This is a genomic window from Rahnella sp. AA (genome assembly GCF_002834385.1).
GTDB lineage: Bacteria > Pseudomonadota > Gammaproteobacteria > Enterobacterales > Enterobacteriaceae > Rahnella.
In genome coordinates this window covers 690,718-748,388 of sequence record NZ_PITQ01000002.1, presented here as the reverse complement: position 1 = coordinate 748,388, position 57,671 = coordinate 690,718, and the positions used below count along the sequence as shown (strand labels likewise).

Sequence of the window (57,671 nt, the reverse complement as noted above, 5' to 3'; positions counted from 1 at the left end):
GCAGTGAAGACCAGCACGTCATGCTGTTGCAGGCCGGTGCTCCACGGGGCGGTAATATTGCCGATCCCCTGACCGCCGCCGGTCAGCCCTTCTTCGTTAACGACCGAAATGCGGATGATTTCCGCCAGCGCCAGCGTAGCAATCCCCCAGTAATCGGCAGAAAGCTGACGCCCGAGCAGCGCCATCGCGACGGAAACCGCCATCGCCAGCGCGATCCCTGCGGGGATCACCAGCCACAACGGCAGCGAAAACTGGCTACCGATCCCGATGGCGTAAGCACCGATACCGACAAACGCGATATGCCCGAAATTGAGCAACCCGGCATAACCGGCCTGAAGGTTCAGGGCCAGTGCGATCATCGCGTAAATGCCGGCGATGCAAAAAATATGCAGCAGAAACTCAGACACGGCGCACCTCCCGGTTGAATAAGCCATAAGGACGCAACAGCAGGGCTAACAGCAGCATCACAAATGACGCGGCGTTGATCCAGGTGGTCGGCATAAACACCATGTCTTCGCCGTAAAGCCATCCCCAGTTGATGTTAGTGACCAGCGTTTCGGTGACGGCAATCAGCAGTGCCCCCAAAATTGCCCCCATCGGGTTACCCAGCCCGCCGAGAATAGCCGCCGCTAATACTGGCAACATCAGATCATTGCCCTGGTTGATATACGCACTGCCGTTCATAGCAATCAGGGAACCGCCGACGGCGGCGATCATCCCGGAAATCATATTGACGGTGTGGATAATGGCATTGGCATTCAGCCCGGAAGCTGCGGCCAGTTCGCGGTTACTGGCCAGCGCCCGGATGGAACGGCCCTGCGGTGTGAAAAACAGCAGAAAGTTGAAAATCACAATGATGGCGGCGGTGGAAACAAGGCTCCAGCATTCGTCGGCTGAAATGCGGATCCCGCCCCATTGCCAGGTGCTGCCAATAGGTAAGTTGTAGCTGACAGGCGCCGATCCTTCGACGCCTAACATCAGTGCAATCATCACCATCGAGACGGCAAGTGAGCCGATCATGGCATTTGCCGCCCCGGCGCCCATTAGGCGCTGGAACACCCAGTGATGCAGCAGCACGGCTAAAACACCGCAAGACAGGGCAGAAAACAGCACCGCCAGGGGAAAAGGCATGCCCATTTTCATGCCGCCAGCGGTCAGGAAAGCTCCGACCATGGCGTACTGCACGTGAGCGATATTGGCAAACCGCACCAGGCCGTAGACCAGGCTCAGCCCGAGCGCGACCAGTGACAAATCGGCGGTGCGGATTAACGTATCAACAATAAACTGAAACATGATGCTTTCCTGAACAAAGAAACAGAAGGAAACGATCGCGTTATCGCGCCACCGGTTCGCCGTTGAGCGCTTTCACTTTCAGGTAGGGCTGGGTCTGGCGCTGGTTATCCGCATCCAGATTCAGGGTGCCGGTAATGCCGGTAAATTTGGGGGCGACGGTTTTCATCGCGGCCACCAGCGCGGCCGGGCTGGCGTCGTGGGCTTTATCTATCGCCGCAGCGGCCAGCATGATGCTGTCATAGGCGTAGCTGCCGTAAACGGAACGCGGTTTTTCGTGGAAGCGCTGCTGATAGTTCGCGTTGTAACTCTGTCCATCGGTTTGCTGCGCCATGCCGGAGACTTCCATACCCATTTGCCCGTTGGTGTATTGTGCCGGTGAATCAGCAATCGCCATCGTCAGATACATGCCGTACCACGGTGTTTTGCCCAGCCCCAGTTCCCAGGCTTCGCGGTTGAGGACAATCGCATCCTGGCCGTAGCTGGTGTAGACGTAAGCGTCAGGTTTGGCACGGGAAATTTGCTCCAGCTCGCGGCGGTAAGAAGGCTGACCGCTGGTATACAGCACTTTGGCCACCACCTTTCCGCCCAGTTTTTCAAACGCCTGTTTGAACTGCTGCGCCATGCCCTGGCCATAAGCCCCGTCCGGCGCAATAAAGGCGACGTTGTGGTAACCCTGTTGCCAGACGTCGTCGGCGGAAAAACGTGCCGAAAGATCATCAAGGCCAATCACGCTGTAAGAGGATTTACCGATTTTGCGGACATCTGCGCTGGTACCGGAAATGTTGATGTGGACCAGATTGTTTTTCACCAGATACTGACCCACAGGGATGGTCACGCTGGAAGAAAAATCGCCTACCACCAGCGGCACTTTATCCACCTGTGTCAGTTTTCTGACCGCATTCAGCCCGGTCACCGGGCTACCCGCTGAATCCTCTACCACGACATCCAGTTTTTGCCCGGCGACACCGCCTTTGGCATTGAGGTTCTCAACCGCCAGTTCAATGCCGCGACGCTGATCCTCGCCAATGCTGGCGCTGGTGCCCGTCAGTGGCAGGATTGCCCCCAGTTTGATGTCTGCGAAAGCAGGGTGAACGGCACTTAACAGTGGCACGCTGGTCAGCGCAGACAGGATAACGATACGGCGAAAGCGAGTTTTCATTATGGATCTCCGGTTCTTTTATCAACACGTTGAAGCGTTTGGATGTCGGCATCGTCAGAGCCCTGATCGGGCGTAGCGGATGTCGTGTAAGTACCCCTGGTGTGACGCAAAGTGATGCACGCTTAAGTGAATAAACAAGTGCATACACTTATGTTCAAAGGCAAGTTCTATGCCATGTGCGCAATTTTGCAGCGCAACCGGGCCGGATAATGAGCGCTGAGAAATCAAATAATGATGAAAAACAGGGAGAACCGGCGTGTTAAAAAATTAAAAAGTAAATCAGACAAGGTAATTATTTTCGCAGTAAATGAAACCGCTGATCAAAGCAGAAAGTTTATTTTCACTTTTTTGGAGCAATAACCGCACTGCAACAGTGCAATTAATTTTTTAATTCGGAAATAACAAAGGGCTAAATATTCTATAGTGAATAAGCTTATGATAAATAGTGATTTGTTAAAGTGAGTGCAAAAGTGTATGCAATCTTGTGTTGAGCTGCCTTTAGGGCTGTGCTATCAATTAAATCCACATCGATGTTTTTAATTACTGCTTTAATTTTAAATAGACGTAAAGAAAGATTAAAAGAAGAAAATTAAGCAGAGCCGGAGGTTCAGTGATTGTTCCCAAAAAAAAGTCCCGCAGCGCGGACAGCGTCGAGAAGGTTTACGAGAAAGTAAAACTGCTGGCAATTGATTACCACTTCCGCCCGGGCGAACGGGTTAATGAAGTCGAACTGGCGGGTCAGCTCGGGGTCTCGAGAACGCCGGTACGTGAGGCGCTCAACCGGCTTTCCAAAGACGGTTTCATGAGTTTTGTGCCCAACCGTGGATTTTATGCCCGCGACATCACGCCGGAAGGCGTTCGCGAACTGTATGAAGTGCGTATGGTGATTGAACAGGCGACATTCCGCTTTGCCTGCCAGCGTGCAACCGACGAAGAGATTGCGGTGACGGCGGCTATCTGGGAAGACGTCAGCGAGAAACAACCCGAAGCCAGTGAAATCACCGACTGGACGGAAATCGCCAAAGCTGACGAACACTTCCACATGGAAATCGCGCGTATCTCGCGTAATTCGCGCCTGTACGAAATGCTCGACAGCCTGAATTCACTGATCCGATTTTTCCGCCGTATCGATCTGGAAACGCCTGCCCGCCGGATCAATGCTTACGAGGAACACGTCGGGATCATTGCTGCGCTGCGCCATCGCGATATTGAAAAGGGCGCACAACTGATTGAACGCCACGTTTCGCTCAGCTCGGAAAACGCGGTTGAAGTCACGAAAGAAGGCCTGGCACGTATTTACTTCGGGAAAAAACAGGCGCTGTAACGCCGTTTCCGAACATTATAAAAAACCTGCATATCAATACAGATCACCACAGAGGATCTATGGCTGTCATTTCTCAACACATCATCGATCAGGCAAAACAGTTACGTCGTGAATTCCACACCCGACCCGAACTGGGCCTGAAAGAACACGGTACATCCAAAAAGATCAGCGATCTTCTGCTGTCTTTCGGCCTGGAAGTGCACACAGGGATCGCTAAAACCGGCATTGTTGCCACCCTGCGCAATGGCGAAGGGCCATCCATTGGCCTGCGTGCTGATATTGATGCGCTGCCGATCCAGGAGCTCAATGATTTTGACCATATTTCGCAAAATCCTGGCCTGATGCACGCCTGCGGCCACGACGGTCACTCGGCTATTTTGCTCGGCGCGGCGCGCCATCTGAGCGAAAACCGTGATTTCCGCGGCACGGTACATTTCATTTTTCAGCCTGCGGAAGAAAACGCCGGGGGCGGTCAGATGATGGTGAATGAAGGGCTGTTTGAACGTTTCCCGATGCAGGAAGTGTACGCGCTGCACAACTGGCCCGGTCTGCCGGTCGGTGAAGTCGCCGTCAGCCAGGGGCCGATGATGGCGTCGCAGGATAATTTCTACATCACGCTCACCGGAAAAGGCTGCCATGCGGCGATGCCGGAGCTGGGTGCGGATCCGGTGGTTGCCGGTGCGCAACTGATTTTATCGCTGCAGAGTCTGATTTCACGTCGTCTGTCGCCGCTGGAGCAAACGGTCATCAGCCTGACGCAGCTACAGGCGGGCGAGGCGATCAACGTTATCCCTGAAACGCTGCACATGTCCGGCACATTGCGTTGCCAGAGCAATGAAACGCGTATTACCTGCTGGCGGCTGATTGAAGAATACGTCAAAGCCGTGCCGCTGCCGTTTGGCGTCAAAGGCGAAGTCCGCTGGGAATTTGGGTATCCGGTGACGAAAAACCATCCGGCGCAGGCGGAAATTGTGCGTGAAGCGGCAGAGCATGCACCGGGCGTCACGCGGGTACATTTCAATAACGCGCCATCGATGGCGGCAGAAGATTTCGCGTATTTGCTGGAGCGATGCCCCGGTGCTTATTTCTGGCTGGGTGCCGATGGTGAAAAACCGTCCGCCTCGTTGCATAACGCACGCTACGACTTTAACGACGATCTGATCCCGCTGGGCATTGGCATCTGGGCAACGCTGGTGGAACGATCGCTGAAAAAATAATCCTCAACCTGTTTTCATCTTTACGGAGTCAATCATGAGTCAGATTCATTTTGTCGGTGCCGGTCAGATGGCAGAAGCGATTATTCGTGCCGCCCTGAGCCGTCAGGCCGTACTGGCCAGCCAGATTACGCTGGCTGATATTGACGAAAGTCGTATTGCCACGCTGCGTGACCGGTATCAGCTGACGTCGGCGCTTAACGACAGCGAAGCGCTGGCGGCGGCGGATTACATCGTGATTGGCGTCCGTCCGCAGGATGATATTGATGGCGTTGCGCGGCACATTTGTCAGCACGCATCGCCGCAGGCCACGGTGATTTCGATCATCGCTGGTGTCACGCTCGAACGGCTGAGCGCACAGTTTGGCGCGACCCGCCCGATCGTGCGCACTATCCCGAATACCCTGACGGATACCGGTTTTGGTTACAGCGGCGTGGTGTTTAACGCGCACGTTAAACCAGAACCGCTGATGCCGTTTCTGGAAAGTTTCGGTAAAGTGATGCTGCTCGAAGAACGGCTGATCGATATCTTCACCGGCTTTGCCGTCGCCGGGGTGAATTACGTGTATTACTTTATCGAATCGCTGACCGACGCGGGCGTGCTGAGCGGTTTATCACGCCCGCAGGCCAGCAAAGTGGTTTGGGAAAATCTGATTGGTGGCGTGGAAATGCTGAAAACCAGCGGGCTGCATCCGCGTCAGCTGATGGACATCAACAACTCGCCGGCCGGTGTGGGCATTAACGGATTGTATGAGCTGAACAACAGTGATTTTGCCGCCGGATTACAGCGCAGCGTGATGACCGCAGTCAGAAGAACTACCGAGCTTTCCGGCAGTAAACCCGCGTAACACTGATTTATTGCCGCCGTAAAAAAGCCAGACCCCTGTGAGGTCTGGCTTTTTGTTTGTTAACCCACAGGACAGTCAGATGCCCAGTGCTTTTTTCACGGTACTTTCTGCCGGTTTGCCGTCGCGGGTGGTCACGCCGTCCAGCCAGCTGGTCAGCAGTTCCGGGTGTTTCACCAGTTCGGCGCGGGCAGCATCTTCCGGGCTTTGCTTGTCATCGAGCACGCGGGTGATGATGGCGTTTTCCAGCGGCACGTTAAATTTCAGCTGCGTGAAAAAGCGGTTGAGGTTCGGGCACTGTTCGGCAAAGCCTTTGCGCGTCACTGTGTTCACCGTCGCGCTGCCATAGTTTGCGCCAAACCATTTATCGCCACCGCTCAGATACGTCAGCTTAAAGCGCGTATTCATCGCATGCGGTTCCCAGCCCAGAAACACGATCCACTGCTGACGACTCACCGCGCGGGTCACCTGCGCCAGCATGCCGCTTTCGCTCGACTCCACCAGATTCCAGTTCTGCAAACCAAAATCATGCTGGTCGATCATCTTCTTGATGTTCTGATTTGCCGGTGCGCCCGGCGCGATGCCGTAGATCTTGTGATCAAACTTACTGGCGTATTTCTCCAGATCGGCGAAATCCTTCACGCCCGCTTTTGCCACGTAATCCGGCACGGCCAGCGTAAATTTGGCGGCCGGTAAATTGGCGCCGATGACGCTGATGTCATCGGTAAATTTTGCGATAACCGGTGCCTGTGCGGGCATCCAGTTACCTAAAAACACATCCAGTTGCCCGGTTTTCAACCCCTGAAATGCCAGCGCGACGGAAAGGTTTTGCACTTTTTGCTGATAACCCAGCGCGTTCAGCACCACGCCGGACACGGCGTTGGTCGCCGCGATATCCGTCCAGCCGGGGTCGGACTGATTGACGGTGGCACAGCGGGCGTCGTCAGCGGCGAAACTGCTCAACGGCAGCAGGCTGGCACTGGCCAGAAGCATCAGCGTGGTGAGTCTTTTTATCATCATCATTATTCCCCTGTCGGGTGTTTATAAGGGCGCGGGTAACGGGCGAAAGCTTCCTGCTCGTCCAGCGTCTGGTGGTTACGGATAAAACGGTGCGAGGCGGCCTGATGCGGCTGGAAATCCCATTGAGGAATGGCATCGCGCCCGGCGATTTCGGTCAGATACAGCCTTTTTAGCTGGCTGGCGCGGACCTGCTTGTTCAGGCTATTTAAATCCCAGCGGGTGGCAACTTCAGCGGCAAAGGTTGCGACGGTGACGCGATGTTCGGCCTGCGTCGCCAGGTTTTTCAGCTCAAACGGATCCTGCTCAAGCTGGTACAGATGTGGCGCTTCGGTCAGCGAATGAATGTATTTCCACGGCCCGCGGCGGATCATCACCATCGGCTCAATCGCGCCTTCCGCCAGATATTCAGCGCAGGCTTCGTCCGGCCCCGGCTGGCCGTTAAGGTGCGACACCAGGCTGTGGCCGTCGAGCGGGGCAACCGGGTGCTGAAGACGCTCCGCGCCGCCCGCCAGCTCGGTAAAGGTCGGCAGTAAATCCACCAGCGAGACGTTGCCGCCCACGCGGCGGGGCGCAAAACGCTGCGGGTTGTGGACGATCAGCGGCACGCGCACGGCCCCCTCAAAGAAGGTCATTTTGTACCACAGCCCGCGTTCGCCCAGCATTTCACCGTGGTCGGCAATCACAAATACCACGGTATTTTCCGCCTGGCCGGTTTCTTCCAGCGTGCGGACCACTTCACCAAAGCAGTCATCCACGTAGGCAATCGAGCCGTAATAAGCGTGACGGGCGCGGCGGATTTGCTCGTCGCTGAGCAAACCGTCTTCGAGCTGATACATGGCGCGCAGGCGCTGCGAGTGCGCGTCATCTTCCACATCGCCCGCGCTGATTTTCGGCAGATCGATATCCTCCTGCGCAAACCGGTCGAGGTAACGGCGCGGAATAGCAAACGGATCATGCGGATGTGTCAGTGAAAGCAGCAGCAGAAACGGCTTATCGTCCGGTTTGCGCGCGGCGTCATACAACCGCTGGCGCGCCATAAACAGCGCTTCATCATCGAAATCCAGCTGGTTAGTGCGTACACACTCACCGGCTTCCAGCACTGAACTCATGTTGTGGAACCAGTCCAGACGGCGTTCCGGGTTCGCCCAGTCCGGCGTCCAGCCAAAATCAGCCGGATAAATATCGGTCGTCAGTCGCTCGTCAAAGCCGTGCAACTGGTCAGGGCCGCAAAAATGCATCTTGCCGGAAAGCCAGGTCTGGTAACCCTGTTCACGCAGATAATGGCAGAAGGTCGGTGAATCAGCGCGAAACTCAGCGGCGTTATCGTAGACGCCGTTGTTCGACAAAAACTGGCCGGTCATCAGCGCCGCGCGGGAAGGGGCGCACAGCGGGCTGTTGCAGTAGGCAGATTCAAAAACCACGCCTTCGTCGGCCAGTTTGTCAATATTCGGCGTCAGGCTGACATTATTCCCGTAAGTGCGTAATGCCCCGGCGGTTAACTGATCGGCCATTAGAATAACGATATTCGGTTTATTTATAAGCATTATTAGCCTGAGAGAAAAATTAATTAGCGAATCGTGATATTTTTATCGCATGCCTTTTTCATTCTGTGAAGAGGTTATTAAATTATCATGGCATAAGGTGGATTTATGGCAGGTAAATTAGAATTACCTCCGTTACAGGTTTTAGTAGTATTTGAAGCAGCCGCGCGACACGGTAATTTTACCGCAGCGGGAAATGAACTCGGACTTTCGCAACCGGCGGTCAGCCAGCGTATTCAGATGCTGGAAAATCTGCTCAACGGACCGCTGTTTGAACGGCGTCACCGGGGCGTACAGCTGACCGAATCCGGCAGTGCGCTGTACCAGATTGTCCGCGCCAGCCTGAGCGACATCAGCGAGCAGATAGAACGCACGCGATATCAGCGTACTACGCTGCGCATTGACACGGATATGGGCTTTGCCACCTACTGGCTGATGCCGCGGATGAACGCCATTCAGGCGCTGATCCCGGGCGTTGAAGTGCAGGTATCGACCTCGCCGAATGACTATAATTTTCGCGATAACAACGCCCATCTGGCGATCTATTTTGGCAACGGTAACTGGCCTGGAACGCATGCGCAAAAGCTGTTCCCGGAGGATGTCATTCCTGTCTGTAATCATGAGGTTATGGATAAACTTGGCAATGATCCGCTGCCAGAAAAACTGCTGCATTTCCCGCTGCTTAAGTTGCCTGAAACCCGCCCGCAGCGCTGGCTGACGTGGGAAGACTGGTTCCGTTCACAAGGCTTGCCCGCGCTGCATCATGCCGGTTCGCGCACCTTCAATGCCTACTCATTGGTGATCCAGGCGGCGGTTGAAGGACAGGGGGTTGCGCTCGGCTGGCGGCCGCTGATTTCGGCGTTGCTGGAGAGCCGCCAGCTGTTCGTTTGCGGGCCGGAAGTGCGCACGGAAAGGGGTTATTATCTCATCTCATCCGGCAGTAAACCGGCGTCCGTGCAGCAGGAAAAAGTGACCCGCTGGCTGTTAAATGAGGCATGGAACTTCCATCATAATCCGGACTCAATTTCGCCTCACCAATCGGGTGCATTGCTAAAATATGAATAAGCTAATGCGAAATAACTCTATATGGAATTTCAAAATACGTAACTTATTTTCATTATTTTAGGTTAGCGTGTCAGGGTAATTAATACAGTGTGAAACCATTATGCCGCAATCCCTGATCGAGTTACGTCACGTTTTTAAAAGTTATTCTTCCGCGACCGGAAAGAAACTGTTTTCCCGCGAGGAAAATAAAGCGCCGGTCAATGCGCTGGATGATATTAGTTTGCAAATAATGGCCGGTGAGATTTTTGTTATTGTCGGGCTTTCCGGCTCGGGGAAATCGACGCTGCTGCGCACGCTCAATTTTCTTATTCAGCCGGGTTCCGGCGATGTTCTGTTTCAGGGGCAGGCGCTGGGCAGCCTGAATGCCCGCGAAATGATTGAACTGCGCCGCCGCCAGATTGGTATGGTTTTTCAGTCGTTTGCGCTGTTTGACGAACGCACCGTGCTCGATAACGTGGCGTTCGGGCTGGAAGTGTCGGGCATCAGCCGCGACGAACGGCACAAACGGGCGCACGCGATGCTGGAGAAAGTCGGGCTGGCGCACGTTGCCGCGCAATATCCGCACCAGCTTTCCGGCGGGATGCAGCAGCGCGTCGGGCTGGCGCGGGCGCTGGTGGTGGATCCGGCGGTGTTGCTGATGGATGAGGCTTTCTCGGCGCTGGATCCGATTATCCGCCGCGATATGCAGTCATTGCTGCTGGCGCTTCAGGCAGAACAACAGCGTACGGTGGTGTTTGTCACTCACGATATGGAAGAAGCGCTGCGTCTCGGGACGCGCATTGCGATTATGGAAGAGGGCAAGCTGGTGCAGGTCGGTACGCCGGAAAACATCATTAATGCCCCGGCGTCGCCTTATGTCCGGCATTTTTTCTCCGGCGTGGATACCTCACGCTGGCAGCTGGCCGAATCTTACGCCGATGTCTGGCAGCCGCCGCTTTAAGCCTTTTATACAGAGAACGTTATGGCCTATCCCTTAGATTTTAGCCGTCAGATTGACAGCGCCATTCACGCGCTGCTGGTGCATGCCGGTGGTTTTTTTGATGGCCTTTCGGCTGGCATCGACGCCGTTGCCGGCGGGCTGGAAACCCTGACCGGCTGGCTCTCGCCGTGGGGGCTGGTGTTTCTGGCTGTCGCGATTGGCTTCTGGCGTATTGGCAAAGGCTTCGCGCTGTTTGCACTGCTCGCCACGCTTTATATCGTTTACAGCGGCTACAGCGATCACGCGTCAATCACGCTGGCGCTGACGCTTTCCTCGACATTTTTCAGCCTGCTGTTCGGCATCCCGCTGGGGATCTGGAGCGCACGCCGCGCCGCGGTCGGCAGCGTGGTGCGCACGCTGATGGATTTCATGCAGACCATGCCCGCGTTTGTTTATCTGATCCCCGCGACCATTTTGTTTGGCCTTGGGCGTCCGCCGGGCATTTTTGCCACTATCTTATTTTCCATGCCGCCGGTGGTGCGCCTGACAGATCTGGGGATCCGCCAGGTAAGCCCGGCGCGTATTGAAGCCGGGCTGGCGTTTGGTTGTACTCCGTGGCAGTTGCTGTGGAAAGTGCAGTTGCCCGCCGCGCAACCGGCGATCATGGCGGGTGTAAATCAGACCATTATGATGGCGATGTCGATGGTGATTATCGCCTCGATGGTCGGTGCCGGAGGGCTGGGGAATGATATTCTCAGCAGCATTCAGCAACTGGATATCGGGCTGGGATTACAAAGCGGGATTGTGGTGGTGCTGATGGCGATCCTGCTGGACCGGTTGTCGGCGAGTTTTGCACGCAAACAGGGCGGAAGGGTGTAAAAAAAGGCCGGGCACTTTCGTGACCGGCCCTGAGCAACGTCGTTTCATTTACACCCGGAAATGGCCGACGGCGACGGCCAGGCCGGTCGCCTGTTCCTGCAAGGCAGAGGCCGCGCCGGTGGATTCCTGAACCATTGCCGCATTCTGTTGCACCATGCCATCAAGCTGGGTAATCGCCTTGTTGATCTCATGAATACTCAGCATCTGTTCTTCGGAAGCATGGGTGATTTCCATCATCACGCTGCTGACGTTCGACACGTTGCTGACGATTTCACTCATACTGTCACTGGCCAGCCGTACCTGCGCCGAGCCGGATGACACGCTGCTTACCGTCGATTCAATCAGGACTTTGATTTCTTTTGCCGCCTGGGCACTGCGCTGCGCCAGGCTACGCACTTCGCTGGCGACAACGGCAAACCCGCGCCCCTGTTCACCGGCACGCGCGGCTTCAACCGCGGCATTCAGTGCCAGAATATTGGTCTGGAAGGCAATGCCGTCGATAACGCCGGTGATATCACCGATTTTTGACGACGCGCTTTCAATCGTTTCCATCGTTGTAATGACTTTCGTCACCACCTCGTCGCCGCGTGTGGCGGCTTCTGAGGCGGATTTCGCCGTCGCGCTGGCCTGTTTGGCGGAGCTGGCGGATTGCGAAACCGTTGCGGTGATTTGCTCCAGCGACGCGGCGGTTTGTTGCAGGCTGGCGGCGGCCGATTCGGTACGGCCTGACAAATCGTTATTCCCGGCGGCAATTTCGTCGGCGGCAATTTTAACGGATTCGCTGGTCACGCGGATTTCTGACATCACCTTGCTGAGCTTATCGACAAACGTGTTGAACGCGTGAGCAATTTGCGTGACCTCATCGTGCCCGTCAGTCGGTAAACGCTGCGTCAGATCGTCTTCACCGGAGCTGATGGCGTTGAGCGTGTCGCGCACCACAGACAGGCGGTGGAACGATTTGGTGATAATCAGGCCAATCACGGCGGCGGAAATCAGCACGATCACAAACAGCGTAATTACCGAAGACGTGAGCAGTGAGCGCATACCCGCTGTGGATTCCGCTTTATCCTGAGCCACCAGCGTATACCACTCCGTACCCGCCACCGGCATCGCACGCACGCGTTTTAGCGCACCGCTCAGCTGAATATCCACAGGCGTATTTGCCGCGAGCAAATCTTGCAGGTTCACCCCTTCCGCCAGTGTGGAAAACGGCTTCAGCGCCAGTTGTGCATCAGGATGCGCGATGATCACACCGGATTTATCGACCAGCATCCCGAAGCTGCCGGGCGTCGGATGAATGGTATTAACGTTATTCACCACGCTGTCCATCGACACATCACCGGCAACAATGGCTTTCAGTGTGCCACCGTCCATAACAGGCACGGCGAAAGTGACCACTAACTTACCTGTACCCGAATCGACATACGGCGGTGTGGCGACCGGATGCCCGGCTTCTGCTGCCTGCTTGTACCAGGGGCGGCCCGTCGGATCGTAATCAGAGGGTACGCCGGTCGGATCGGAGAATTTCGCGGTTTTATTCGCATAGCCGACGTAAACGTTAGTAAACCCGCCTGCGCTGGCCATTTGCTTGAGAACCGGAATCGGATCTTCTGTCAGCGCAACTTGCTTAAGTGAATCAATCATCCCTGTTTTTGAGCTGACCCAATCGCTGATCCCTTGCGTATGGCTCGATGTCAGGGCGTTGAGCGTGCTGTCTGTCGCCTGACTGTTGTATTTATCTGCAACGGTGTAACTGAGGAAGGTGTTGATCACCAGCGAGCAAACCACAATGGCGATGCAGGCTGTAATAATGCGAGAACGGATAGTCTTTAACATGGGCGTTTCCCTGGAAGGAATCTTAAGTTTTAGATAACGGCAGAAAGGCGAAAAACTTGACGGCTGTCACAGAAAACAGAGGTTTATAGGGGCGAAATAGCGCTCCATTTTATTTAAGTGCGAAATTTAGAACCTTCCTGCACCAACTCGCTATTCCGTGTCATACCACGTCTGGTTTACCCGAAATTTCGTGAAACGCCTCCCAAATCTGATCACAAAACCCGCACGGGATCTTGCGGGTTTTTTCGGCGGGTGATAGTAATGCACTACTTCACGAAATAATGTGAAGAAGGAAAGTACATTACGAATCAGTTTACAAAGGACACCCCATGTCAGAACTTAAATTTGCCACACGTCTGAACTCGTTTGCCTCGGGGGCTTATCTTTACTGGCCGGAGCTGAAAGGCAAACCTTCAGTGCTGCAAATGATCGAACGTGCAGCTACGGTTAAAGGATTGACACATCTTGACCTGAATTACCCTCAGCACATGTCGGATGACGTCAAAACCATGCGTCAGAAAATTGAAGAAGTCGGGCTGGCGGTCAACGGGATGCAAATGCGCTGGGATGCTCCGGAATTTAAAATCGGCGCATTTACCAACCCGGATCCTAAAATTCGTCGTCAGGCGATTGAGTTGACCAAGCGCGGCATCGACGCTGGCCGCGAATTCGGTGCCAGCATCATGACGCTGTGGATGGGGCAGGACGGTTTCGATTACTGCTTCCAGGCGGACTACAAAAAAATGTGGGAAGACGCGGTCAGCGCGGTGCGCGAAGTGGCGGAATATGCGCCGGACATCGACGTCAGCATTGAATACAAACCGAACGAACCACGCGCTTACAGCATCTTCCCTAACGCCACCACCTGCCTGCTGGCGGTGGAAGAGGCCGGTTGCAAGAATTTAGGCATCACGCTGGATTTCGCGCACGTGCTGTTTGCCAATGAAGTCCCGGCGTTTGCCGCAGCGATGGTGGCGCGACGTTCACGCCTGCTCGGGCTGGATCTCAACGACGGCTGGGGCAAACGCGACGATGGCCTGATGGTCGGCTCCGTGAACCCGCGCGCCACGCTGGAATTCCTGCTGCAAATGAAACGTGACGGCTATAAAGGCGCGTATTACTTCGATACGTTCCCGGACGCCAGCGGTCTGGACCCGGTTCGCGAAGCGGAAACCAATATCGCGACCGTTATCCGTTTACTGAAACTGTGTGAAAAGCTTGAAAACAACCCGGCGCTGAATGAAGCCATCAGCAGGCAGGATGCCGTCGCCTCTCAGCAAATCGTGAACAACGTGATGCTGGCGCAATAATAAAAGCGACCGCCACAGCGCGAGTCGCTGTGATAACCATAAAAATAACAATCCGAAGGCCAGATGATGAAAAAACTCTTACTGTCTGTACTCACCTCTACACTGTTTTGCACCAGCCTTTATGCGGCGGATTTACCGCCCCTGCAATCCGACACCGAACCGGATCGCACCGACTGGACGCAACTGACCACCAAATATGGCCCGTTACCGGCTATCGATAAATCGCTGAAAATCGGCGGTGTGTCGAAAACGCTGACCAACGAATACTGGCGCTCCCTCGGCCAGGGCTATAAAAACTTTGCCGATAGACACGGCTTCACCGTGGAATATCAGGCCGCCGCCAATGAAGACGACCAGCTCGGCCAGCTGTCTATCGCCGAAACGCTGATTTCTCAAGGGTTCAACGGCTTGCTGGTGTCGCCGCAAACCGACGCCAACCTGCAACCGGCGTACGAATCCGCCAAAAGCAAAAACATTGCCGTGGTGAACGTCAATGACGCCGTAATGCCAAACGCTGCGCATTACGTCGGCAACGTGCAAAAAGATAACGGCGTTCGCGTGGCGGGCTGGTTTATCAAAAAACACCCTGAAGGCGGCAAGGTCGCGGTCATCGAAGGCCAGCCGGGCGTGTATGCGGCAACGCAGCGCACCAAAGGCTTTAAAGAAACGATTCAGACCAGCGGGAAATTCACCGTGGTCGCCAGCGTTCCTGCCAACTGGAGCCGCGAAAATGCGTACAACGCCGCAGCGACAATTTTACAGCAACATCCTGATCTGATTGGCTTCTACGCCAACAACGACGGCATGGCGCTGGGCGTGGTAGAAGCGGTCGCAGCTGCCGGAAAATCTAAACAGGTTGCCGTCTTTGGCACCGACGGGATTTCCGATGCGTATGCGTCAATCAAACGCGGTGAGCTGACCGGTACGGTTGACAGCTTCCCGGTGCTGACCGGCGAAGTGGCGATGGAAGTGGTTGTCCGCCTGATTAATGGCCAGAAAATCTCCCGCGTGGTGTCCACTCCGCAGGCGCTGATCACCAAAGACAATGCCGACGCGTTCTCCACTAAAGATAACGCCAAGCTTCGCCAGTTGCTGGCACAGCAACAGTAAGTCTGGCGTCAGAGAACAGGGTGAGGAGAGTTTATGGAACAGTATTGTTTGACGATGCGCGGCATCAGCAAAAGCTACAGCGGCGTGGCGGCGGTTCAGGGGGTTGATTTCTCCGTCAGGCCGGGCGAAGTCCACGCGCTGATTGGTGAAAACGGCGCCGGAAAATCGACGTTGCTCAATATCCTGTCAGGCGTCCGGGCCGCCGATTCCGGCGAGATCCTGGTGGAAGGGCAGGTGATTCAGATGAAAAACCCGCTGTCTGCGCGCCATGCCGGTATCGCAATGATTCATCAGGAGTTGCAGCACGTTCCTGAACTCTCCGTCGCCCAGAATATGTTTCTCGGGCGGCCCCTGACCAAAATGAAAGGGCTGTTTGTTGACAGAAAGGCGCAGTACAAACGGGCGGTGGCGATCCTGCGCCGCCTGGATCCGAGCATTAATCCGGATGAGCCGATCAAAAACCTGAAAGTCTCGCAACAGCAGATCGTTGAGATCGCCCGTGCGTTGCTTGATGAAGCCAAAATTATTGCGATGGACGAACCGACGTCGAGCCTGACGCCGACGGAGTTTGAGCGCCTGGCTGAGCTGATTTCTGACCTGAAATCGATGAATGTTTCGCTGATTTACGTCTCGCACAAAATGAATGAAATCTTCAAAGTCTGCGACCGCGCCACGATTTTGCGCGATGGCAAGCAGGTCGGCGTGGTGAATATCTGCGACGAAACCGAAGAGACGATCGTGACCAAAATGGTCGGGCGCAAAATCGAGAAAGTACAGCACCATTCGTATGCCACCGAACGCATCGTGCTGAGCGTGGAAGATTTGAGCCGCGATAAAGCCGTGCGTAACGCCACGTTCAGCGTGAAAGCCGGTGAAGTGCTGGGCATCGCCGGGCTGGTCGGATCCGGACGCACCGAATTGCTGAAACTGATTGCCGGCATTGATGCCAAAACCGGCGGCAGCATTGAAGTGGATGGCGTTGCGGTAAAAAAACATAACGTCAGTTCCGCCATTCGCGCCGGGATTGGCCTGGTGCCGGAAGACCGCAAAAAAGAGGGCATCATTAAAGAACGCGCCGTCAAAATGAACATGGCGTTGCCGTCGATGGGGCGTTTTACCCGTTTCGGCATGCTGAAGAAAAATCAGCTGAACCAGACTGCGCTGGATGTGATGACGGATTTGCGGTTACGTCCGCTCAATATCGAAAAAACCATTGGTACGCTGAGCGGTGGGAATCAGCAAAAAGTGATTATTGGCCGCTGGGTGGCCGCCGATAATAAGGTGTTTCTTTTTGACGAACCGACCCGTGGAATTGATATCGGTGCCAAGTCTGAAATTTATAATCTGATAGAAAAACTCGCGCAGCAGGGGAAAGCCATTGTGGTGGTTTCTTCTGAAATGCCGGAAATAATGCGTATCTCAGACCGTGTTCTGGTGATGCGTGAAGGGCATATTACGAAAGAACTTAACGGCGACGATATCACCGAAGAAAATATCGCGCGTTATGCCATTAATGATGTGAAAAAAGCCGTCTGAATTAACGATACGTTCTGTCACCTACTGATTTTTTAAGGCCATGATTATGACGACTCAAGGTAATGTTCAGCCAAAGGCTTTCCCTCTGGCATTATTTAAATTCAATGTTCGCGATGCCGGTACGCTGATTGGTTTACTGATTATTGTGATCACCTTTTCTTTTCTTTCGCCGGTATTTTTCACGCTGCCGAATCTGCTGAATATTTTGCAGCAGTCATCAATTAACGGAATTATTGCGCTGGGGATGACCCTGGTGATTATTTCCGGCGGCATCGATTTGTCTGTCGGGCCAACGGCGGCGCTTTCTGCGGTGCTCGGCGCAACGCTGATGGTGGCGGGCGTGCCGGTTCCGCTGGCGATTATGGCGACGCTGGGCGTCGGCGCACTGTGCGGCGTTTTCAGCGGAATGTTAGTGGCGTATGCCGGTTTGCAGCCGTTCATCGTCACTCTCGGCGGCCTGTCGCTGTTCCGCGCGCTGGCGCTGATTTTCACCAACGGTAACCCGATTTTCGGCATCCCGATGGAGTTTCGCACGGTCATCAACAGCACGGTATTCGGGGTTCCGGCACCGATTGTGATTGTTATCGCCATCGCGGCAATCCTGTGGGTGGTCATGAATAAAACGCCGCTGGGCGAATACATTCTGGCCGTCGGCGGTAATGAAGAAGCCGCTCGCGTGGCCGGTGTGCCGGTCAAAAGAACCAAAGTCACGGTGTTTGTGATTTCCGGCGTCCTGGCGTCTCTGGCCTCATTGATTCTGATTGGTCGCCTGGGCGCTGCCGAGCCGACGATGGGGAATTTATGGGAGCTGGATGCGATTGCCGCGGCGGCCATTGGCGGGGCATCGCTGATGGGCGGCAAAGGCAGCGTCATCGGCACGCTGATTGGCGCGGTTATTTTGGGTTCATTACGAAATGGCCTGACGCTTCTGAATATTCAGGCGTTTTATCAATTGCTTGCCACCGGTCTTATTATTATCATAGCGATGTTGATTGACCGGGCGACACGAGGCAAGTAATGAATCAGGATCCGCGAGCCATAGGCGCTCAAATTCGTATGAAATTGCCACATCTGACGCCGCTGGAAAGAAAAGTCGTCGACGCAATTACGTCTAAAACGGATTTTTCTGAGCAAACTTCTTTAAAAGAAATTGCGCTGGAAAATAATGTTTCTGAGGCGATGATTGTTAAATTGACGAAGAAATTAAATTTCTCAGGATTTAGAGATTTCAGAAGCAGTTTGATTTATTACAACTATTCTGAGGTGGCGAATTTACATGCGGAAATTGAGCCGGGAGACTCGTCGGAGCAATTACTTGAAAAGGTATTTCGCACATCTATTCAGGCAATAGAAGAAACATTATCTATTGTCGATGTGTCGGAATTTAACCGCGCCGCTGACATTCTTTTTAAAGCCAGGCACATCGATTTATATGCCGTCGGCGGTTCTGCCGCCGTCGCCAGAGATTTGTCGCATAAGCTCCTGAAAATCGGGATCAAAACGACGGTCTACGATGATGCCCATATTATGCTGATGTCAGCAGCAGTCTTGTCGGACGATGATGCGGTGGTGGCCATCAGCCATTCCGGCACCACCCGAGCGGTGAATGACCCGATTAAACTGGCGGCGCGCAACGGCGCCAAAGTTATCGCCATCACCAATTACGCCGAGTCGCCTATTGCGCGTAATGCGCATGTGGTTCTCAATTCAACCTCTCAGGGATCGCACTTGCTCGGGGAAAATGCCGCTGCCCGCATCGCCCAGTTAAATATTCTGGATGCCTTATTTGTGGCGATTGCGCAGAAAGATCTGAAGACAGCGGAGAAAAACCTGATGAAAACCCAGCAGGCGGTTCAGGACCTTCGGGAATACTAGAATGGGTAAAATTTTAGTCACGGGCAGCCTTCATTACGACATCGTGATCCACGCGCATCACCGCCCTGAAAAAGGCGAAACGGTGATGGGCAGCGGCTGTTCGTACAAATTTGGCGGTAAAGGTGGCAATCAGGCGGTGTCCGCCGCGAAAGCGGGCGCGCAGGTCGGCTTTGCCGGTGCTGTTGGCGCAGATACGCAGGGCGATTTCCTGCGTTCCGTGCTCGAAGAAAACGGCGTGAATACGGATTTTGTGGCCGTCAGTGCAGACGTGCCGTCGGGCATGAGCGTTGCGCTGATGGACGCGGAAGGGGATTACGGCGCGGTCGTTGTTTCCAATGCCAACAACCGGGTAGACGCCGCGCAATTTGGTCACGACGCCGTCTGGCAACAGGTTGAGATGTTGCTGCTGCAAAACGAAGTGCCGGAAGCGGTCAATCTGGCGGCCGCCGAAGCGGCAAAACAGCGCGGGATACGCGTGTGCCTGAACGCCGCTCCGGCACGAGAGATGTGCAGCGCGATGCAATCCGCCGTCGATTTGCTGGTGGTCAACGGCGTCGAAGCCCGCGATCTCAGCGGCATTACGGTGAATGCTTTATCTGACGCCCGCGCCGCCGCCGAATGGCTCGGCGGGCATTATCCGGCAGTGGTCGTCACGGCAGGCGAACACGGCGTCGCCTGGTGCGAAGCCGGTGAGCGCAGCCAGTCCATGCCCGCCGAAAAAGTCGAACTGATCAGCACGCACGGCGCAGGCGACTGCTTTATGGGCATGTTGTGTACGTCACTTTTGCAGGGCCAGACGCTGGCCGGTTCCGTGGCAAAAGCCAACCGCGCCGCCGCCGAACACGTTTCACGTAAAGCGTAGCGTTAATGCGAAACAGTAAGGCAGGAGAATTTCCTGCCTTTTGTATTCCTTTTGATGGCTACGACTTGCAGCGCATAAATCCGATCAAACCTGCCGCCAGAAGCAAAATAATCCCGCTGCCGGTGACCGTGCCCAGCGTGCCATGTGCATCGAGTAAAACCCCGCCGAGCGTTGCGCCTGCCGTGATGGCCAGCTGAATTGAAGCGACCTGTAAACCGCCACCGCTTTCGGTTTCGTCGGGGACTGCATGGGTCAGCCATGTCGTCCAGGCGACCGGGACTGCGCCAAAAACAAATCCCCACAGCGTAACCAGAATTGCCGTCACCGGCTGACTTTCGCCAAACCTGACCAAAATGGCCGCCATCAGCGCCATTATCAGAGGCATGAAGAGCAGGGTGCCTTTCAGGCTGCGTCGCAGCATCATGCCTGATGCCGCTGTACCGAGAATATTGGCGATGCCAAAGCCCAGCAAAATGGCGGAAACCCCGCTCACGCTGAAGTGAGCAACGTTTTCCAGTAGCGGACGCAGATAGGTGAAGAAGGCAAAATGACCGCCAAATACGCCGACCATTCCGGCCATTGCCAGCCGGATTTGTGGTCTTTTCAGTAACCCGAACAACGTGCTCAGGCGCGTCTGTCCTGCGGGTTTCATGGAGGGGAATACGCGGTACTGCCAGACAAACGTGATGATGCCCAGTGCGGCGGTGATCAGAAATACGCCGCGCCAGCCAATGGCATCCCCGAGCCAGGTTCCCAGCGGCGTCGCAACGGCCATCGCAACTGAAACGCCACCGAAAATAACCGATAACGCTTTCGGGATCAGCGATTTGTGCACCAGCCGCATTGAAACCGCCGCCGCCATTGACCAGAACCCGCCAAGGCTCACGCCCAGCAATAAACGCCCGATCAGCAACACCGCGTAATCCGGCGCGGCTGCCACAAGGACATTAGAGGCAATCGAAATCAGCGTAAAACCCATCAGCACCAGACGGCGGTCAAGTCTGCGGCAAGCCGCCGCGATAAACAGGCTGGCGATCATTCCCATAATGGATGTCGCGCTGACGGCCTGTCCGGCCATGCCTTCGCTGATACTCAGATCGGCTGCCAGGGGGGTTAACAAACTGATGGGCAGTAATTCTGCAGTCACCAGACTGACTACGCTTAAGGCAATTGAAAATACGGCACTCCAGTGAGCATGATCGGGGGATCCCGCCGCTGCTTTCTGTGGAAAAGTTTGCGTCATGAAAAAGTATCCGTGCGTGTTTATACCGGGGGTTACAGGAAGCGGGAAGTGTAGGGAGAACGTTCCCGCTAATGAATAGCGGGAAATGGGACACCATCATGAGCCAGGCTCATCAATTAATTAAATTATGCCGAATTACGCTAAATCCCCGCCCGCAGCGCCTTTACGACTAACGCCAGTGCGCGCGATGATTCCCGGCGGCTGGGGTAGTAAATATGCAGGCCGTCCCAAACCGGGCACCATTCATCCATCACCTGAATCAGTTTTCCTTCGGCGATCAGCGGAGCCACGATGTCCTCCGGGATATGCGCCAGCCCGAAGCCTGAAACGGCGGCTGAACGGATCTGATATACGCTGTTAAAAATGACCTGGCCTTCAACGCGGGCTTTTACCTCGCGACCGTCTTTGGCAAATTCCCAGACGTAAAAACCCCCGTGCGTGGGCAGCCTCAGATTGATACAACGATGCTGAAGTAAATCCTGTGGCGTTTCAGGCTTCGGGTTGCTGGCGAAATAAGCCGGTGAACCCACCACGACAAAACGCAGATCCGGGCCAATGCGCGCCGAAATCATCCCGTTAGTTACCTGCTCACCCAAACGGACGCCCGCGTCATACCGGTTAGCAACGATATCCGTCAGACCGTAGTCGCTGATAAGCTCGACGGTGATATCCGGGTATTCATGCAGAAAATGCTCCAGCTTCGGCCATAAAAGCTGATTAATGGCATAGTCCGTGGCGGATATGCGGATCACGCCGGAGGGCTTATCACGCAAATCATTGAGTGCCGCCAGCTCGCTGTAAATCTCATCAAAACGCGGCGCCAGCGTAGCGAGCAGGCGCTCACCGACGTCGGTTGCCGAGACGCTGCGGGTGGTGCGGGTCAGTAACCGCATGCCGAGCCGCGATTCCAGGCCGCGAATGGTATGGCTGAGCGCCGACTGTGAGACGCCCAGTTGTGCGGCGGCGCGGGTAAAACTCTGCTCGCGGGCAACGGTAACAAAGGCCACCAGATCGTTGAGATTATCGCGCGGCATTACGCTTGCCCGCTCTCAGGCGTTTTCTTCTTATCCACATGCCCTAAATCCCGGTCCGGGAAGCAGATATCGCGCACGCGCTGTTTAAGCGGTGCGGCGTCCGGAAAACCGCCGTCTCTTTTACGTTCCCAGATAAGCTCGTCATCGACTTTAATCTCGTAAATTCCACCCGTGCCCGGCACCAGCGTGACCGAGGCCAGGTCGGTGCTAAACGAATTCAACAGTTCCTGCGCCATCCACGCGGCGCGCAACAGCCAGTTGCATTGGGAACAATAAGTGATGGTAACTGCCGGACGTTTTTCCATGGAATGACCCTTCTTTATGCGTTTTTATTGCCTTGGTTTATTAAACATGCGGAAAGCAGATGAAGCCTTGAAAATACCATGATGTGGCGCGATTTACTGCATACAGCAAATGCCGTTTTGCCGGGCAGGGCACGCATTGGGTTATGGCGATATCTGACACGCACTATACTCTTATCACACTTTTTGCTATCGCCCTCCGGCGGCATTTTGATTGCCGTTTCATCACATTAACCCGGAAAAGGAAAAATTATGTCCGCACTCTTTACGCCGTTTACGCTGAAAGACGTCACGTTAAAAAACCGAATCGCAGTTCCGCCGATGTGCCAGTATTCCGCCACTGACGGCGTGCCGAACGACTGGCATCAGGTACATTACGCAACGCTTGCACGCGGTGGCGCAAGCCTGGTTATCGTCGAGGCGACCGCCGTTTCGCCGGAAGGCCGTATCACCCCGGGATGTCTGGGGATCTGGAATGACGCGCAGGCCGCTGAACTGGCGAAAATCGCCAAATCTATCAAAGCTGCCGGGGCTGTTCCGGGGATCCAGATTGGTCACGCGGGCCGCAAAGCCAGCGCCAACCTGCCGTGGGAAGGCGATGATCATATTGCAGAAGGCGATCCGCGCGGCTGGGCGACTATCGCACCTTCTGCGGTTGCGTTCGGCAAACATCTGCCAAAAGTGCCGAAAGAGATGACAAAAGCGGATATTCAGCGCGTGATGGCGGATTTCGTCGCAGCGGCAAAACGCGCGCGCGACGCCGGTTTTGAATGGCTGGAACTGCATTTTGCCCACGGCTATCTGGCGCAGAGTTTCTTCTCCGTGCATTCCAACACCCGTACTGATGAATACGGCGGCGATTTCGCTGGTCGCAGCCGTTTCCTGATTGAGACCTTCGACGCCGTCAACGCGGTCTGGCCGAAAAACCTGCCGATCACCGCGCGTTTTGGCGTGATTGAATACGATGGCCGCGACGAAGAAACGCTGTCCGAATCCATCGAACTGACGCGTATTCTGCGTGAGAAAGGGCTGGATCTGCTCAATGTCAGCGTCGGTTTCTCCACCTGGGAAGCGCAGATCCCGTGGGGCGCAGGCTTCCTGGCACCGGTTTCACGCCGCGTACGCAAAGAGGCCGGTTTGCCGGTCGCCAGCTCCTGGGGCGTGGCGTCTGCGGACGTCGCCGAACGCTGCATCAGCGAAGAAGACATGGATCTGGTGATGATTGGCCGCGCGATGCTCGCCAACCCGCATTACCCGTATGCACTGGCGAAAGAGCTGGGCGTGGAAAACCCGTCATGGGTTCTGCCCGCGCCTTACGCGCACTGGCTTGAGCGTTACAGCATTAGCTAACACGTTCAAAACCGTAATTCTGCTCGCAAAAGCGATAACATATCTTCAGAGAATTACATTTTGTTTCGGGGCAGGCCGCAGGGTCTGCCTCTTTTCTTTTCAATCCTTTCAATCCTTTCCAAATCGACGCAAAATCTCATCTATGACGGCGACAAAAAGGGATGCGTGCGTGAATTCAGGTTTGATGGTGTTACACGGAAATCACTCAGAAGCGCTGAGGGATATTCTGGTGTCGTGGATGGCGGCACATCCGCTGGCACCGCTGGAAAATGAAGTGATTCTGGTGCAAAGCAACGGGATCAATCAGTGGCTGAAACTGGCGCTGGCGCGCGATGTGTCCGAAGGCGGCTGCGGGATCGCGGCGGCGCTGGACATCAAATTGCCCGCCCGCTTTTTCTGGCAGGTTTACCGTGCGGTGCTGGGCAAAGATCAGGTGCCGGATTCGTCGCCGTTTGACCGCCCGCTGCTGACCTGGCGGCTGATCCGCCTGTTGCCGCAGCTACTGCCTGAACCGGTTTTTGCCCCGCTGGCGCGTTTCTTAAAAGACGACGGCGATATGCGTAAGCTGCATCAGCTGGCGCAGCGTCTGGCGGATTTGTTCGATCAGTATCAGGTTTACCGCGCCGACTGGCTGGAGGACTGGGGAAACGGGGCAGACGTGCTGCGCACCAGCCGCAAAGGCAGTGAACCGTTACCAGAAAACCTGCTGTGGCAGCCGCAATTGTGGCGCGCACTGCTGGCCGATGTGCCTGAAAGTGAGCGGGGAACCAGCCGCGCCGCGCTGCATCAGCGTTTTCTGCAACATGCTCAAACCATCCCTGAAGACGAGCGTCCGGCCGGTTTGCCTGCGCGCCTGATCGTTTTCGGGATTTCTTCGCTGCCGCAACAATCCTTAGAAGTTCTGGCCGTGCTGGGCCGGTGGACGCACATCTTTATGTGTGTTCATAACCCGTGCGAGCACGACTGGAGCGATATTATCGCCGATAAAGATCTGCTGCGCGCCGAACGTGCGCGTCAGCGGCGTAAACCGGGCATGCCGCAGGTGATTGCTGAAGGCGATCTGCATCAGCACGCGCATCCGCTGCTGGCGGCGTGGGGCAAACAGGGGCGCGATTATATTGGCCTGCTCAATGAATATGATAACCACGAATCCTACGCCTCCACGCTCGCGCCGGTGATCCCGCGCATTGACCTGTTCACCTCCAACGGCGAAGACACTTTATTGCATCAGTTGCAGGAAGACATTCTGCAACTGCGGCCGCTGGCTGAAACAAAAGAAAAATGGCCTGAGATTGATGCGCTGAATGACGAATCCCTGCGCTTCTCGATAACGCACAGCGCCCAGCGTGAAGTGGAAGTGTTGCACGACCGGCTGCTGGCCGCGCTGGCCGCCGATCCGACCCTGAAAGCCCGCGATATTATCGTGATGGTGCCGGACATTAATGGCTATGCACCGCACATTCAGGCGGTGTTCGGGCTGATGGAGCGTAGCGACCCGCGCTACATTCCGTTTACCGTAGCCGATCAGGGGCCGCGTCAGAATAACCCGCTGCTCGGCGCGCTCGAAAGCCTGCTGACGTTGCCGCAGTCCCGTTTTGCCGTCAGCGATTTGCTGGATTTACTCGATGTGCCGTCGGTGCGTCAGCGTTTTGGCATCGGCGAAGAACAGCTGCCGCTGCTGCACCGCTGGATAAGCGCCGCCAACGTGCGCTGGGGGTTGCATGCGGAGCAGCGTCAGAGCCTTGAACTGCCGTTATCGCCGGAGCAAAACAGCTGGTTCTTCGGCCTGCAAAGAATGCTGCTCGGTTACGCCGTCGGCAGCGGTGACGCCTGGCAGGGCATTGAACCGCTGGATGAAATCGGCGGGCTGGAAGCGGCGCTGATTGGCCCGCTGTCGCATCTCTTAAATTGCCTTGATGAAACCTGGCGTCAGCTGCGTGAGCCTGCGTCGCCGCCCGTGTGGGGCGAACGTTTGCAGGCATTGCTGAGCGGCTACTTTGCCGAAGATGACGGCGACGACGGCTTTATTTTAGTGCGTCTGCATACCGAGCTGGAAACCTGGCTTGAAGCCTGTGAAAGCGTCGATCTTCAGGCCGAGCTGCCGCTGTCTGTCGTGCGCGAACACTGGCTGGCGCAGTTTGATCAGTCCGGCCTGACGCAGCCATTCTTTGGCGGTGCCGTCACGTTTGCCACGCTGATGCCGATGCGCGCCATTCCGTTCCGCCACGTTTACCTGCTCGGGATGAACGACGGCGACTATCCGCGCAACCGCGTGCCGATGGATTTCGACCTGATGGGGCGCGATTACCGGCCCGGCGATCGCTCGCGCCGCGAAGATGACCGTTATCTGTTCCTCGAAGCGCTGCTGTCGGCGCGTGAACGCCTGCATATCAGCTGGGTCGGGCGCAGCATTCACGATAATACCGAGCGCCCGCCTTCGGTGCTGGTGGCACAACTGCGCGACCATCTGGCGGCGGGCTGGAAAGCGAAGGACGATGGCGATTTGGTTCACTCGCTCACCGCCGAACATCGCCTGCAACCGTTTAACCGCGATTACTTCAGCAAGGGCAGTGAGCTTTTCAGCTACGCCCATGAATGGCGTGCCGGAATGGACGCGGATGTCAGCGCTGATGCGCCGCAACCGTTGCCGCCGCTGGTGCAGGAAGGGGCGCTCACGCTGCGTCAGCTGGCTGATTTTCTGTCCGATCCGGTGCGCAGTTTCTTCCGCCAGCGGCTGAATATTTACTTCGAACTGGAAGAGGCGGGCAGCGAAGATCAGGAGCCGTTTGATATTAATGCGCTGGAAAACTGGCGCTTGCAGGATGAACTGATCCGCGCGCAGAAATGGGCGCTGGAGGCCGGGGAGCCGCGTCAGGATATTTTGCGTCAGCAGCTTGAACGCATCGAACGGCGCGGTGAACTGGCACCGGGCGAATTCGCCGCCGTGCTGAGTGAAGATCTCGCCGAGCCGATGGAAACGCTGTTTGCCAATTATCAGAGCGTGCTCGATGAATGGCCGCTGACGCGGGCTAATGAAGCGCTGAGTGTTGAAACCGCAGGCGTGAATGTCTCGGACTGGCTCGGCGATCTACGCGCGAACGCCAGCGGGGAGCGCGCCCGCGTGGTGCTGGAGAGTATCGGCATCATCAAAGACCGCAATTACCGCCTTGACCGTTTGCTTCCTTATTGGGTCGCGCATCTGGCCGGACACCTCGGCGGACAGCCGATGCACAGTATCATTATCAGTAAAAACGGGACGGCGGAATTACCGCCACTGGAGATTGCTGAGGCACAGGCGCTCTGGCAGCAACTGATCGAAACCTGGCAACAGGGGCAATTAAGGCCGTTGCCGCTGGCGGTCAAAACGGCCTTTGTCTGGCTGAAAAAGGACGGCTCCGCGCAAAGTGCGCCGGACGGCGATGCCGGGCTTTCTGCCCGTGATGCTTATGAAAACCACGATCCGGCCAACATGAAATTTGGTGAACGCGACAGCAACCCGTATCTGGCGCGCGCGTGGCCGGATTTCGCCACGCTGTGGTCCGGCGGCGAATTCGCCGAACTGGCTGACAGATTGCTGGCACCGCTTAAAAACCATCTTTCCCGCAGCAGCAAAAAAGGAGCGAAAGAATGAAGGAACGCATTTCCCCCGCGACCCTGAATGTGCTGAATTTTCCGCTGACCGGCAGCCGCCTGATTGAGGCCAGCGCCGGGACCGGTAAAACGTTCACCATCGCCGCGCTGTACGTGCGGCTGGTGCTCGGCCACGGTACTGAGAATGCGTTCGTCCGCCCGCTGACGCCGCCGGAAATTCTGGTGGTGACGTTTACCGATGCGGCCACCAAAGAGCTGCGCGACAGGATCCGCGAACGTTTGTCCAAAGCGGCGGCGTGTTTTCTGGAAGATCCGGACGAAGCCTCCGCGGGCGATGAATTTTTGCTGAACCTGCGTGCGGAATATCCGCCGGAAGAGTGGGCGGGGTGCGCACGTAAGCTGCAACTGGCGGCGGAATGGATGGATGAATCGGCGGTTTCTACCATCCACGGCTGGTGTAACCGCATGCTAGGCGAACACGCTTTCGACAGCGACAGCCTGTTTACCCAGACGCTGGAAACCGACCAGACCGAGCTGCTGATGAATGTGGTGCGCGATTACTGGCGCAGCTTCTATTTTTCCCTGCCGGAACCGGATATCAGGACGTTGCGCGGGTGGTGGCGCTCGCCGGAAGATCTGCACAAAAATGTCTCTCCGCTGCTGGAATACGCCGAAACGTTGGGAACGGATGAAGCGCCCGCCGACGTTTTTGTGACGGTGAATCAGCAAAAAGCAGCAGAGCTGAGCGAGCTGAAAGCGGGCTGGCCGGAATGGACGAAGGAACTTCGCACCCTCCTCGAAGGGGCGGTGGCGGCGAAAGTCGTAAACGGCCGGAAAATTCAGGCGCGGTATTTTAATCCGTGGCTGGAGAAACTTTATGCCTGGGCGACCAGCGACGAACTCATGCCTGATCTGAACACCGGCTGGGAGCGCCTGACGCCAAACGGTCTGGCTGAATGCTGGACGCAGGGCGAGCCGCCCGCGCACCCGGCGCTGACGGCGATGGAAACGCTGAAAGCGCGTCTGGAAACCCTGCCGGACGCCCGCAGCGGCCTGCTGCAACATGCCTGCCGCTGGATTGAAAACCGTTTTGACGTCGAACAGCAAAAACGGGCGCAGATGGGTTTCAATGATTTGCTGACCCGCCTTGACGCTGCACTGCGCAGCGACAACGGTGAACGGCTGGCGGAGATTATCCGCACGCAATTCCCGGTGGCGATGATCGACGAATTTCAGGATACCGATCCGCTGCAATACCGGATTTTCGACACCGTTTACCGCGTGGCGGAAAACCCGCCAGAGCAGGGGCTGATCCTCATCGGCGACCCGAAACAGGCGATTTATGCCTTCCGCGGTGCCGACATTTATACCTATCTGCGCGCCCGTCGCGATACCGGGGGGCGCCACTATACGCTGGCGACCAACTTCCGTTCTACCCGCGCGATGGTAGCGTCGGTCAACAGCGTCTTTTCACTGGCCGAAGACCGTACTGCCGGAGAAGGCGCATTCCTGTTCCGCCGTGGCGATGAAAATCAGGTGCCGTTCCTGCGGGTAGAAGCCCAGGGACGCAAAGAAACCTGGGAGATCGACGGCGAAGAAGCTGCTGCTATGACGCTGTGGTATCCGGAAAATCAGACCGAAACGTTGCCAAAAAACCAATATGCCCAACTGATGGCCGAAGGCTGCGCGACAGAAATCGTCCGGTTGTTGCGTCTCGGGCAGCAGGGCGCAGCGGGTTTCAGCCAGCCTGAAAAACCGTTTAAACCGGTCGCACCGGGTGATATTGCCGTGCTGGTGAATACCGGGCGTGAAGCAGCGGCAATCCGCACCGCGCTGTCCAAACGCGGTGTGCGCAGCGTGTACCTTTCTGATAAAGAATCCATTTTTCAAAGTGCGCAGGCAGGCGAACTACAGTTCTGGCTGGCGGCCTGTGCCGCACCGGAAAACGACCGTTTGCTGCGTGCCGCGCTGGCCACGCCTTCGCTCAATTTACGCTGGGAAGCGCTGGATCGTCTGAATCAGGATGAAAACGAGTGGGAACGCTACGTTCAGCAGTTCCAGCAACTGCGCCTGTGCTGGCGCAAGCAGGGCATTTTGCCGATGTTGCGGCGTCTGATGTGGGAATTTGACGTGCCGCGCCATCTGCTCGCCCACGGCGACGAACGGGCGCTGACCGATTTGCTGCACCTTTCCGAGCTGCTGCAACAGGCCAGCGTGCAGCTCGATGGCGAACACGCGCTGATCCGCTGGCTGGCGGAACAGTGTCAGGATGAAAATCAGGGCGGCGATGCTCGCAAGCTGCGTCTGGAAAGTGACGCGGCGCTGGTGAAAGTGGTTACCGTGCATAAATCCAAAGGGCTGGAATATCCGCTGGTGTTCCTGCCGTTTGCCTGTGCATTCCGCGCGGTGAAAAAACAGGATTCGCCGCTGAAATGGCATACGCCGGAAGGTGAACTTGAAATCGCGCTGAGCGCCACGGAAGAGCAGCGCGAGCTGGCAGACCGGGAACGTCTGGGCGAGGATCTGCGTAAATTCTACGTGGCGCTGACCCGCTCGCGTTATGCGCTGTGGCTCGGCATGGCGCCGCTGAAGGAGTTTGAGAAAAGCGCGCCGGGTTATCTTTTCCAGGGCGGCGAACCGGTTGAGGCTGAAGAGTTTCCCGCCAGTTTGCAGGCGCTGGAAACGGAAAATATTCAGGCGTGGCCGCTGCCGGTGCCGGTCGGTGCGGTGTACCGCAGCGAGCAGGCGTTGCCGGAGCTCGGGCCGCGTCCGCCACTACGTACGCACAAAAGCCCTCGCTGGTGGGTATCGAGTTTCTCCGGTCTGCAAATCGCCCCGGCCGGTACTTATATCGTGCCGGAAGCGCTGAACCGTGAACCGCAGGCTGAAATTGAAAGCGCGGCGCAGGACAGCTATTTAGAAGATAAGAAAGTGTCTGCGCAAGGTAACGATCCGACGGACGGGCTTTTGCAGCCGATGACCGGTGAGAACTTATATGCTTTCCCGCGCGGCCCTGCGCCGGGTAATTTCCTGCACGGTTTGCTGGAATGGGCGGGTGACGAAGGTTTTGCCGCACTGGCGGAAAACCCTGAGCGTATCGCTGACCAGGTGGCGCGGCGCTGTAATACACGCGGCTGGGAGCCGTGGATTATTCCGCTGACAGGCTGGCTGACCGCGTTGCTGACGCAGCCGCTGGCACTGCCGGGCGGCGGGAGTTTCACGCTGGCCGCACTGCCGCCGTATCAGGTTGAGATGGAGTTCTGGTTCTCGCTTTCGCAGGTGTCCACACGGCGTCTTGATACTGTCGTTCAGCATTTCACGCTTGAGGGCGCAGAGCGCGCACCGCTGCTGGCAGAAGAACTTAACGGCATGCTGAAAGGCTTTATCGATCTGGTGTTTGAGCACAACGGGCGTTATTACGTGCTGGATTACAAATCCAACTGGCTTGGGGATGACGCCACCGGTTATGACCAGACGGCGATGACGCAGTCGATGAGGGATCACCGTTACGATTTGCAGTTCACGCTGTATCTGTTCGCCCTGCATCGTTTGCTGAAATCCCGTTTGCCGGATTACGACTATGACCGCCATATCGGTGGCGCGGTGTATTTATTCCTGCGCGGCAGCCACGCGCCGGGTAACGGGGTCTGCGTTCAGCGGCCGGATAGAGCATTAATGGAAGAACTTGACGTTCTTTTCAGCCGCACTGAGGAACGCGCATGAGAATCAACAGCCGTGAAGATATTTTAAAACTGCTGGCCAGCTGGGTGGAATGCGGCTGGCTGCGTGAACTGGATCGCGCGCTGGTGACGTTTCTGGCAAAAGAAGCACCGGATGCACACCCGCTTTTATTACTGGCGACGGCGCTGACCAGCTACCAGCTCGGGCGCGGCCATGTGTGCCTGGATTTGCAGGCTACGCTGGCGGACAGCGCGTTTTCGCTCTCGCTTCCGCCCGACGGCGATCATTCCGATGGCGCGATTTCCCGTCCGTCGGCGGTGCTTGACGATCTGAGCCTGGAAGAATGGATGGCGGCGCTGGTGAACCCGCAACTGGTGGGCAGCGGCAGAGGCAACTCGCCGCTGGTGCTTGCAGGGCATCGTCTGTATCTGCGGCGTTACTGGCAGTATGAGCAGAATGTGCGTGAGGCCGTTGAACAACGTCTGGGCCGCACGCAGCTGCATGCGCTGCCCGCTGAATCGCTGCGCGCGTCACTCGATGCCCTGTTCCCGCAGGCCGGAAATGCAGGGCAGGTGAACTGGCAGAAACTGGCATGCGGGCTGGCGGCGGGGAGTGCGTTCAGCATTATTACCGGCGGCCCCGGCACCGGGAAAACCACCACGGTTGTGCGCCTGCTGGCGCTGTTACAGGCGCTGGCGCTGGAAGAAAATGGCCAGCCGCTGCGCATCCGGCTGGCGGCACCGACCGGTAAAGCGGCAGCGCGTCTGAATGAATCGGTGGCCGGTGCGGTTTCCCGGTTAGATCTGCACGCGCTGAACAACGGCGATACGGTGCGCGGCAGCATTAATACCGACGTGGTGACGCTCCACCGGTTGCTTGGCAGCAGGCCGGATACCCGGCATTTCCGGCACCATGCGGGCAATCCGCTGATGCTCGACGTGCTGGTGGTGGACGAAGCATCGATGGTCGATCTGGAAATGATGGCAGCGCTGCTGGCTGCACTGCCGCAGAACGCGCGGCTGATCCTGCTCGGGGATAAAGATCAGCTGGCCTCGGTTGAGGCCGGTGCGCTGCTCAGTGAGCTATGCCAGCGGGCAACCGGCGGGCATTATCTGCCGCAAACCCGCGACTGGCTGCAAAACGTGACGGGGGAAAAACTCCCGGACGCGCTGGTCGATCCGGCAGGAACGGCAATGGATCAGGCCGTGGTGATGCTGCGCCACAGCTACCGTTTTGATGCACAAAGCGGCATCGGGCAACTGGCGGAAGCGGTCAACGACGGCGACATTAAGGCGCTGAAACAGGTCTGGAAGCAGGGTTATGCCGATCTGGCGCAACTCAAACTTAACGCAGATGACGATACCGAACTGCGAGACTGGGTGATTAACGGCGCGGCGGGGCGATTTCCTGCTGCGCAAAGCCGCAAAGGCGTCGAACCGCCAGTCGGTTACCGTCATTATCTGAACGTGATGGCAAATGAACGCCCTGCCGATGATGCATCACAGGAAACGTTCAGCGCCTGGGCGGCGAAAGTGTTGCTGGCTTACAGTCAGTTCCAGTTGTTGTGTGCTCTGCGTGGCGGGCGCTGGGGCGTGGAAGGGCTGAATCTGCGGATTGCGGAAATTCTGTATAAAGAAGGGTTGCTGAAAGCGTCGGCTGGCTGGTACCCCGGGCGTCCGGTGCTGGTAACGCGCAACGATTACAGCCAGCGGCTGATGAACGGTGATATCGGCATTACGCTGGAAATCCCTCACCGGCTGGAGGACGGTTCCGTGGTGCCGGTACTGCGTGTGGCTTTCCTGACCGGTGACGGGACGCAGGATATCCGCTGGGTGATGCCGGGGCGGTTGCAGGCTGTCGAAACGGTGTTCGCCATGACGGTGCATAAATCGCAAGGCTCCGAATTTACCCATACGGCCTTGCTGCTGCCGGAAAATCTCAGCCCGATCCTGACCCGTGAGCTGATTTACACCGGCATTACCCGTGCACGGCACTGGTTCAGTTTGGGATGTGTTGGGGGAATGAATGCCGTGTTGCCGGAAGCCGTGCAAAGGAGGGTTTTGCGCGCCAGCGGGTTAATCGAAAGCGCGTGATTTAGTATTCGTATTCGTGAAGTTTGAGCTGTTTGCGCACCGGGCGGGCCTTCTGGCCCGCGACTTTGGTGGCTTTATGCGGATCGCCGGCAACAAATTCCAGCGTCGGTGAGTAGTAAAAAGGCAGCCAGCCACCGTAGCCATTCTCCCACTCCCAGCGCACCGGGCAGGGCCACAGAATGTCTTCGTGCATAATGTAATAGGTCCATCGCCCGTGCGGACGACGAGGTTTGCGGTTATTCATAAGCAGACGGTCAGGCTCTTAAACATCACGGGGGATATTTTCGCCTGCACGGCATCAGGTTTCAAGCCCGCTTGCCGAATTGTTGCTTATTTAATCAGTAAGAAATAACCGGCGGGCGTTCTGCTCCGCCGGTTTTAGCATGAATCAGTGTTTTTGCAGCAGTTCGTCGCGTCCGTTTTTCGCCAGGCACAGCGGGAGCAGCCATTTAGGCATCAGCCCCTTACTGATCAGCCAGCCATCGATAGAGAATTTACCCGCACCGCCGATCGCGCAACTGCCGAAGAAGACAATGATCAGCAGAATATATTCCCAGCCACCGTTCGGTTTACTGTTCCAGGTATAGCCGTTAAAGAAGTGGCCGCCGTAAGAGTTCGCCGTCAGAATATAAATCACGCCACCAGCCCCGGCCAGACGGGTTAAGAAGCCCATGCCCAGGCCAATCGCTACGGCAAGTTCTATTAATCCGGCAAGAATAACCATGAATGTTGTATTACTGTGCAGGCCATAATTGGCAAATACATCCTGCAGATGATGGAATGATGCGTTACCCGCAAACAGTTTTTCTGTGCAGTGGCCAATTTCATTAAAGCCGTAATAGATACGGATGAATGTCATCTGCCATTGAAGATTTCCCAAACGACCGTCTTTACGATAATGCTTCTGATCATTGATCATGCAATCAAAGAACTGCGCGAGAATGAAAATAAACGCTATCGGAGAGATGACCATAATCGGCACTACGCCAGTCATTGCCCCGATGCGCCAGCCAATCAGGAACGGCAGCAGCGACGTCAGGAACCCGACGGTGAAATTCTTCGGTGTGACTAATACGTTAAGTAACAGTGAAATAAAGAATAAAATGACCGTGGTATAGGCAGAGAAATCCGGCAACTGATGGGAAATAAATGCACTATAAACAGCAACCACTAAGGTAAAGAAAATTAATACAGAGATGATCTGATGCGGAACAAATCTTGGCTTAAGATAATTTCGCTCGTTGATCATATTCTCTGTAGGTGAATATACGTTACTCATAATTACCCCTACGTGACAATCTCAGTTTTAAATTAATGGTCTGTTGATTTTAAAGATATTCAAATAACGTTACCCGGGCGCATTATTTTTACCACTATTTATATTTTTTGCTATTTATTATTTTAAAAAATGAATGGGGAAGGGATGAATTAAATTACCTGAAATTAAAATTTAAGTAATAGAATTCCGGTTGGTGTTTTCTAACTTTGTTTTAAATCAATATTTGATGTAGTAAAAGCGTACGGGCGCGCAATGTCATGCACAGATTTATTTCAAAATGTCTTAATGAATGTCGTTGTGTATTTTCAGGCAGAAACAGCGGGGGCTTTCAACATTGAAAGGATCGGGGAAACAATCACTGTGCGAAAACAGACAGAGGTTCAGGAACGCCTCATACCTTCCAGATACATGAGAAACTGACTGATCCGCAGGCTGATGCTGCCGATATCAAACAAAATCATTCCCCATAAAATCATGACAAGTACGAGCATAATTTCTGTCAGTCGGTACATCCCTTGTTACCTCCCTATATTCAGGCGGGAAATAACTTAACTCAAATTTATAGTGTGGGCAATATGTCCAGGAGTTATCACCCCCAGACCATTGCTGCCCAGCGTAACAGCATCAGTGCGCCGCAGATGCACAGCAGCACGATGAACATTTTCCAGTGTTTGGTCATCATCCGTTTCGTTACCATTTTTCCTCCCTGTGCCGGGGGGCCTTCAGCCCGCCATATGATGGTCAACATAGTGAACAACATGCTCTTTCAGCTCTGGTACCGTCTGATCGGCGAGCCATTCGAAGGCCATCAGCAGCAGGGCTGCTGTGGCCAGAACGGTTAAGAGCACACCCGCTTTTTTACGCGCTTCCATGGATCTCATTCTTTCTTTTCAGCCTGTTTTTTACTCTACCAGAACAGGCCGGGATCCGTGAAGAGCTCAGGCGTCTGGTTCGGGAAAGGTTTAGGAAATTATACCTTTTGTGCCTTTCCGAAACTTTGATCCTGCTCCTGTGGCGTAACTGAATGCCGGGGGCCGGGCCTGAAGCCCTGCTTTTTCGCGCGCCAGGCAATCAGCAGGCCCGCAACCAGCAAAATCTGCATCGCCCACGGAAAAACGCGGATCCCGGCCGTTTCCATCAGTATTCCGCCGGATAACCCCCCGCCCGCGATGGCAAGATTCCAGGCCACGACAACCATCGATTGTGCCATGTCTGCGTGTTCCCCTGTGGCATCGGCAATGGCGGTTTGCAGTAATGTCGCCGCTCCACCAAACGTCAGGCCCCACAGCGCAACGCATAAGCTTACGATGAGTGCGGAATCGCTGTTGAGCGCCAGCACCAGTGAAATTACCGCAAACAATGCGAGGCTGGTGAGCAGGGTTTGACGCAGGCGTTTGTCCACCAAAATGCCGGTCAGCCCGATCCCCGCGAGTGCGCCAATGCCAAACACCAGCAGGATTTGATCCGCATGAGCTGCCAGACCGGAGAGCCGCAGAAACGGAACAATGTAGGTATAGAGCAGGTTGTGGGTCAGCATCCACAGCAGGATCACCGCCAGAATACTGCGCACGCCCGGCATCATGATGACCTTACGCAGCGGCTGACGCTGCCCGGCTTTCTGACCGGGATAATCTGGTACTTTGCGCAGCACCCAGACCACCAGAAGCAGAGTCGCCACGGACATTACCCCGAAGGCCATACGCCAGCCGAGCAGCGTCCCCATCCAGGTTCCCAGCGGCACGCCAACCGCCAGCGCAACCGGCGTGCCCACCATGGCGACAGACAGCGCGCGCCCCTGCTGATGTACGGGCACCATACGCCGCGCGTAACTGGCCAGCAATCCCCACGCCAGCCCGGCAGCGGCACCGGCCATCCAGCGGGCAAACAACGTCAGGGCAAAATTCGCCGAGAGTGTGGTGAGCGTATTAAAAATCAGGAAACCGGCGATTGCCGTCAGCAGCGCCGTGCGGCGGTTCCAGCCACGCGTCAGGGCAGCCAGCGGGATCACGGCCATCAGTGAACCGGCGGCATATGCGGTAATCATCTGGCCCGCCATGGCCTGTGATACCTCAAGGCCACCGGCAATTTGCGGCAGTAATCCTGCGGGCAGCGTTTCGGTCATGATGGCAATAAAACCGGTCAGCGCCATCGCCAGCAAGGCAGAGAGCGGAAGCGGTGTCTGTTTCGGTGTCTGATTCATGACTTCACTCCATACACCGCATCGCGTAATTCATTCACAAAAATGCCGGACATCCCTTCGTACAGGGTGTTGGTAAAGGCGACGACGCTCAGCCCGGCGGTGCGATCGACAAACCACGAATGACCGTAAGCGCCGCCCCAGCGCCAGGTGCCTGTGGATTCCGGTGATGCCGCCGCTTGCGGATCACGCAGGACGGAAAAGCCCAGCCCGAAGCCGGTGCCCGGCATGTCCGGCAATTCAAGGCTACCGGTCTGGTCGCGGCCCATTTCATCAACCAGCTCTGGCATCAGCAACGGTTCTCCGCCCCGACGCAGCATTTCTAACATTTTCAGAACATCGTGCGCACTGCTGACCATACCGGCTCCGGCTGATGGGAAAGCCTGTGTGTTCAGCGCCCTCGCAGGGGAATAAAGGATACCCACGGTATTTTCGAATGCCGCGACCTTTTCACCCTCCTGCAAGCGGTGAGGCTCGGGGGAATCACTGACGTACGGCGTCGTCAGCCGCGCCGGATTGTGCGCATAAAACGCGGTGTCGTTCATATCCAGCGGGCCGGTGAGCAGATTTCTCACTATGTCGCCAAGCGATTGCTGGCAAACCTGCTCCAGCAATGCGCCAAGAACGTCCACGGCGAGGGAATATCCCCATGAAGTTCCCGGTGAATACAGCAAAGGGACGCTGGCCAAACGACGCAGGTTTTCCGCCAGTGAAATTCTGCTGTTATCCATGCCGTCGGAAACCCCTGCGAGCGCATACGGACCCTGTTCATCGGGCTCAAAAAAGCGGTAACTCAGCCCGGCGGTATGGCTTAATAAATTTCGCACGGTGATCCGCGCAGGCTGACCGTCGGGAAGGGAGGGATGGAAATCTGGCAGCCATGCCTGAATGTCGTCATCGAGCGCCAGTTTGCCTTGTGAAATTAAGATCATCGCGGCGGTTGATACGATGGGTTTACTGACTGATGCCAGGCGAAACAGCGACTCTTCAGTCATGACCTGTCCTGTTTCCCGGTCAGCCAGACCGGCGGCCTGGTGGTAAACCAGCTCGCCGTGTTGAGCGACCAGAACAACGGTACCCACAAGGCGTTTTGAGGCGATGGCCTGCTCAACAACAAGGTCGATACGGGGTTTTAGCGCGGAGGAATTCATGGTGTTATCTCAGTGTATGAACGTGTTAAATCACGATAGATAACTCCTCAGTACGGAAAAAGTAGGGTAGATATCCAGAATATACGGACACTAATGTCCGTAATGAGAGGTGGCAGTGGAAAGTCTGAGCAGTCTGAATGTGTTCGTGCACGTTGCGGAAACCCGCAGTTTTGTCGCGGCCGGCCGCCTGCTGGGCGTTTCTGCCTCGGCGGTGGGCAAAACCATCGCACGCATGGAAGTTAAACTGAATGTTCGCCTGTTTCACCGCAGCACCCGCAGCGTGGCGCTGACGGCAGAAGGCGCGCTGTTTCTCGAGCGTTGCCGCCGGATTGTTGCGGAGCTGGAAGCGGCGGAAAGCGAGTTGTTGCAGCTTTCTGAATCCCCGCGAGGCCGTTTGCGGCTGAGCCTGCCGCAGGTCAGCACGCTGTTGCTGCCGGTGCTGGGCGAATTTATGCGGCGTTATCCTGATATCGAGCTGGATCTGGATTTCACCGATCGCATTGTGGATGTTGTGGAAGAAGGTTTTGACGCCGTGGTGCGCACCGGGCAGATGGCGGATTCTCGCCTGTCGATGCGCAAGCTGGGGACGTTTCACCATTTGCTGGTGGGCTCACCGGCGTATTTTGAAAAGTATGGCGTTCCGCAAGCGCCCCCCGATCTGCTGTCTCACCGGTGTTTACATTTCAGGTTCCCAAACAGTGGAAAACTGGAAGCCTGGCCGCTGCCGGGTTATCAGGATCTGGCGCTTCCGGTTTCAATGGTTTGTAATAATATTGAGACACGTCAGTGTTTTGCCCTGCAGGGTTTGGGCATTACGTGCCTGCCGGATTTCAGTATCCGCAAAGAGCTGGCGCGCGGGAAACTGGTCACCGTGCTCGATGATTTTGTCAGCCGCAGCGCGGACTTTTTCATTCTCTGGCCATCGGGTGGCTACATGACGCCGAAATTGCGGGTGCTGATCGACTTTCTCAGCGAACGGGTTTTTCCTGAAAACCCGGAACTGGCGTTGTTGTGCCCGAATTAGAAAGCCCGGCAATACGCTATATCACAGGCTAACGTGATGATCTTAAAAGCTGTCAGCTTGATGTCGTGCCGGTGTCAGGTTGCTGTCGTGTTGATTTCCGATCCTGCGTTGCATGCTGACCCGGTGTTCAACATTCACTGTAAAGGCAAGGATATGAATCAGAGCAAAATCAGACAACTTCGGATTTCCCGCGCATGGTCTCAGGAACAGCTGGCAGAGCTTTCTTCACTGAGCGTACGCACGGTACAACGAATCGAAAATGGCGAACAGGCCAGCCTCGAAACGCTGGGGGCCATTGCGGCAGCATTTGATATCAAGGTTTCAGAACTGACAGAAAACGATCCGCAATCAGCGATCAGCGCCGATCGGGCACTCGACGATCAGATCGAAAAAGCCAGATTGCGGGTGGCGGAAGAAGGGGGCTTCTATCGTTCGGTGGTTTTCTGGGCGGTGATCAACATCGGTTTATTTGCGATTAATCATTACACTTCACCCAATACTGTCTGGTTCGTCTGGCCGTTGTGTATCTGGGGCGGTATTTTGCTGATCCGCGGGCTGGGGATATTTGCTTTTCGCGGGTCAGTGGAGCGCTGGCAGAAGGCCCGTTTACAGAAGTTAATACGTAAACCTTAGCAGGCAATTATGGGCTGCAAAGAATCAGACAGATTGCAGCCAGCAGGGTCAGAGAAAACCGCCCTGACTGAGACATATCAAATTTCCGGTTTAACATGCTGCTATCCTCTTTAGTATTCAGGGTTATCAGCTCAACGGACAGAGAATGGATCAGCAACGGCGGTTTGCATTTAATCTTAAAAGACTGATATTGCTTCTGGCTTTGGTGAGTACGCTCATCATTTTGCTCAGCAGTTATCTGGCAATTTTTCAGGTCGAGAGAAAACTTCTTATCGATTCCTCGCTGCGCGCCAGTCAGTCCTACGCGGCACGCCTCTCCCTGACGGCCGATCTTTTTTTCAATGCGGCTCAAAAACAGCTGATGTTCAGTGCCGGTTTGCTGGGCGAAGAGTTTGATGATCTTTACGCTGTAGGTGATGAAGCGGACCGTTTGCAGATTCAGAGTAAGCGTTACAGCTCTGTGCTGGTGGTGGATAAAACCGGTACGGTTCGCGCCGCGTCGAGAAACTCCGCCAATATGGTCGGTCTCAGGCTGGTGTCAGACGCCAATACGCAGGCACTGGCCACGCAAAATCCGGTAATCAGCTCTCCTTTCCGTACCGCGCAAAACAATCACATTATTGCCATGTCTGTGCCCATCCGTAATGCGCGGGGGAAGTATCTCGGCTATCTGGTGGCGGAAATTACCCTGCAACAGGGCGGTATTATTGATTCACTGATCAATGCCCGGAACTACCGCAAAGACGCGTATATCTATGTGATCGACAACGAAGGCGACGTTTTGTACCGCGCCGCTGACGGCTGGACGGAAAGCACGCCGCAGGGAAATGTGAATAAAGCGCTGCTGGAAGGCCGCGATCAGGGTTTTCTGCACATGAAAAATTTGCAGGGCGAGGATTCGCTGGCCGGTTTCTCGACGATGGAAGTCGCGGGCTGGACGGTGCTGGTGCTGCATCCGGCAAGGGCTGACGTGATAATGCTGTATGACGTCATGTTGCAGGTTCTGCTTTATACCCTGCCATTTGTGCTTCTGGTGTTTATCGGCATCTGGCTGCTGGCGCGCTATATTTCCCGCCCGTTGCGCCAGCTCGCGTCGAAAGCCGACACCATGGACTCAGAAGATGTGTCGGCAGAAATTCAGCAAATTAACGCCTGGTATTACGAAGCCTCGAAGCTGAAAACGGTGATGTTACAGGGGATCCGGCTACTGCATCAGCGAATTGAAAAGCTGAGCGCTGAAGCGCATACCGACCCGATGACCGGTCTGCTCAACCGACGCGGTTTTTATGAACAGGTGGATAAACTGCTGGGCGAGGCGTTGCAAATCGGGGTGATTACGCAGTTGTCGCGACTCATCCTGAACAACTCGCGTGATGATGATTTGCTGTGCCGCATGGGCGGAGAAGAGTTTCTGCTGCTGCTGCCGGGCACCTCGCTGACACGGGCTGTACAACTGGCAGAACGCTTACGACGGCAGGTTGAAAAAGAGCACTTTGACACGGCTGGAAACGTGACGATTTCGCTGGGCGTGACCCATTTCCATCCGGGAAAAGTGAACATCGACAGTGCGCTGAAAATGGCAGATAAAGCGTTGTATCAGGCAAAAAATGACGGGCGAAACCGCGTTGTGAATCTGTAATTCAGGGCGGGATGAAAAGACTCAGGGGCTATGCCTGAGCCTTTTTTGCTATTTAACGGCTGCCCGGTAACAGCGATTCTGTGCATTTGAAAACGTCCTCACGGAATTTTCGCGATGCCTCGTCCAGATCGGCCTGATTGGCGACGTCTGCGCGGTTAGCTTCCAGCGCCTGGTTAACCGCCAGGGTAAACGCATTTTCCTGGCTGGCATTCAGCACATTGCCCACGCTGCCAAACAGCAGGCGCATAGCCGAAATCTGTACCAGAAGTTCGCGGTTCACGCGCTCGAGCTGGTCTACGCGTTTGATCAGGGTATCGTCGTTCATGGGTCTCTCCTCATTTAATTGCGCACACCATAACAAAAGCACCGCCATGAAAAAACCGCCTTGCGGCGGCCTGGGTTCCTGCTGCCTGTTTAACGCACCATTTGCTGCATCTGGCGGCTGAGTTGCATCAGTTGTGCGTTCAGCGGAACCAGCTGTTGCTGGATCGCATTATATTTATCCAGCTGCTTTTGGTTGGCAAATTGCAGGCGATTACCGGTAATCGTGACGTTTTTACCCTGGCTTTTTATGAAGTCAGCCTTCTCAACAATCAGGTTGAGCACCTGAGGCAGGAGGTCGAATACCTGTTCTGTAATAACCGAAGGCTGGGAGACCGTTTTATCGTAGACCTGATCGTAGACTTTTTTCAGGTCATCCGGTTGTTTCAGCGCAGCGTGTTGCGTGTCGGCCTGCAGTTTCAGCATCGCCATTTTTTCTTTCCATTTCAGGCTGCTGTCAGCCATTTTCTTTAAATCATCCCGTTGCTCCAGCAGGCTGTTGACGCTGTTAACGCCATTCATTCCGGCAAAAACCGGCACCAGAGAGGAATCCAGTTCAATGTTCATCTGGTGATGAAACCCGGTGATGATCGCGTAATCTTTTGTGTAATCACCGAATTCTTTTTTCTGCGCATCTGTCAGTTGCGGCACAGCCAGAACAGGCTTATCCAGAATGCGCGACTGGAGAAAATCCATAAACGCTTTTCGCTGTGCGGGCTCTTTGTCACCGCAGCCGCTGACGGAAAAAATCATCAACAAGACGATAAAAGGCATCAGAAAGACGCGGTTGAGACCAGAAGGTTTGATTGCGTGCTGCATGAATTCCTTGCTCCGTTGACTCCATCGTTTGAATTCTCACCTTAACGCATAAAGATAATTTTTTGCTAGATCGGTATGGCTAACTTCGTTAACGTCAGGCTCAGGTTATTTTATTCAGGGAATGCATAACGTTGACTCACAAGCCATTTTCAATCCGCACCTCTGCTGCCGTGTTGGCGATGCTGATCCTGGCCGGATGTACTTCGACGAAGAAAAGCGAACCGCCCGTGCAGAACCCAAAAAATGTGAAAGCTGATATTGTGCAACTGATGCCTGCTACTGCACCGGACAGAAAAGGCTGGGCGACAGACATCACCGCAGCGTTTACGGCACAGGGCATTCCGGCAACCACTGAGAATATTTGCTCTGTGCTGGCGGTGGCGCAGCAGGAGTCGAATTTCAATGCCGATGCGCCGGTGCCGGGGCTGGGAAAAATCGCGTGGAAAGAAATCGATCGCCGCGCGGATGCGGTTCACGTGCCAAATTTCCTGGTGCATACCGCGTTGCTGATAAAATCCCCGAACGGAAAATCCTACAGCGAGCGGCTGGATAACGTAAAAACCGAGAAGCAGCTCAGCGCCATTTTTGATGACTTCATTAATATGGTACCGATGGGGCAGAAGCTGTTCGGGAATCTGAACCCGGTACACACCGGCGGGCCGATGCAGGTCAGCATCGCGTTTGCCGAAGAACATGCCAAAGGCTATCCGTATAAAATTGACGGCACAATCCGTAATGAAGTGTTCAGCCGTCGCGGCGGTGTTTATTTCGGTGTGAAGCATCTGCTGGGATATCCGGCAAATTACTCGCAGCCGCTGTATCGGTTTGCTGATTTTAATGCCGGGTGGTATGCCAGCCGGAACGCCGCATTCCAGAGTGCTGTCAGTAAAGTTTCGGGCATCCCGCTGGCGCTCGACGGTGACCTGATTAACTACGGCACCGATAAACCGGGCGGCACTGAGCTGGCGGTGAGAACACTGTCGAAGCGGCTGGGCATCAGTCATTCTGCCATCCGCAAAGCGTTGGAGAAGGGCGAGCAGCCGGAATTTGAGGAAACCAGCCTGTATAAACAGGTTTATGCCCTGGCGGATAAAACCACCGGTAAGCATCAGCCGCGCGAGATGTTGCCGGGGATCACGCTGGAAAGCCCGAAAATCACCCGTAAGCTGACCACGGCGTGGTTCGCCAAACGGGTAGACGGGCGTCGTGCAGATTGCATGAAACGTGCTTCTGCCGGGTAATTCGCAGGGAGAATAATCTTAAAGCCTGCTGATTTGCGGCAGGCTTTACGTTTTATCATCAGCCTGTAGCCACCGCCAGCGGCGGGCTGCGCGTTATTTCCCGACGTAATATAAATTGCGCCAATATAATAGTGATGAAATAAACGCTTGCTTAATAAATCTCTCTGTGTGTAAATAGCGTCAACGGTTTGTGGTTAAGACCTATTTATGTAAGACATTTTAGTAAAGCAGTTCCTGGTTCAAGTGATATAGCAAATCCTTTCTCCGACGAATTTCCTTCTCTGATGCATCCATAAGTATTTCAAATAAAAACAGACCTGTCTTGCCCTATGGCATCATAAAATAAAAACGAAGAAGGTATTTCCTATGTCTACTAAAATGACTGGTTTAGTAAAATGGTTCGACGCTGGTAAAGGTTTCGGTTTCATCAGCCCTGCAGACGGCAGCAAAGACGTGTTCGTTCACTTCTCTGCAATCCAGAGCAATGATTTCAAAACCCTGGACGAAGGTCAGAACGTTGAGTTCACCATCGAACAAGGCCAGAAAGGCCCATCAGCCGGTAACGTTGTCGTTCTGTAATGTCGCCTGATATTGAAGGCAAAAACTCTGCAATAGCGAAGATGGGTTAAACCCGGAGCAGACAGAAAATAAGCTTCAATATTGACATTAAAATGACAAAATAAGCCCTGGCCAACGCCGGGGTTTATTATTTAAATGCTTCCAAAATTATTCCGGGAGCCACAACAGAAAAGTCAGTTCCTCTTATTTTTCAATTTAGCTGATTTTTCTGTTGTGAAAAGGCCGCGCTCAGGCCGTGTAATGTCGGAGTGTACGATGAACGCTTACACCATAATATGACGGCCGGGAAAGCACCGGCAAATTCCCTTCATCCTTTTGGGCTGGCTCTGCGTTGGCTGCCTTCACTCACCCCAGTCACATACTTATTGTATGCTCCCGGGGATTTGCTCCGTTGCCGCCTTGATCCCACCCAAATGATTTCGGGAATTGGCTACGGTGTCTGTGTTTCAAAATCTAAAAATTTCCTGAAAAAAAAGCCAAAAAAAAGCCCGCACACGGCGGGCAAAATAACAGGGTTCTACAGGGGTATTACACAGGGACTTAACACAGGAACATCACACAACATTTGATGGATTTAAGATAACAAACGCTGTGTATGGTTTTGTCATTGTCCGGTAATGTTACTCCAGTAGATGTAAGGCTTATTTGTCTGTGTAATGAGAAATAACCTGATCGATTTTGGCGTCTGCCATCGCAATTCCCTTCTGTATCAAAGACTCAGAGCCGATGCTCGCCAGCACGATAACCGCAGCCACAATCATTAATCCTTTCCAGGTCATGACTTTCCCTTCCGTTTGTCTCAGTGAATGGCAGCATTATGCGGCGATACGTGAAGTATCGCCACCAGACAGGGCATTACAATCAACAGGCGTTAAGCGCCTAAGTGGCCCACGGTGAAGTAAGTAACCAGGCCGACGATGACCAGCAGCGCAATTGCCGCAGCAGTGTAGAGGATGATGCGTTTGGGGCTGTAAAATGCCATAAAATGTCCTTATTTATCCGTTATGCTGCACGTTGCAGGATTACAACAGTTCCATCATCAGAGCCATTACGTAGCCGATGCCGACAGATCCGCCCGCCATAATTAACCAAAATACAGTTGCCTTCATTTCACACTCCTTGTGTTCAGGTTCATTACCCAATTGATCGATTTACAGTCGAAATTATAACAAACATATAAACCAGATGGATAAATATGTGCCGGGTATGAGTACGCTATTGAAAGGAAAGCGGTTTGATTCCGCTGATTACTGCAGATAGTCGCTGCTGGTGCTCAGTTTGTTGTGGGCACTGGCATCGATAGTGGTAGAGGGTTTGGCGCTGCTTTCGCTGGCTTTACGGTTGAGCTCAGAGGCCACTTCCTGAGCGCTGGAAGGGTAAGCGGCGGCGAAGCTGTCAGCCGCTGTCATCGCGATCATAAGGCTAAAAAGAGCGAGGATGGTGCGTTTCATTTTGCGATTGTCCGGTCTGTTCACATTAAGTCATAAGATTGGCGTGAATCAGCAGCCGAAGGGATATGCTTTCCTCATAAGAAACGGGAGCCAATTATGCTCCCGTTCATCATTTATGATGCGCTCAACTGCTGCTTTACACGTGCTGGAGCGTATTATGACCTTCTTCTGATTTATTCGGTAAGCGAATTGTGGCAGAAAGAACCAATGACACGATCAATAGTGCGGTAATGATGCTAAAGGTCACTGCGAAGCCACCGAACAGAGACGCTACCAGTGAAGCAAAGATACTGCCGATACCGAAGCCCAGATACAGCAGACCGTAGTTTTTGGTCATGTTGTTCAGGCCGAAGAAGTCGCTGACCAGTGAAGGGTAAACGGTGATGGTACCGCCAAAGCTGAAAGCCACACAGGCAACGGAGAGGAAGAACATCATTTCGTTCATCTGTGTGAAAAGCATCAGGCTCATACCCACCAGTGAGACAATCTGTGCGATGGAGATAACGCGGATACGTTGCATTTTATCAGACAGCACACCCAGCACCAGGCGGCCACTCAGGTTAGCAATGGCAATCACGGTAACGGCGTTAGCAGCAGTCAGCGCGTCCAGTTTCACCAGGCTCTGGCCGATGTCTTTCGCCACACCAATCACATACAAACCACTCATGCAGGCAGTCAGGAACATCAGCGCCAGCATCCAGTATTGCGGAGCGCGAACGGCTTCAGCCAGGGTGAAATCGCGGCGGTCATTGCTGCTGTCATTCAGGCTGTTTTCTTCGCGAGTCACGGCGGCTGTTTCTTGTTTCGGCGCATCTTTCATCATCAGCGCCCCGGCAATCACCATTACCATCGCAACGCCGCCCCAAATCATGAAGGTATTTTGCAGACCTTCCGTTGCCAGCAGATGCCCGCAAACGAATTTGAACAGCAGGCTGCCCAGACCGTAGGCACCGATAGAGCAGGCGGAAATCATACCTTTGCGTTCAGGGAACCATTTCACACAGTTGGTGAGTGTCAGCAGATAACCGGCACCATCGGCCAGGCCTACCAGCACGCCAGCGCTGATGTACAGCATGATCACATTATCGGAATGTGCGGTCAGGGCAAAACCTGCCGCCATCAGCAGACCGGCGGCAATGGTCACAGTACGTACACCGAAGCGTTCCTGAAGTTTACCCGCAACGGAAGAGGCGAGGGCCAGACACAGGCTCAGGATACCGAAAGTCAGCGCAACGCGGCTTATCGGCTCACCCAGCTTTTCAGACAACTGACCGTTGAACAGACTCCAGGTATAAACGGAACCCAGCGCAAGCTGAGTAAGGATGGTACCGACCAGTGTCAGCCAGCGGGTACGGTTGTAGTTCTGCATGCCAGATTTGTCACTCATAGTGGGTTCTCCCGAGCGAAGTAGATTCAATTAACTGCAGCTATGATAAATCTCGTGAATGAATGCGGCTCATTTGTGGAGTGAAATGCATGAAGCGGGGAATGAAATGCATCCATGACGGCATGAACCGCCATTTTCTGGCTAAAAACACCCCTGAATTGGACTTAAAACGCCGCTGCAGCCCTTGCGGGGCGCGGGTTTTAGTTGATCTGGATCACTAATCCATCATTTAGTTTTCTCAGCCGGGATTACAAATTTTGTTACAAACCTTCCGTTGTATCATTTGGTACATAACGTTGTGCTCACGGTAATTTGGTCGTACCCTTCCAATACTCCTCCTTTTTGCTTTCAGTGCTAACTAAATGACTCTTCCTGCGGAACCGGCGCATGCGTCACAGATTCAGCGTGCCCGTATTCTGACGCCACGTCGGATTTTTATTCTCAGCCTGCTGCTGCTGTTAGCCGGAATAATGTATTCGCTGACCATTGGCCGATATCCGATTTCATTTCCTGCATTGATTGGTTATTTCAGGCTGGATGTATCGGATCCGCACTATGCGCTTTTGCACAATATTCTTCTCGATAGCCGCCTGCCGCGTATTCTGGCCGCCGTGCTGGTGGGCGCAGGGCTGTCAGCATCCGGCGCGGCGTATCAGGCCGTTTTCCGCAATCCTCTGGTATCACCCGGATTACTCGGCGTACTGAGTGGTTGCGCATTCGGTGCGGCGCTCAGTATCGTCATGGGGCTGAACGGATTGTGGATCCCCGCGATGGCGTGTGTGGCGGGTTTACTGGCGGTAGCCCTTGGCGTGGGTATCGCCAGCCTGTTTGCCTCCACCTCAGTACTGATGCTGGTTCTCGGTGGCATTATCAGTAACGCTTTATTCACCGGGCTGCTGTCGATCGTCAAATACGTTGCCGATCCGCAGGATCAGTTGCCGACCATTATTTACTGGATGCTGGGAAGCCTGAGTGCGGTAGATAACTCTGCGCTGTGGATGACTGCGCCAGTGCTGGTTATCGCGATTACGCTGCTGTCGGGGCTCGGACGAGTGCTGGATGTCATGACGCTCAGCGAAGATGAAGCGTACAGCCTCGGTATTCCGGTTCATTTTTATCGCTACGGCATTATCGTGCTGGCGACGCTGATATCTGCCCTGACCGTCAGCATTGCGGGAATGGTCGGGTGGGTCGGGCTGCTGATCCCGCATCTGACGCGCCTGCTGGTGGGCGCGAGTAACGTCTGGCTGTTGCCGGTCTCGGTGTGTCTGGGCGGCTGCTTTCTATTGTTATGCGACGGGCTGGCGCGCACGCTGGCACCGGGTGAAATTCCGCTGGGTATTATTACTGAGCTGCTGGGCGCGCTGGCGTTTATCGCGTTGCTCAGATATGTCCGTCGGGGGTGGTTATGATTCTCTCGGTGGAAAATATCTCTTATTCATTGCCACAACGCACGCTGCTTAGCGACATCTCTTTCGGGCTACAGGCCGGTGAATGTGTCGCTTTGCTGGGCGCCAACGGCGCGGGGAAAAGCACGTTGCTCAGGCTGTTATTGCGGCTGATTACGCCTGCAAGTGGCCACATTCAGGTAGCCGGTTCTGCGCTGGCGACGATGAAACGCCGCGAAATTGCCCGCCATATTGCCTACGTTCCTCAGCAGCATCAGCCACATTTCCCGTTCACCGCCTGGCAGGTAGTGATGCAGGGGCGTTTACCGGTGAATGGCCTGGCGCGCCGTCCTTCAGCCCAGGATATTTCGCGGGTGGAACAGGCCTTTGAAGATAACGACATCGCCCATCTTGCCTCGCGTATTTATACCCAACTCTCCGGTGGTGAGCGCCAGCGTGTGCTGATCACGCGTGCACTGGTGCAGGATACGCCGGTTATCCTGCTCGACGAGCCGGTGAACGGGCTGGATTACGGCCATCAGCTGCACCTACTCACGCAACTGAAAAATCTTGCTTCGCAGGGCTATACATTGCTGATGATTACGCATCAGCCGGAACACGCATTAATGGCCGCCAGCCGGGTATTAGTGCTACATGAAAGTCGGCTCATTGCCGATGGCATGCCGTCGGATGTTGTAGACAGCGCGCTTCTATCCCGTATTTATCAGGCAAAGGTACAACAAATCGATCTGAATAACGGGTCCCGTTTTTTTATTCCTTAGTGGATTGATAACAATGAAAAGAAAAATAAAAGCGCCATTCGTGGCAGGCGCTTGTGGTCTTCTATTGTCTGCAGGTTCTGCGTTGGCAGCCGATCCTTCAGAGACTATTACAGTGAATGCCAGCGCGAAAAATACTGACACAACGGCTGGCGATCCGTCTGTGTCGAGTTCTCAGAGCGCCAGCGTCGGCGTGCTCGGCAAACGTGATGTGCAAAATACGCCGTATTCCATACATTCAGTGCCGGAAGACATCATCACCCGCCAGCAGGTCAAGAGCCTCAAAGACGTCTACAAGTATTTGCCGTCAGTGCAGGGGGACGGCGCGCGCCCACAGACCCGTGGGATCCAGGGCAGTGTCGTGCAAAACTCAATGATCGACGGCCTGAATGTGGTGTCGACAACCGATTATGCACCGGAACAGTTCCAGCAAATTGAAGTGCTGAACGGGCTTGCCGGTTCGCTGTACGGCCCCGCAAACCCGGCGGGGATGTTTAATTTTGTCTCTAAACGCCCGGGTTACACCACCAAAAACAGCCTGACGTTAGGGATGGGAACCGGCATTTCCGGACTGGGGGCGCTGGATTTAAGCGGGCCTTTAGATGCCGGCGAACGGGTGCGTTATCGCCTGAATTTGCTCAATGATCAGGGGGGAAGCTATACCTCTGGTAGCACGAAAAAACGCCAGCTCGCCAGTCTGGCACTGGATTTCCAGCTATCTGACCAGACGGTGCTGGAAACCAATTTCAGTTATTACCGTTTTGTGGATAAAGGGTTGCCAGGCACGTTTGCGCTGGCCAGCGGTGTTGCATTCCCGAAAGCGATGAACCCGACGCAGCGTAATCTTGGGCAAAGCTATGCCGGTGACGACAACCACACCAGCACGTACAGCGCCCATCTCAAACATGATTTCGACGGTAACTGGCAATCGGATATCGGTATCTTGCATCAGGTTGCCGATCGCCAGTCGACTGCTGTGACGAACACGATGACCGATAACAAAGGGAATTATAAAACCACGGTATCCAGCGCGACGGCTACGCGTTTTGTCATCAATAGCTATATGGCGACGCTCAACGGCACGGTGAATACCGGCTGGCTGCAACATGATTTGTCATTGGGTATGCGTGGATTTGTCTGGAAAAACTATAACCCGATCCACGGTGGTACGGCGACGCTGGGCAGCGGAAATATCAACGATCTGCAACATTTCGCCGAACCGGATTATCCGGATTTCTCCAATCGTTATGAATCTGCCGCCAGTACGCAGCAGGCGTATTCAGTGGCTGATACGCTGACCTTTACACCGAAATGGAGCCTGTTGTTGTCGGGCAGTGAAAGCTTCCTGAGTTCAGCTAACTACGCAAAAACCCGTCAGCGTACCAGTGATTCCAATGACAACGGCTTTAGCGGCTCTGCCAGCCTGATGTACAAGCCGGTTGATAATCTGACGCTGTATACGACTTATGCCGACAGCCTGCAGCAGGGCGACGTTGCGCCTGCCGGAGCCGTCAATGCGGGGCAAATCACTTCGCCTTACCGCAGCAAACAGGTTGAAGTCGGCAGCAAATTGCGGGTCGGCAAGACGAATCTCTCTGCGGCGTTATTCCAGATCGACCGTCCGTTTGCTTACACACTGTCGGACGGCGAGTTTGCTGAAGACGGTAATCAGCGTAACCGCGGGCTGGAGCTGATGGCCGACGGGAATGTCAGCCGCGATGTCCACATCTACGGCGGTGTGACGTTCCTCGATCCCAAACTGCGCGATACCGCGTCGGCATCCAGTGATAACAAACAGATCGTCGGTTTGTCCCGTGTGACCGCAAACCTGCTGACCGTCTGGAGCGTGCCGCAGGTTCAGGGGCTGGATCTGGATACTAACGTGCATTACGTCGGCAAACGCCCGACGGACAACGCCAACAATAACTGGGTCGGCAGTTACGCCGTGTTTGATGCGGGCAGCAGCTACCGCACACGTCTGTTCAATACCAATACGACGTTCCGTTTTGACCTGACTAACCTGACGAACCGCCATTACTGGACCAACATTGTTCCTGGCGCGCTGAGTGGTTACAGCGGTGCGGGCAATGCGAGCGCTCAGCTCGGGGCACCGCGTATGGCGCAGGTTTCTATGCAACTTGAGTTCTGAGGATATCCGATGAAATTACCGACACGTTTGATTCTGGCCGGGGCACTGAGCCTGCTTAGCCTGAGCGGTTACAGTGCAACCCGTGAAGTGACGGATGATGCAGGTAAACCGGTGATTTTGCCCGCTAAAGTGGAGCGAATTGCCGATGCATGGTATGCGCACCATTCTTTGCTGATGACGCTGGGCGCAGGAGGGAAGATCGTCGCCACGGTCAATCATCCGGAAAGCCAGCCGTGGATGTTTTTGATCCAGCCATCGCTGAATCAGGCGCTGTCGGTAAAAGGTACGACGTTCAATGTCGAAAGTCTGTTGGCAAAAAAAATGGATGTGGTGTTTGTCAGCGCTGGCAACCGGGATGCCGTGGCCCTGCGGCAGGCAGGATTGCCCGTGGTTGAAATGAAATTTACCGATTTCGATTCGATGAAGCATTCCCTGCGCACTACGGCGCAGGTGCTGGGAACGCCACAGGCTATGCAGCGTGCTGAAGATTACATTCATTATCTGGACGAAAATCTTCAGGCCATCCGTGCGAAAACGGCAAGTCTGACGCAACAACAGCGCCCCCGGGTGCTGCACATTCAGTCGCTCAATCCGCTCAAAGTGGATGGCAGCGATACCCTGATTGACCAGTGGATCCGCGCGGCGGGTGGTCGTAATGCTGCCGACGGGCTGAAGGGAAATATGCAGCCGGTTTCTGCCGAACAACTGCTGGCGTGGCAACCGGATGTGATCATTCTGGCCGCCAGCGCCGGAGATATTTCAACCTCGGCCTATGCCAGCCAGTTTGCGCTGCTGGATGCGGTGAAAGCAGGGCGAGTGTGGCGAAATCCGGCAGGCGTTTTCCCCTGGGATCGCTACGGTACCGAAACGGCATTACAAATCCAGTGGGTAGCGCAAAAACTGCATCCGCAGCTTTTCCCGGATCTGAATATTGTGCAGGCTACGCAGGATTTCTACCGCCGGTTCTTTGATTATCCGCTGACGGCAGAGCAAGCGGGGAAGATTATCGCAGGAGAGTTTTGAGCGTTAAATCAGGCTGGGATATTTATTTTTCCGGATGTCATTTTTTCAAGGTTTTCGCCCCTGATGCAGAGATACACTTCCTGCGTGCATGAGGATGCATGCATAAGATTGTTGACGAGTGTCAACATGTGATTATACTACAGTCACAGGAGGCCAATGAAGGCGCATCCTAATAAGCATATTCACGCAGCCGTTGAATATGCAATTTCTAAAGGCTGGCATTTTGTCGCTGGCGGCAGCAGTTCACACTGCTTCGGGCGGGTTCGTTGCGGTATTCCTGCACATCGCGAACATATGATGAGCATCTGGTCTACCCCGCGAAATCCGGAGAATCATGCCGCGCAAATTATCAGAAGGGTCGATCATTGTTCTCCTGATAAGACATAACACTAAGGCGGGAAACCGCCTTTTCGGTAATCTTCTGGACAACGAGGTTCTGTGGCACCTTTCAACTTCACGCTGACGCTCTCAGGCGTTACATCCGGGACAGAAAAACTGGAAGATGCGCTCTTTGAGAGCGGCTGCGATGACGCATTGATTTCTTTCTACGGTACCTCGGTCTATCTTGAGTTTGACCGGGAAAGCACTTCATTCGCAAAAGCGGTGCTGACGGCGATTCGGGATATTGAATATGCGGGCCTTAATGCGCGTGTCGAATCAGTCGATTCGGCTCTGGTTGGGCTCAGCGATATTGCGGAGTTGACGGGGCTGACCCGTCAGTCGGTGGCATTGCTGAAAGATGGATCTCGTGGATCCGGCAATTTCCCTAGTCCTGTTCAGCGGATTAAAGGAAACTCACCGCTCTGGCGCTGGAAAAGCGTGGTGGATTGGCTGGTCGGAGAGGGAAGACTGTCTGCCGGGGATCCTCGGGTGGAAGGCTCCCGCATCCTGGAAAATATCAATCTGGCGCTACAGTTACGTTCTTCTTCTGAGCCCAAACAGGTCAGGCAATTTGCACACCTGCTTGAGCATCAGAATGAAATTACTGATTTTTAATCAGTACTTATAACGCTTCCGCATTCAGCGCTGCATTGATTGCCGCCGCGACGCCGGTTGGATTTTCCCACATCATCGAATGGCCCGCCTGAGGCACCACGGCGGTATGCACCCCATGCTGCGGTAAAATCGCGACGTCAGGCTCCGGCAATGAAAACTCGCCAAACAAAACGGTGGCGGGCATTTTGAGATGATAAAGCTGCTCGCGCCACGAAACAGGTTCGCCACTGACCAGCCCGACGGCTTGCCGGTGGATTGCCAGCGCTGATGCCACGCTCATTGATCCCGCCCAGACAGGATCATTGCTGCGTACGGCGACATTGATCAGGTGCGCATGGCCTTTTGCCAGATACTCTTCTTCTGAATATTCTGCGACCGCACGGCTAAATATCCCACCGCCGGCATCGAGATTCGGCTCTGCGACAATCAGGCGCTGAATCAGGTCCGGGCGCTGTGCCGCCACCATAATCGCAATGCTGCCGCCCATGCTATGACCGATTAAATTGACCTGTGGTATACCCAGGCTTTCGAGCAATGCGATGACGCAAAGGGCGTGATCCTGCAGGCTGTAGCTGAAATCCTGCGGTTTATCACTGAAGCCTGAACCGGCTAAATCCAGTAAAAATGAGCGACGCGGGCGCAGCGAAGCATCGGTGGCGACGCGTGGAAAATCGCAGGAAGCCGCGCATCCCAGACCATGAATAAAGACCAGCGGAACACCCAGCCCTGATAACTCATGGAAACGTAAGATCATTTCCGTTCCGGGTACTTTGAAAGATTTCATCTCAGTCCTTTGTTAACTGCTTAAGTGCAATCTGCGGATTATAGGCAGGATTTATCCGGGCAGCAGTACAAAAAACAACGAAACGAACTGAGTCACGGTTTTTACGGCGAAGTGAAGTCAGGACTATTGACCGGACTGCTAATTAAAGTGAGATTTAAGGTCACACGGGAAGAAAGGGATCAAGAAATGCAAACTGAATGGTTGTCGGTGGTCAGTATTGGTGTCGCACTGTTGCTGGGGGCGATGAGTCCGGGGCAAAGTTTTGTTCTGGTCGCGAAAACGGCGGTGTCGTCGTCGCGACGCGACGGTCTTGCCACTGCTTTGGGGATGGGGGTCGGCTGTGCGATTTTCTCCGTGATCGCGCTTTCCGGTTTACATTCTATTCTTCTGACCGTGCCATGGCTGTATAAGGTGTTGAAAGTGGGTGGGGGAATTTATCTGATTTATCTGGCTGTGCAGATGTTTCGCGGTTCGCATAAAAGCCTGCAGGTAGATGTGGCAGGATCTGCCGAAATTGGTTTCAGAAAAGGCTTTGGTTTCGGTCTGCTGACACAGCTGTGTAACCCGAATACGGCCATCGTGCTGGCGGGGGTTTTTGCCGCGCTGCTTTCGCACCATATTCCGGTTTATCTTTATATTGTGCTGCCCGTTCTGGCATTCGCCATTGATACTTTATGGTATGCGTTTGTTGCCTATGTGTTGTCTTCCGCCCGCCCGCGCAATGCTTACTTGCATTACAAACATACTCTCGATCGCGCCAGCGGCGGGATTATGGCGCTGCTGGGCATTAAACTCATTTTGTCTAAATAATCGCCGATCAAACCCTGTGCAACCGCTAATTTGGCTTAAGGTATTTAGACTGTGAAAATTTCTTTCACAGGCTCTTTCCATCGTACCGACAAGTGATAGCATGGAACTCTTGCTCACTTTATGGATTTATCTGATGGTCAGGTTAGGCGGTTGTGTGGCGGCGGTTTTGTTGCTGGCGTCGTTTTCAGCATCAGCGGTTACGCAGTATCAATGTGTATTAACCCATCATACGCAGTCCGATGATGGTAATGATGTTTCCGAAGTTGTGAATAAAAATGCGCAAGTCTACGACGCGGGAAATACGTTCAGCTTCTCCCCGGATGGCAGCAAAATGGTCACCAGCCCTGAGCTGACGGATATCATCGGTAAAGATAACCAACCAATGAAAGCCGGTGCGCAAGATAACCTGATGTATATCCATGTAAAAGACAGTTTTGTGGTGGCTACACAAACCGAAGGGTACGTCTACGGTGATTGTGTTAAATATAAAGGCAAATGAAAGCCGTTATATCCCGCACCGAAGGGCGCTGATTCTGCCTGCTGCGCCCTGCAATAAATAGAAACACTCCTGCCATTTCATTAGCACACTTCTTATAGTCGCCTGTTGCACGACGGGCTATCCTTGCGCACTTTTCCAATCCCGAATTTTTTTCATTTTACGCCCGCTTCAAGAAGCAGACAAAAAAGGTATTTGCCCGCTTATGGCCTTACTTAACGACGAAATCCGCGACCATACCGCCGAGTCCGTCCTTTTCGTTCGTCGTGCCGTGATCGCATTTCTGGTCGTGATCCTCCTGTCGTCTGCACTGGTGTTCAACCTGTACCATTTACAGGTGGGCATGCATGATTTTTATCAGACCCGGTCGAATCAGAATGATATAAAAATGCTGCCGATCGCTCCGAGTCGTGGGTTGATCATGGATCGCAATGGTGTCGTGCTGGCGCAAAATATTACCCTGTACCAGCTTCTGGTGATCCCCGGTAAAGTGCCAGATCTTAAAGCCACGCTGGAAGCTTTAAAACCGATTGTCGATCTGACGCCAGACGATATCACCAACTTCCATGATGCCATGCTCCATGGCCGCCGTTTCGCACAGATCCCATTAAAGCTGGCGCTGACAGATGTGGAAGTCGCCCGCTTTTCCGTGAATCAGTTTGATTTTCCAGGTGTCTCCATCAGCACTTATCAGCAACGTCGTTATCCTTACGGTGCTGAGCTGGCGCATGTCGTGGGCTATGTTTCTAAAATAAATGATAAAGATGCCAAGCGGCTCGATGCTGAAGGCATTGCGGAGAATTACGCGGCTGACCACGATATCGGTAAGCAGGGCGTTGAAAAGTATTATGAAAACATTCTGCATGGTCGCACCGGCTATCAGGAAGTCGAAGTGGATAACCATGGGCATGTGGTGCGTTTGCTGAAAGAAGTACCGCCTCAGGCCGGACAAAATATCTATCTGACGTTGGATCTGGGTTTACAGCAATACATCGAAAAAGTGCTGAAAGGCCAGCGCGCAGCCGTTGTGGTGATGGATCCGCGCGACGGGGGGATTAAAGCAATGGTATCCAGCCCGAGTTATGATCCGAACCCGTTCGTGAACGGTATTTCCAGCAAAGAATACAGCGCGCTATTGAAGAACCCGGACTTGCCACTGATCAACCGTGTGACGCAGGGGCTCTATCCTCCGGCTTCAACGGTGAAACCGTTTATGGCAACCTCAGCGCTGTTTGAAGGGGTGATCACTCCGCAAACGACATTCTTTGGTGCACCGACATGGACATTACCGGGAACCACACGCCATTATCGCGACTGGCTGAAAACAGGCCATGGCCTGCTGAATGTGACCAAAGCGATCGAAGAGTCGGCGGATACTTTCTTTTATCAGGTTGCGTATGAAATGGGGATCGACCGTATTCATACCTGGCTGAGCAAATTTGGCTACGGGCAATCCAGCGGTATTGATCTCGACGAGCAATATAACGGTGTGCTCCCAAGCCGGGAATGGAAGCTAAAAGTCCACAAGAAAGGATGGTTCCAGGGCGATACCGTTTCAGTGGGTATCGGCCAGGGCTACTGGGTCGCAACGCCGATTCAGATGGTGCGTGCGCTGAGTGCGCTGGTGAACAACGGTAAACTGGAAACGCCGCATCTGCTGTATTCATCAAAAAGCGGTAAAGTGATCACGCCTTATAAAATGCCGCCGACACAGCAGATTGCTGATCCCAAATCGCCCATCTGGGGCATTGTGAAAAACGGTATGTTCGGAATGGCAAACTTCCCGAACGGTACAGGTTATAAGCTTTTCCATACGGCGCCTTATCAGATTGCGGCCAAATCCGGGACATCACAGGTTTTCAGCCTGCGTGAGAATCAGGTCTATAACGCCAAAATGACGCCGGTTCGCTTGCGTGACCACATCTTCTATACGGCGTTTGCACCTTATAAACATCCTACAGTAGTGATGGCGCTGATTATGGAAAATGGCGGCGGTGATGGCGTTGTGGCCGGGCCAACAGCCCGTGCGATCCTGGATCATATTTTCCTGCCGCCGCAGGCGACGACGTGTGATCCGGCGAAAGCCGATAATCCGGCAGACTGCGAACAGCCGGCCCCTGCGCCTAATTCGCTGGGCTTTAGTGAACATTAAGACGGGTGCTTGTTCACCCGCTGCTGATGAATACCAACCATGAGCACACGCGTCAGTTCATGTATTGCTGACAGAAGCCGACCGGGCAATGTATGCCCACAAGCAACAGCGAAAGAAAGCAGTGCTTAACCACTGACGCGGTATCCGGGCTGGTATGTCATAAAATGGAGACAGCCGGAAGTTTTACTGTCTCCATTTTGAGACATTTAACGCTTTGATTTTAAATGATTAAATTAAGTTAAGTTAAAAGTGTTGGGTTGTGGCGACAGTGTGAGTGTTTTTTCATCGGTAA

At 54.5% G+C, this 57,671-nt stretch carries 51 protein-coding genes (1 of these 51 running past the window's edge); 30 read left to right on the top strand and 21 right to left on the bottom strand.

Features of this window, described 5'->3' with window-relative positions; genetic code table 11:
• The 3 genes in view from CWS43_RS08175 to CWS43_RS08165 are tightly spaced (at most 40 nt apart) and all read right to left on the bottom strand, a layout consistent with a single transcriptional unit that may run on beyond the window.
• Positions 1-407, bottom strand: the beginning of a protein-coding gene (locus CWS43_RS08175; protein WP_101076419.1) for a branched-chain amino acid ABC transporter permease. Its footprint begins 481 nt before the window's first position; 407 of the gene's 888 nt are visible here — the first part of the coding sequence; its start codon is at positions 405-407; its stop codon lies off the left edge, out of view.
• Positions 400-1,293 (bottom strand): branched-chain amino acid ABC transporter permease, encoded by an 894-nt coding sequence (locus CWS43_RS08170; RefSeq protein WP_101076418.1) that lies wholly within the window; start codon positions 1,291-1,293, stop codon positions 400-402. The genes CWS43_RS08175 and CWS43_RS08170 overlap by 8 nt, the downstream gene beginning before the upstream one ends.
• Before the next feature lie 40 nt (positions 1,294-1,333).
• Entirely contained in the window at positions 1,334-2,452 is a 1,119-nt protein-coding gene (locus CWS43_RS08165) for an ABC transporter substrate-binding protein (RefSeq protein WP_101076417.1), read from the bottom strand.
• Positions 2,453-3,062: 610 nt separating this feature from the next.
• On the opposite strand from CWS43_RS08165, the gene CWS43_RS08160 reads away from it, so the two are divergent.
• From CWS43_RS08160 to CWS43_RS08150, 3 genes are read left to right on the top strand one after another with little or no spacing between them, the layout of a single operon-like run.
• Positions 3,063-3,776 carry a GntR family transcriptional regulator gene (locus tag CWS43_RS08160; protein WP_101076416.1) on the top strand — a complete coding sequence of 238 codons (714 nt, stop codon included), beginning with the start codon at positions 3,063-3,065 and terminating at the stop codon, positions 3,774-3,776.
• Positions 3,777-3,835: 59 nt separating this feature from the next.
• A complete protein-coding gene (locus CWS43_RS08155; RefSeq protein WP_101076415.1) occupies positions 3,836-4,993 on the top strand; it encodes a M20 aminoacylase family protein in 1,158 nt (385 codons plus the stop codon).
• A 34-nt stretch (positions 4,994-5,027) separates the two neighbouring features.
• Entirely contained in the window at positions 5,028-5,837 is an 810-nt protein-coding gene (locus tag CWS43_RS08150; RefSeq protein WP_101076414.1) for a pyrroline-5-carboxylate reductase, read from the top strand.
• 75 nt (positions 5,838-5,912) lie between these two features.
• On the opposite strand, the gene choX is transcribed toward CWS43_RS08150, so the two are convergent.
• Positions 5,913-6,857 carry a choline ABC transporter substrate-binding protein gene (gene choX / locus CWS43_RS08145; RefSeq protein ID WP_232776772.1) on the bottom strand — a complete coding sequence of 315 codons (945 nt, stop codon included), beginning with the start codon at positions 6,855-6,857 and terminating at the stop codon, positions 5,913-5,915.
• Positions 6,857-8,398, bottom strand: coding sequence for a choline-sulfatase (gene betC, locus CWS43_RS08140; protein ID WP_101076413.1), 1,542 nt, complete (start codon positions 8,396-8,398; stop codon positions 6,857-6,859). Before betC ends, choX begins: the two co-directional genes overlap by 1 nt.
• 105 nt (positions 8,399-8,503) lie before the next feature.
• On the opposite strand from betC, the gene CWS43_RS08135 reads away from it, so the two are divergent.
• From CWS43_RS08135 to CWS43_RS08125, 3 genes are all read left to right on the top strand, one after another.
• Entirely contained in the window at positions 8,504-9,460 is a 957-nt protein-coding gene (locus CWS43_RS08135; RefSeq protein ID WP_101076412.1) for a LysR substrate-binding domain-containing protein, read from the top strand.
• Positions 9,461-9,560: 100 nt separating this feature from the next.
• Complete coding sequence (locus tag CWS43_RS08130; protein WP_101076411.1) at positions 9,561-10,400, top strand: ATP-binding cassette domain-containing protein; 840 nt, start codon at positions 9,561-9,563, stop codon at positions 10,398-10,400.
• Between the two features lie 21 nt (positions 10,401-10,421).
• Complete coding sequence (locus tag CWS43_RS08125) at positions 10,422-11,258, top strand: proline/glycine betaine ABC transporter permease (RefSeq protein WP_101076410.1); 837 nt, start codon at positions 10,422-10,424, stop codon at positions 11,256-11,258.
• Between the two features lie 48 nt (positions 11,259-11,306).
• On the opposite strand, the gene CWS43_RS08120 is transcribed toward CWS43_RS08125, so the two are convergent.
• The gene (locus CWS43_RS08120) at positions 11,307-13,094 is read right to left on the bottom strand and encodes a methyl-accepting chemotaxis protein (RefSeq protein ID WP_101076409.1); all 1,788 of its coding nucleotides are present in this window, start codon (positions 13,092-13,094) and stop codon (positions 11,307-11,309) included.
• 329 nt (positions 13,095-13,423) lie between these two features.
• Between CWS43_RS08120 and CWS43_RS08115 the strand changes: the two genes are divergently transcribed.
• The 6 genes from CWS43_RS08115 (at position 13,424) to CWS43_RS08090 (ending at position 19,787) form a co-directional block, all read left to right on the top strand.
• Positions 13,424-14,404 carry a TIM barrel protein gene (locus CWS43_RS08115; protein WP_101076408.1) on the top strand — a complete coding sequence of 327 codons (981 nt, stop codon included), beginning with the start codon at positions 13,424-13,426 and terminating at the stop codon, positions 14,402-14,404.
• A 66-nt stretch (positions 14,405-14,470) separates the two neighbouring features.
• Positions 14,471-15,514: a substrate-binding domain-containing protein gene (locus CWS43_RS08110; RefSeq protein ID WP_101076481.1), complete on the top strand. Its 1,044-nt coding sequence runs from the start codon at positions 14,471-14,473 to the stop codon at positions 15,512-15,514.
• 33 nt (positions 15,515-15,547) lie between these two features.
• The gene (locus tag CWS43_RS08105; RefSeq protein ID WP_101076407.1) at positions 15,548-17,050 is read left to right on the top strand and encodes a sugar ABC transporter ATP-binding protein; all 1,503 of its coding nucleotides are present in this window, start codon (positions 15,548-15,550) and stop codon (positions 17,048-17,050) included.
• Positions 17,051-17,096: 46 nt separating this feature from the next.
• Positions 17,097-18,068, top strand: coding sequence for an ABC transporter permease (locus CWS43_RS08100; RefSeq protein ID WP_101076406.1), 972 nt, complete (start codon positions 17,097-17,099; stop codon positions 18,066-18,068).
• Positions 18,068-18,925: a MurR/RpiR family transcriptional regulator gene (locus tag CWS43_RS08095; RefSeq protein WP_101076405.1), complete on the top strand. Its 858-nt coding sequence runs from the start codon at positions 18,068-18,070 to the stop codon at positions 18,923-18,925. The genes CWS43_RS08100 and CWS43_RS08095 overlap by 1 nt, the downstream gene beginning before the upstream one ends.
• 1 nt (position 18,926) lies before the next feature.
• Positions 18,927-19,787, top strand: a complete 861-nt coding sequence (locus CWS43_RS08090) for a ribokinase (protein ID WP_101076404.1) — start codon at positions 18,927-18,929, stop codon at positions 19,785-19,787.
• 58 nt (positions 19,788-19,845) lie between these two features.
• Here CWS43_RS08090 and CWS43_RS08085 read toward each other — a convergent pair whose 3' ends face one another.
• From CWS43_RS08085 to CWS43_RS08075, 3 genes are all read right to left on the bottom strand, one after another.
• A complete protein-coding gene (locus CWS43_RS08085; RefSeq protein ID WP_101076403.1) occupies positions 19,846-21,030 on the bottom strand; it encodes an MFS transporter in 1,185 nt (394 codons plus the stop codon).
• A 140-nt stretch (positions 21,031-21,170) separates the two neighbouring features.
• Complete coding sequence (locus CWS43_RS08080; RefSeq protein ID WP_101076402.1) at positions 21,171-22,064, bottom strand: LysR family transcriptional regulator; 894 nt, start codon at positions 22,062-22,064, stop codon at positions 21,171-21,173.
• Entirely contained in the window at positions 22,064-22,369 is a 306-nt protein-coding gene (locus CWS43_RS08075) for a SelT/SelW/SelH family protein (protein ID WP_101076401.1), read from the bottom strand. The genes CWS43_RS08080 and CWS43_RS08075 overlap by 1 nt, the downstream gene beginning before the upstream one ends.
• A gap of 249 nt (positions 22,370-22,618) precedes the next feature.
• Here CWS43_RS08075 and CWS43_RS08070 point away from each other — a divergent pair, with 249 nt between their 5' ends.
• The 4 genes from CWS43_RS08070 (at position 22,619) to recD (ending at position 33,081) form a co-directional block, all read left to right on the top strand.
• The gene (locus CWS43_RS08070; RefSeq protein WP_101076400.1) at positions 22,619-23,716 is read left to right on the top strand and encodes an NADH:flavin oxidoreductase/NADH oxidase; all 1,098 of its coding nucleotides are present in this window, start codon (positions 22,619-22,621) and stop codon (positions 23,714-23,716) included.
• Positions 23,717-23,858: 142 nt separating this feature from the next.
• A complete protein-coding gene (gene recC, locus CWS43_RS08065) occupies positions 23,859-27,347 on the top strand; it encodes an exodeoxyribonuclease V subunit gamma (RefSeq protein WP_198555794.1) in 3,489 nt (1,162 codons plus the stop codon).
• Positions 27,344-31,030, top strand: a complete 3,687-nt coding sequence (recB, locus tag CWS43_RS08060; protein WP_101076398.1) for an exodeoxyribonuclease V subunit beta — start codon at positions 27,344-27,346, stop codon at positions 31,028-31,030. The genes recC and recB overlap by 4 nt, the downstream gene beginning before the upstream one ends.
• Positions 31,027-33,081 carry an exodeoxyribonuclease V subunit alpha gene (gene recD, locus CWS43_RS08055; protein WP_101076397.1) on the top strand — a complete coding sequence of 685 codons (2,055 nt, stop codon included), beginning with the start codon at positions 31,027-31,029 and terminating at the stop codon, positions 33,079-33,081. The genes recB and recD overlap by 4 nt, the downstream gene beginning before the upstream one ends.
• 1 nt (position 33,082) lies before the next feature.
• Here the strand turns inward: recD and CWS43_RS08050 are convergent, their stop codons facing one another.
• The 6 genes from CWS43_RS08050 to CWS43_RS08035 all read right to left on the bottom strand — a co-directional run bounded on the left by CWS43_RS08050 (position 33,083) and on the right by CWS43_RS08035 (position 37,708).
• Positions 33,083-33,325 (bottom strand): hypothetical protein, encoded by a 243-nt coding sequence (locus CWS43_RS08050; protein ID WP_198555793.1) that lies wholly within the window; start codon positions 33,323-33,325, stop codon positions 33,083-33,085.
• Positions 33,326-33,469: 144 nt separating this feature from the next.
• Positions 33,470-34,360, bottom strand: a complete 891-nt coding sequence (locus tag CWS43_RS08045; RefSeq protein ID WP_198555792.1) for a DoxX family protein — start codon at positions 34,358-34,360, stop codon at positions 33,470-33,472.
• A 589-nt stretch (positions 34,361-34,949) separates the two neighbouring features.
• On the bottom strand, positions 34,950-35,057 hold the full coding sequence (gene yniD / locus CWS43_RS27500) for a small membrane protein YniD (protein ID WP_232776767.1): 108 nt from the start codon (positions 35,055-35,057) through the stop codon (positions 34,950-34,952).
• A 25-nt stretch (positions 35,058-35,082) separates the two neighbouring features.
• Positions 35,083-35,241, bottom strand: a complete 159-nt coding sequence (locus CWS43_RS27375; RefSeq protein ID WP_198555791.1) for a hypothetical protein — start codon at positions 35,239-35,241, stop codon at positions 35,083-35,085.
• Between the two features lie 89 nt (positions 35,242-35,330).
• Positions 35,331-36,560 (bottom strand): MFS transporter, encoded by a 1,230-nt coding sequence (locus CWS43_RS08040; RefSeq protein ID WP_101076394.1) that lies wholly within the window; start codon positions 36,558-36,560, stop codon positions 35,331-35,333.
• Positions 36,557-37,708 (bottom strand): serine hydrolase, encoded by a 1,152-nt coding sequence (locus CWS43_RS08035; RefSeq protein ID WP_101076393.1) that lies wholly within the window; start codon positions 37,706-37,708, stop codon positions 36,557-36,559. Before CWS43_RS08035 ends, CWS43_RS08040 begins: the two co-directional genes overlap by 4 nt.
• A gap of 115 nt (positions 37,709-37,823) precedes the next feature.
• On the opposite strand from CWS43_RS08035, the gene CWS43_RS08030 reads away from it, so the two are divergent.
• The 3 genes from CWS43_RS08030 (at position 37,824) to CWS43_RS08020 (ending at position 41,004) form a co-directional block, all read left to right on the top strand.
• Positions 37,824-38,732 carry a LysR family transcriptional regulator gene (locus tag CWS43_RS08030; protein WP_101076392.1) on the top strand — a complete coding sequence of 303 codons (909 nt, stop codon included), beginning with the start codon at positions 37,824-37,826 and terminating at the stop codon, positions 38,730-38,732.
• 153 nt (positions 38,733-38,885) lie between these two features.
• The gene (locus tag CWS43_RS08025) at positions 38,886-39,365 is read left to right on the top strand and encodes a 2TM domain-containing protein (RefSeq protein ID WP_101076480.1); all 480 of its coding nucleotides are present in this window, start codon (positions 38,886-38,888) and stop codon (positions 39,363-39,365) included.
• Between the two features lie 145 nt (positions 39,366-39,510).
• Positions 39,511-41,004, top strand: a complete 1,494-nt coding sequence (locus CWS43_RS08020) for a sensor domain-containing diguanylate cyclase (RefSeq protein WP_101076391.1) — start codon at positions 39,511-39,513, stop codon at positions 41,002-41,004.
• Between the two features lie 52 nt (positions 41,005-41,056).
• Here the strand turns inward: CWS43_RS08020 and CWS43_RS08015 are convergent, their stop codons facing one another.
• Together CWS43_RS08015 and CWS43_RS08010 are read right to left on the bottom strand one after the other, a co-directional pair.
• Positions 41,057-41,329 (bottom strand): hypothetical protein, encoded by a 273-nt coding sequence (locus CWS43_RS08015; RefSeq protein WP_101076390.1) that lies wholly within the window; start codon positions 41,327-41,329, stop codon positions 41,057-41,059.
• An 89-nt stretch (positions 41,330-41,418) separates the two neighbouring features.
• Positions 41,419-42,144, bottom strand: a complete 726-nt coding sequence (locus CWS43_RS08010) for a DUF3053 domain-containing protein (protein ID WP_101076389.1) — start codon at positions 42,142-42,144, stop codon at positions 41,419-41,421.
• A gap of 179 nt (positions 42,145-42,323) precedes the next feature.
• On the opposite strand from CWS43_RS08010, the gene CWS43_RS08005 reads away from it, so the two are divergent.
• Together CWS43_RS08005 and cspA are read left to right on the top strand one after the other, a co-directional pair.
• Positions 42,324-43,385, top strand: coding sequence for a DUF1615 domain-containing protein (locus CWS43_RS08005; RefSeq protein ID WP_157825363.1), 1,062 nt, complete (start codon positions 42,324-42,326; stop codon positions 43,383-43,385).
• A 366-nt stretch (positions 43,386-43,751) separates the two neighbouring features.
• A complete protein-coding gene (gene cspA, locus CWS43_RS08000; RefSeq protein WP_101076387.1) occupies positions 43,752-43,964 on the top strand; it encodes an RNA chaperone/antiterminator CspA in 213 nt (70 codons plus the stop codon).
• 641 nt (positions 43,965-44,605) lie between these two features.
• On the opposite strand, the gene CWS43_RS27370 is transcribed toward cspA, so the two are convergent.
• From CWS43_RS27370 to CWS43_RS07990, 3 genes are all read right to left on the bottom strand, one after another.
• Complete coding sequence (locus tag CWS43_RS27370; protein WP_198555790.1) at positions 44,606-44,743, bottom strand: hypothetical protein; 138 nt, start codon at positions 44,741-44,743, stop codon at positions 44,606-44,608.
• A gap of 468 nt (positions 44,744-45,211) precedes the next feature.
• Positions 45,212-45,415 carry a hypothetical protein gene (locus tag CWS43_RS07995; RefSeq protein ID WP_101076386.1) on the bottom strand — a complete coding sequence of 68 codons (204 nt, stop codon included), beginning with the start codon at positions 45,413-45,415 and terminating at the stop codon, positions 45,212-45,214.
• Between the two features lie 136 nt (positions 45,416-45,551).
• Positions 45,552-46,802 carry an OFA family MFS transporter gene (locus tag CWS43_RS07990; protein WP_101076385.1) on the bottom strand — a complete coding sequence of 417 codons (1,251 nt, stop codon included), beginning with the start codon at positions 46,800-46,802 and terminating at the stop codon, positions 45,552-45,554.
• A gap of 362 nt (positions 46,803-47,164) precedes the next feature.
• Here CWS43_RS07990 and CWS43_RS07985 point away from each other — a divergent pair, with 362 nt between their 5' ends.
• The 6 genes from CWS43_RS07985 (at position 47,165) to CWS43_RS07960 (ending at position 53,137) form a co-directional block, all read left to right on the top strand.
• Positions 47,165-48,214, top strand: a complete 1,050-nt coding sequence (locus CWS43_RS07985; protein WP_101076384.1) for an iron ABC transporter permease — start codon at positions 47,165-47,167, stop codon at positions 48,212-48,214.
• The gene (locus tag CWS43_RS07980; protein WP_101076383.1) at positions 48,211-48,972 is read left to right on the top strand and encodes an ABC transporter ATP-binding protein; all 762 of its coding nucleotides are present in this window, start codon (positions 48,211-48,213) and stop codon (positions 48,970-48,972) included. Before CWS43_RS07985 ends, CWS43_RS07980 begins: the two co-directional genes overlap by 4 nt.
• Positions 48,973-48,985: 13 nt before the next feature.
• On the top strand, positions 48,986-51,118 hold the full coding sequence (locus CWS43_RS07975; RefSeq protein ID WP_101076382.1) for a TonB-dependent siderophore receptor: 2,133 nt from the start codon (positions 48,986-48,988) through the stop codon (positions 51,116-51,118).
• Positions 51,119-51,127: 9 nt separating this feature from the next.
• Positions 51,128-52,141 (top strand): ABC transporter substrate-binding protein, encoded by a 1,014-nt coding sequence (locus CWS43_RS07970; protein WP_101076381.1) that lies wholly within the window; start codon positions 51,128-51,130, stop codon positions 52,139-52,141.
• Between the two features lie 156 nt (positions 52,142-52,297).
• Positions 52,298-52,528, top strand: coding sequence for a hypothetical protein (locus CWS43_RS07965; protein ID WP_101076380.1), 231 nt, complete (start codon positions 52,298-52,300; stop codon positions 52,526-52,528).
• A gap of 51 nt (positions 52,529-52,579) precedes the next feature.
• Positions 52,580-53,137 (top strand): DNA-binding protein, encoded by a 558-nt coding sequence (locus CWS43_RS07960; RefSeq protein WP_101076379.1) that lies wholly within the window; start codon positions 52,580-52,582, stop codon positions 53,135-53,137.
• Between the two features lie 7 nt (positions 53,138-53,144).
• On the opposite strand, the gene CWS43_RS07955 is transcribed toward CWS43_RS07960, so the two are convergent.
• Positions 53,145-53,891, bottom strand: coding sequence for an alpha/beta fold hydrolase (locus CWS43_RS07955; RefSeq protein WP_232776765.1), 747 nt, complete (start codon positions 53,889-53,891; stop codon positions 53,145-53,147).
• Positions 53,892-54,107: 216 nt separating this feature from the next.
• Between CWS43_RS07955 and CWS43_RS07950 the strand changes: the two genes are divergently transcribed.
• The 3 genes from CWS43_RS07950 to mrdA all read left to right on the top strand — a co-directional run bounded on the left by CWS43_RS07950 (position 54,108) and on the right by mrdA (position 57,379).
• Positions 54,108-54,731, top strand: a complete 624-nt coding sequence (locus CWS43_RS07950) for a LysE family translocator (RefSeq protein ID WP_101076377.1) — start codon at positions 54,108-54,110, stop codon at positions 54,729-54,731.
• Positions 54,732-54,831: 100 nt separating this feature from the next.
• Positions 54,832-55,230: a hypothetical protein gene (locus CWS43_RS07945; RefSeq protein WP_232776752.1), complete on the top strand. Its 399-nt coding sequence runs from the start codon at positions 54,832-54,834 to the stop codon at positions 55,228-55,230.
• A 202-nt stretch (positions 55,231-55,432) separates the two neighbouring features.
• Positions 55,433-57,379 (top strand): penicillin-binding protein 2, encoded by a 1,947-nt coding sequence (gene mrdA, locus CWS43_RS07940; protein ID WP_101076376.1) that lies wholly within the window; start codon positions 55,433-55,435, stop codon positions 57,377-57,379.
• The last annotated feature ends 292 nt before the right edge of the window (positions 57,380-57,671 follow it).

What these genes read in the sequence shown, in the direction of transcription:
- CWS43_RS08170 (WP_101076418.1), bottom strand. Translation starts at nt 1,293, where the DNA reads ATGTTTCAGTTTATTGTTGATACGTTAATCCGCACCGCCGATTTGTCA.
- CWS43_RS08165 (WP_101076417.1), bottom strand. Translation starts at nt 2,452, where the DNA reads ATGAAAACTCGCTTTCGCCGTATCGTTATCCTGTCTGCGCTGACCAGC.
- CWS43_RS08155 (WP_101076415.1), top strand. Translation starts at nt 3,836, where the DNA reads ATGGCTGTCATTTCTCAACACATCATCGATCAGGCAAAACAGTTACGT.
- CWS43_RS08150 (WP_101076414.1), top strand. Translation starts at nt 5,028, where the DNA reads ATGAGTCAGATTCATTTTGTCGGTGCCGGTCAGATGGCAGAAGCGATT.
- choX (WP_232776772.1), bottom strand. Translation starts at nt 6,857, where the DNA reads ATGATGATGATAAAAAGACTCACCACGCTGATGCTTCTGGCCAGTGCC.
- betC (WP_101076413.1), bottom strand. Translation starts at nt 8,398, where the DNA reads ATGCTTATAAATAAACCGAATATCGTTATTCTAATGGCCGATCAGTTA.
- CWS43_RS08135 (WP_101076412.1), top strand. Translation starts at nt 8,504, where the DNA reads ATGGCAGGTAAATTAGAATTACCTCCGTTACAGGTTTTAGTAGTATTT.
- CWS43_RS08130 (WP_101076411.1), top strand. Translation starts at nt 9,561, where the DNA reads ATGCCGCAATCCCTGATCGAGTTACGTCACGTTTTTAAAAGTTATTCT.
- CWS43_RS08125 (WP_101076410.1), top strand. Translation starts at nt 10,422, where the DNA reads ATGGCCTATCCCTTAGATTTTAGCCGTCAGATTGACAGCGCCATTCAC.
- CWS43_RS08120 (WP_101076409.1), bottom strand. Translation starts at nt 13,094, where the DNA reads ATGTTAAAGACTATCCGTTCTCGCATTATTACAGCCTGCATCGCCATT.
- CWS43_RS08115 (WP_101076408.1), top strand. Translation starts at nt 13,424, where the DNA reads ATGTCAGAACTTAAATTTGCCACACGTCTGAACTCGTTTGCCTCGGGG.
- CWS43_RS08110 (WP_101076481.1), top strand. Translation starts at nt 14,471, where the DNA reads ATGAAAAAACTCTTACTGTCTGTACTCACCTCTACACTGTTTTGCACC.
- CWS43_RS08105 (WP_101076407.1), top strand. Translation starts at nt 15,548, where the DNA reads ATGGAACAGTATTGTTTGACGATGCGCGGCATCAGCAAAAGCTACAGC.
- CWS43_RS08100 (WP_101076406.1), top strand. Translation starts at nt 17,097, where the DNA reads ATGACGACTCAAGGTAATGTTCAGCCAAAGGCTTTCCCTCTGGCATTA.
- CWS43_RS08095 (WP_101076405.1), top strand. Translation starts at nt 18,068, where the DNA reads ATGAATCAGGATCCGCGAGCCATAGGCGCTCAAATTCGTATGAAATTG.
- CWS43_RS08090 (WP_101076404.1), top strand. Translation starts at nt 18,927, where the DNA reads ATGGGTAAAATTTTAGTCACGGGCAGCCTTCATTACGACATCGTGATC.
- CWS43_RS08085 (WP_101076403.1), bottom strand. Translation starts at nt 21,030, where the DNA reads ATGACGCAAACTTTTCCACAGAAAGCAGCGGCGGGATCCCCCGATCAT.
- CWS43_RS08080 (WP_101076402.1), bottom strand. Translation starts at nt 22,064, where the DNA reads ATGCCGCGCGATAATCTCAACGATCTGGTGGCCTTTGTTACCGTTGCC.
- CWS43_RS08075 (WP_101076401.1), bottom strand. Translation starts at nt 22,369, where the DNA reads ATGGAAAAACGTCCGGCAGTTACCATCACTTATTGTTCCCAATGCAAC.
- CWS43_RS08070 (WP_101076400.1), top strand. Translation starts at nt 22,619, where the DNA reads ATGTCCGCACTCTTTACGCCGTTTACGCTGAAAGACGTCACGTTAAAA.
- recC (WP_198555794.1), top strand. Translation starts at nt 23,859, where the DNA reads ATGACGGCGACAAAAAGGGATGCGTGCGTGAATTCAGGTTTGATGGTG.
- recB (WP_101076398.1), top strand. Translation starts at nt 27,344, where the DNA reads ATGAAGGAACGCATTTCCCCCGCGACCCTGAATGTGCTGAATTTTCCG.
- recD (WP_101076397.1), top strand. Translation starts at nt 31,027, where the DNA reads ATGAGAATCAACAGCCGTGAAGATATTTTAAAACTGCTGGCCAGCTGG.
- CWS43_RS08050 (WP_198555793.1), bottom strand. Translation starts at nt 33,325, where the DNA reads ATGAATAACCGCAAACCTCGTCGTCCGCACGGGCGATGGACCTATTAC.
- CWS43_RS08045 (WP_198555792.1), bottom strand. Translation starts at nt 34,360, where the DNA reads ATGAGTAACGTATATTCACCTACAGAGAATATGATCAACGAGCGAAAT.
- yniD (WP_232776767.1), bottom strand. Translation starts at nt 35,057, where the DNA reads ATGGTAACGAAACGGATGATGACCAAACACTGGAAAATGTTCATCGTG.
- CWS43_RS27375 (WP_198555791.1), bottom strand. Translation starts at nt 35,241, where the DNA reads ATGAGATCCATGGAAGCGCGTAAAAAAGCGGGTGTGCTCTTAACCGTT.
- CWS43_RS08040 (WP_101076394.1), bottom strand. Translation starts at nt 36,560, where the DNA reads ATGAATCAGACACCGAAACAGACACCGCTTCCGCTCTCTGCCTTGCTG.
- CWS43_RS08035 (WP_101076393.1), bottom strand. Translation starts at nt 37,708, where the DNA reads ATGAATTCCTCCGCGCTAAAACCCCGTATCGACCTTGTTGTTGAGCAG.
- CWS43_RS08025 (WP_101076480.1), top strand. Translation starts at nt 38,886, where the DNA reads ATGAATCAGAGCAAAATCAGACAACTTCGGATTTCCCGCGCATGGTCT.
- CWS43_RS08020 (WP_101076391.1), top strand. Translation starts at nt 39,511, where the DNA reads ATGGATCAGCAACGGCGGTTTGCATTTAATCTTAAAAGACTGATATTG.
- CWS43_RS08015 (WP_101076390.1), bottom strand. Translation starts at nt 41,329, where the DNA reads ATGAACGACGATACCCTGATCAAACGCGTAGACCAGCTCGAGCGCGTG.
- CWS43_RS08010 (WP_101076389.1), bottom strand. Translation starts at nt 42,144, where the DNA reads ATGCAGCACGCAATCAAACCTTCTGGTCTCAACCGCGTCTTTCTGATG.
- CWS43_RS08005 (WP_157825363.1), top strand. Translation starts at nt 42,324, where the DNA reads ATGCTGATCCTGGCCGGATGTACTTCGACGAAGAAAAGCGAACCGCCC.
- cspA (WP_101076387.1), top strand. Translation starts at nt 43,752, where the DNA reads ATGTCTACTAAAATGACTGGTTTAGTAAAATGGTTCGACGCTGGTAAA.
- CWS43_RS27370 (WP_198555790.1), bottom strand. Translation starts at nt 44,743, where the DNA reads ATGACCTGGAAAGGATTAATGATTGTGGCTGCGGTTATCGTGCTGGCG.
- CWS43_RS07995 (WP_101076386.1), bottom strand. Translation starts at nt 45,415, where the DNA reads ATGAAACGCACCATCCTCGCTCTTTTTAGCCTTATGATCGCGATGACA.
- CWS43_RS07990 (WP_101076385.1), bottom strand. Translation starts at nt 46,802, where the DNA reads ATGAGTGACAAATCTGGCATGCAGAACTACAACCGTACCCGCTGGCTG.
- CWS43_RS07985 (WP_101076384.1), top strand. Translation starts at nt 47,165, where the DNA reads ATGACTCTTCCTGCGGAACCGGCGCATGCGTCACAGATTCAGCGTGCC.
- CWS43_RS07980 (WP_101076383.1), top strand. Translation starts at nt 48,211, where the DNA reads ATGATTCTCTCGGTGGAAAATATCTCTTATTCATTGCCACAACGCACG.
- CWS43_RS07975 (WP_101076382.1), top strand. Translation starts at nt 48,986, where the DNA reads ATGAAAAGAAAAATAAAAGCGCCATTCGTGGCAGGCGCTTGTGGTCTT.
- CWS43_RS07970 (WP_101076381.1), top strand. Translation starts at nt 51,128, where the DNA reads ATGAAATTACCGACACGTTTGATTCTGGCCGGGGCACTGAGCCTGCTT.
- CWS43_RS07965 (WP_101076380.1), top strand. Translation starts at nt 52,298, where the DNA reads ATGAAGGCGCATCCTAATAAGCATATTCACGCAGCCGTTGAATATGCA.
- CWS43_RS07955 (WP_232776765.1), bottom strand. Translation starts at nt 53,891, where the DNA reads ATGATCTTACGTTTCCATGAGTTATCAGGGCTGGGTGTTCCGCTGGTC.
- CWS43_RS07950 (WP_101076377.1), top strand. Translation starts at nt 54,108, where the DNA reads ATGCAAACTGAATGGTTGTCGGTGGTCAGTATTGGTGTCGCACTGTTG.
- CWS43_RS07945 (WP_232776752.1), top strand. Translation starts at nt 54,832, where the DNA reads ATGGAACTCTTGCTCACTTTATGGATTTATCTGATGGTCAGGTTAGGC.
- mrdA (WP_101076376.1), top strand. Translation starts at nt 55,433, where the DNA reads ATGGCCTTACTTAACGACGAAATCCGCGACCATACCGCCGAGTCCGTC.